The sequence below is a fragment of the Geminicoccus sp. genome (genome assembly GCF_035556675.1).
Lineage (GTDB): Bacteria > Pseudomonadota > Alphaproteobacteria > Geminicoccales > Geminicoccaceae > Geminicoccus.
On sequence record NZ_DATMFZ010000346.1, the window covers coordinates 1 to 46,953 of the forward strand.

The 46,953-nt window shown below is 68.8% G+C and carries 38 protein-coding genes; 26 read left to right on the plus strand and 12 right to left on the minus strand.

Features of this window, described 5'->3' with window-relative positions; translation table 11 throughout:
- The 4 genes from VNS22_RS24115 to VNS22_RS24130 form a co-directional block, all read left to right on the plus strand.
- The coding region (locus tag VNS22_RS24115; RefSeq protein ID WP_325737048.1) for a 5-formyltetrahydrofolate cyclo-ligase at window positions 1-313 on the plus strand (313 nt) is incomplete at its 5' end.
- A gap of 92 nt (window positions 314-405) precedes the next feature.
- On the plus strand, window positions 406-1,635 hold the full coding sequence (locus VNS22_RS24120; RefSeq protein ID WP_325737050.1) for a calcium-binding protein: 1,230 nt from the start codon (window positions 406-408) through the stop codon (window positions 1,633-1,635).
- Window positions 1,636-1,909: 274 nt separating this feature from the next.
- Window positions 1,910-4,564: a glycosyltransferase family 39 protein gene (locus VNS22_RS24125; RefSeq protein WP_325737052.1), complete on the plus strand. Its 2,655-nt coding sequence runs from the start codon at window positions 1,910-1,912 to the stop codon at window positions 4,562-4,564.
- Window positions 4,565-5,048: 484 nt separating this feature from the next.
- A complete protein-coding gene (locus VNS22_RS24130) occupies window positions 5,049-7,346 on the plus strand; it encodes a molybdopterin-dependent oxidoreductase (RefSeq protein WP_325737054.1) in 2,298 nt (765 codons plus the stop codon).
- On the opposite strand, the gene VNS22_RS24135 is transcribed toward VNS22_RS24130, so the two are convergent.
- The 3 genes from VNS22_RS24135 to VNS22_RS24145 form a co-directional block, all read right to left on the minus strand.
- Window positions 7,330-7,929: a lipocalin family protein gene (locus VNS22_RS24135; protein WP_325737056.1), complete on the minus strand. Its 600-nt coding sequence runs from the start codon at window positions 7,927-7,929 to the stop codon at window positions 7,330-7,332. The two genes, VNS22_RS24130 and VNS22_RS24135, sit on opposite strands and share 17 nt — an antisense overlap.
- Before the next feature lie 78 nt (window positions 7,930-8,007).
- Window positions 8,008-8,964, minus strand: coding sequence for an HNH endonuclease (locus tag VNS22_RS24140; RefSeq protein ID WP_325737058.1), 957 nt, complete (start codon window positions 8,962-8,964; stop codon window positions 8,008-8,010).
- 5 nt (window positions 8,965-8,969) lie between these two features.
- Window positions 8,970-9,995: a serine hydrolase gene (locus VNS22_RS24145; RefSeq protein WP_325737060.1), complete on the minus strand. Its 1,026-nt coding sequence runs from the start codon at window positions 9,993-9,995 to the stop codon at window positions 8,970-8,972.
- A 138-nt stretch (window positions 9,996-10,133) separates the two neighbouring features.
- On the opposite strand from VNS22_RS24145, the gene VNS22_RS24150 reads away from it, so the two are divergent.
- Window positions 10,134-11,168, plus strand: coding sequence for a metal-dependent hydrolase (locus VNS22_RS24150; RefSeq protein ID WP_325737062.1), 1,035 nt, complete (start codon window positions 10,134-10,136; stop codon window positions 11,166-11,168).
- Between the two features lie 27 nt (window positions 11,169-11,195).
- Here the strand turns inward: VNS22_RS24150 and VNS22_RS24155 are convergent, their stop codons facing one another.
- Window positions 11,196-12,194, minus strand: a complete 999-nt coding sequence (locus tag VNS22_RS24155; protein WP_325737063.1) for a zinc-dependent alcohol dehydrogenase family protein — start codon at window positions 12,192-12,194, stop codon at window positions 11,196-11,198.
- A 69-nt stretch (window positions 12,195-12,263) separates the two neighbouring features.
- Window positions 12,264-12,977 carry a GntR family transcriptional regulator gene (locus tag VNS22_RS24160; protein ID WP_325737065.1) on the minus strand — a complete coding sequence of 238 codons (714 nt, stop codon included), beginning with the start codon at window positions 12,975-12,977 and terminating at the stop codon, window positions 12,264-12,266.
- Window positions 12,978-13,143: 166 nt separating this feature from the next.
- Between VNS22_RS24160 and VNS22_RS24165 the strand changes: the two genes are divergently transcribed.
- From VNS22_RS24165 to VNS22_RS24205, 9 genes are read left to right on the plus strand one after another with little or no spacing between them, the layout of a single operon-like run.
- Entirely contained in the window at window positions 13,144-14,175 is a 1,032-nt protein-coding gene (locus VNS22_RS24165; RefSeq protein ID WP_325737067.1) for a zinc-dependent alcohol dehydrogenase, read from the plus strand.
- 56 nt (window positions 14,176-14,231) lie between these two features.
- Window positions 14,232-15,449 carry an ABC transporter substrate-binding protein gene (locus VNS22_RS24170; protein ID WP_325737069.1) on the plus strand — a complete coding sequence of 406 codons (1,218 nt, stop codon included), beginning with the start codon at window positions 14,232-14,234 and terminating at the stop codon, window positions 15,447-15,449.
- A gap of 28 nt (window positions 15,450-15,477) precedes the next feature.
- On the plus strand, window positions 15,478-16,353 hold the full coding sequence (locus VNS22_RS24175) for a branched-chain amino acid ABC transporter permease (RefSeq protein ID WP_325737071.1): 876 nt from the start codon (window positions 15,478-15,480) through the stop codon (window positions 16,351-16,353).
- Window positions 16,354-16,363: 10 nt separating this feature from the next.
- Entirely contained in the window at window positions 16,364-18,175 is a 1,812-nt protein-coding gene (locus tag VNS22_RS24180; RefSeq protein WP_325737073.1) for a branched-chain amino acid ABC transporter ATP-binding protein/permease, read from the plus strand.
- Window positions 18,162-18,866: an ABC transporter ATP-binding protein gene (locus VNS22_RS24185; protein WP_325737075.1), complete on the plus strand. Its 705-nt coding sequence runs from the start codon at window positions 18,162-18,164 to the stop codon at window positions 18,864-18,866. The genes VNS22_RS24180 and VNS22_RS24185 overlap by 14 nt, the downstream gene beginning before the upstream one ends.
- Before the next feature lie 9 nt (window positions 18,867-18,875).
- The gene (gene fabG, locus VNS22_RS24190; protein WP_325737077.1) at window positions 18,876-19,664 is read left to right on the plus strand and encodes a 3-oxoacyl-ACP reductase FabG; all 789 of its coding nucleotides are present in this window, start codon (window positions 18,876-18,878) and stop codon (window positions 19,662-19,664) included.
- Between the two features lie 17 nt (window positions 19,665-19,681).
- Window positions 19,682-21,421 (plus strand): acetolactate synthase catalytic subunit, encoded by a 1,740-nt coding sequence (locus tag VNS22_RS24195; protein WP_325737079.1) that lies wholly within the window; start codon window positions 19,682-19,684, stop codon window positions 21,419-21,421.
- Window positions 21,422-21,447: 26 nt separating this feature from the next.
- A complete protein-coding gene (locus tag VNS22_RS24200; RefSeq protein WP_325737081.1) occupies window positions 21,448-22,659 on the plus strand; it encodes an ABC transporter substrate-binding protein in 1,212 nt (403 codons plus the stop codon).
- 54 nt (window positions 22,660-22,713) lie between these two features.
- The gene (locus VNS22_RS24205) at window positions 22,714-23,283 is read left to right on the plus strand and encodes a 2,4'-dihydroxyacetophenone dioxygenase family protein (RefSeq protein WP_325737083.1); all 570 of its coding nucleotides are present in this window, start codon (window positions 22,714-22,716) and stop codon (window positions 23,281-23,283) included.
- Window positions 23,284-23,299: 16 nt separating this feature from the next.
- Here the strand turns inward: VNS22_RS24205 and VNS22_RS24210 are convergent, their stop codons facing one another.
- Together VNS22_RS24210 and VNS22_RS24215 are read right to left on the minus strand one after the other, a co-directional pair.
- Complete coding sequence (locus tag VNS22_RS24210; RefSeq protein WP_325737085.1) at window positions 23,300-24,031, minus strand: hypothetical protein; 732 nt, start codon at window positions 24,029-24,031, stop codon at window positions 23,300-23,302.
- 109 nt (window positions 24,032-24,140) lie between these two features.
- Window positions 24,141-26,600, minus strand: coding sequence for a glycosyltransferase family protein (locus VNS22_RS24215; RefSeq protein ID WP_325737086.1), 2,460 nt, complete (start codon window positions 26,598-26,600; stop codon window positions 24,141-24,143).
- Window positions 26,601-26,870: 270 nt separating this feature from the next.
- On the opposite strand from VNS22_RS24215, the gene VNS22_RS24220 reads away from it, so the two are divergent.
- The gene (locus VNS22_RS24220; RefSeq protein WP_325737089.1) at window positions 26,871-28,049 is read left to right on the plus strand and encodes a glycosyltransferase family 4 protein; all 1,179 of its coding nucleotides are present in this window, start codon (window positions 26,871-26,873) and stop codon (window positions 28,047-28,049) included.
- On the opposite strand, the gene VNS22_RS24225 is transcribed toward VNS22_RS24220, so the two are convergent.
- From VNS22_RS24225 to VNS22_RS24235, 3 genes are read right to left on the minus strand one after another with little or no spacing between them, the layout of a single operon-like run.
- Window positions 27,977-29,437, minus strand: coding sequence for a lipopolysaccharide biosynthesis protein (locus VNS22_RS24225; RefSeq protein WP_325737090.1), 1,461 nt, complete (start codon window positions 29,435-29,437; stop codon window positions 27,977-27,979). The two genes, VNS22_RS24220 and VNS22_RS24225, sit on opposite strands and share 73 nt — an antisense overlap.
- Window positions 29,438-29,495: 58 nt before the next feature.
- Window positions 29,496-30,650 (minus strand): glycosyltransferase family 4 protein, encoded by a 1,155-nt coding sequence (locus VNS22_RS24230; RefSeq protein ID WP_325737091.1) that lies wholly within the window; start codon window positions 30,648-30,650, stop codon window positions 29,496-29,498.
- Complete coding sequence (locus VNS22_RS24235; protein ID WP_325737093.1) at window positions 30,647-31,942, minus strand: O-antigen ligase family protein; 1,296 nt, start codon at window positions 31,940-31,942, stop codon at window positions 30,647-30,649. The genes VNS22_RS24230 and VNS22_RS24235 overlap by 4 nt, the downstream gene beginning before the upstream one ends.
- A gap of 152 nt (window positions 31,943-32,094) precedes the next feature.
- Here VNS22_RS24235 and VNS22_RS24240 point away from each other — a divergent pair, with 152 nt between their 5' ends.
- Window positions 32,095-33,480, plus strand: coding sequence for a NosD domain-containing protein (locus tag VNS22_RS24240; RefSeq protein ID WP_325737095.1), 1,386 nt, complete (start codon window positions 32,095-32,097; stop codon window positions 33,478-33,480).
- A gap of 22 nt (window positions 33,481-33,502) precedes the next feature.
- On the opposite strand, the gene VNS22_RS24245 is transcribed toward VNS22_RS24240, so the two are convergent.
- Window positions 33,503-34,471, minus strand: a complete 969-nt coding sequence (locus VNS22_RS24245; protein ID WP_325737097.1) for a glycosyltransferase family 2 protein — start codon at window positions 34,469-34,471, stop codon at window positions 33,503-33,505.
- 194 nt (window positions 34,472-34,665) lie between these two features.
- Here VNS22_RS24245 and VNS22_RS24250 point away from each other — a divergent pair, with 194 nt between their 5' ends.
- The 10 genes from VNS22_RS24250 (at window position 34,666) to VNS22_RS24295 (ending at window position 45,642) form a co-directional block, all read left to right on the plus strand.
- Complete coding sequence (locus tag VNS22_RS24250; protein ID WP_325737099.1) at window positions 34,666-36,957, plus strand: GumC family protein; 2,292 nt, start codon at window positions 34,666-34,668, stop codon at window positions 36,955-36,957.
- A gap of 36 nt (window positions 36,958-36,993) precedes the next feature.
- Window positions 36,994-38,022, plus strand: a complete 1,029-nt coding sequence (locus tag VNS22_RS24255) for an exopolysaccharide biosynthesis polyprenyl glycosylphosphotransferase (RefSeq protein WP_325737101.1) — start codon at window positions 36,994-36,996, stop codon at window positions 38,020-38,022.
- Window positions 38,012-38,815 carry a WecB/TagA/CpsF family glycosyltransferase gene (locus tag VNS22_RS24260; protein WP_325737103.1) on the plus strand — a complete coding sequence of 268 codons (804 nt, stop codon included), beginning with the start codon at window positions 38,012-38,014 and terminating at the stop codon, window positions 38,813-38,815. The genes VNS22_RS24255 and VNS22_RS24260 overlap by 11 nt, the downstream gene beginning before the upstream one ends.
- A gap of 199 nt (window positions 38,816-39,014) precedes the next feature.
- Complete coding sequence (locus tag VNS22_RS24265) at window positions 39,015-40,076, plus strand: UDP-glucuronic acid decarboxylase family protein (RefSeq protein ID WP_349261885.1); 1,062 nt, start codon at window positions 39,015-39,017, stop codon at window positions 40,074-40,076.
- 30 nt (window positions 40,077-40,106) lie between these two features.
- Window positions 40,107-40,667 carry an acyltransferase gene (locus VNS22_RS24270; protein ID WP_325737107.1) on the plus strand — a complete coding sequence of 187 codons (561 nt, stop codon included), beginning with the start codon at window positions 40,107-40,109 and terminating at the stop codon, window positions 40,665-40,667.
- On the plus strand, window positions 40,664-41,692 hold the full coding sequence (locus VNS22_RS24275; protein WP_325737108.1) for a Gfo/Idh/MocA family oxidoreductase: 1,029 nt from the start codon (window positions 40,664-40,666) through the stop codon (window positions 41,690-41,692). The genes VNS22_RS24270 and VNS22_RS24275 overlap by 4 nt, the downstream gene beginning before the upstream one ends.
- A complete protein-coding gene (locus VNS22_RS24280; protein WP_325737110.1) occupies window positions 41,689-42,807 on the plus strand; it encodes a DegT/DnrJ/EryC1/StrS family aminotransferase in 1,119 nt (372 codons plus the stop codon). Before VNS22_RS24275 ends, VNS22_RS24280 begins: the two co-directional genes overlap by 4 nt.
- Window positions 42,804-43,484: an acyltransferase gene (locus VNS22_RS24285; protein WP_325737112.1), complete on the plus strand. Its 681-nt coding sequence runs from the start codon at window positions 42,804-42,806 to the stop codon at window positions 43,482-43,484. The genes VNS22_RS24280 and VNS22_RS24285 overlap by 4 nt, the downstream gene beginning before the upstream one ends.
- Window positions 43,481-44,464: an NAD-dependent epimerase/dehydratase family protein gene (locus VNS22_RS24290; protein ID WP_325737114.1), complete on the plus strand. Its 984-nt coding sequence runs from the start codon at window positions 43,481-43,483 to the stop codon at window positions 44,462-44,464. The genes VNS22_RS24285 and VNS22_RS24290 overlap by 4 nt, the downstream gene beginning before the upstream one ends.
- Window positions 44,461-45,642, plus strand: coding sequence for a DegT/DnrJ/EryC1/StrS family aminotransferase (locus tag VNS22_RS24295; RefSeq protein WP_325737116.1), 1,182 nt, complete (start codon window positions 44,461-44,463; stop codon window positions 45,640-45,642). The genes VNS22_RS24290 and VNS22_RS24295 overlap by 4 nt, the downstream gene beginning before the upstream one ends.
- Window positions 45,643-46,146: 504 nt before the next feature.
- On the opposite strand, the gene VNS22_RS24300 is transcribed toward VNS22_RS24295, so the two are convergent.
- Entirely contained in the window at window positions 46,147-46,923 is a 777-nt protein-coding gene (locus VNS22_RS24300) for a response regulator transcription factor (RefSeq protein ID WP_349261886.1), read from the minus strand.
- Between the last annotated feature and the right edge of the window lie 30 nt (window positions 46,924-46,953).

Genomic DNA, 46,953 nt, shown 5'->3' on the forward strand with positions numbered 1-46,953 from the left:
CGCGCCGCTCCAGTTCCGCGCCTGGCGCCCGGGCTGCCGGATGGAGCGCGGCATCTGGAACATCCCGGTCCCGGCCGATGGCGAGGCCGTGACCCCCGACCTGGTGCTGGCGCCGGTGGTGGGCTTCGACCCCGACTGCTACCGCCTAGGCTATGGCGGCGGCTATTTCGACCGCACCCTGGCCACCTTGAGCAGCTACCAGGCCATCGGCATCGGCTACGCGCTGCAGGCCATCCCCACCATCCGCCCGCAGCCCCACGACATTCCGATGCAGCTGGTCGTCACCGAGGCCGGCGTCACCCGCCGTCCTTGACCTGTCTTCCGCAGAAGATCAGCATGCCATGATCGGTCGACATCAAGTCGTTCCGGTAATGGCTGCAGATCTTTCCGGCGGAGGCTGGACGGATGGTGAAATTGATCGGCACCAGCGGCAATGATCGCCTGATCGGAACGGCAGGCCGCGACACGATCGATGCCCTGGGTGGCAACGACACCATCTTCAGCGGGTCCGGCAACGACTTGCTCTATGGCAGATCCGGCAACGACCGGATCTTCGGCCAGAGTGGCACCGACCTCGTCAGTGGCGGTTCCGGCGATGACCGGATCGAGGGCGGCAACGACCGCGACCGGCTCTGGGGCGACCCCGGCAACGACACGATCCTGGGCGGCACCGGCAACGACGAGCTTTATGGCGGCTCCGGCAACGACCTCCTGCGTGGCGAGGCCGGCAACGACCGGATCTCCGGCGATACCGGCACCGACCTGATCAGCGGCGGCGACGGCCATGACACGGCCACCGGCGGCAACGACCGCGACCGGATCTGGGGCGACCTCGGCAACGACACCCTGTCCGGCCAGGCCGGCAACGACGACCTCTATGGCGGCCTCGGCGACGACCGGCTGGATGGCGGCAGCGGCAACGACTTGATCCTGCCGGGCGGCGGCGTCGAGCAGGTGGCGGGCGGCTCCGGCAACGACCGCATCGAGATGCCGGACGAGCTGGAACCGGAGATCCACGGAAGGATGATCCTGGCCGCAGGCTCGGGCAACGACGTCGGCATCGGCGGCATCGACGGCGACCGGATGGACGGCGAGGCCGGCAACGACCAGCTGATCGGCGGCTTCGGCAACGACCAGCTCCAGGGCGGCTCTGATAACGACCAGATCTGGGGCGACGACGATGACGACCGGCTCCAGGGCGGCTCGGGCGACGACACGCTCCATGGCGGGGCCGGCGCCGACACCCTGACCGGCAATGCCGGCCAGGACCTGTTCGCCTTCGATCTGACCGACATCGACGGCCTGTTCGACCTTCCCGGGATGCACGACCTGCACTTGGAAGACGTCGTCACCGACTTCACAAGCGGCGAGGACCGGCTCCAGTTCAGCGTCTCGGTCTATTACGGCATCGACGGCAGCGAGTTCGACGCCACCCTCACCTTCGCCCAGCTCGATTCCGACAAGAGCGGCAGCATCACCGCCGCCGACCAGGCCGTCTCCGTCACCGCCTTCACCCTGAACGGCGTCACCCGCCAGTCCATGGTGATCGACGCCGGCCAGTTCGGCTGGCCCGCCGACGGCACCGTCACCCTGTTCGGCGTCACCAGCCTGGGGAAGGCGGACCTGCTGGAGTGAGCAGCGGCCAGGGGGACGGACTCATGCTGTTCTCCAGCCTGCTTGCACCCCCTCTGGCTGCCATACGCACCTGCGGCGCGGGCCAGCTGGCCGAGCAGCATGGCGTCGGCGGAGAGGATCGTCAGGGAACCCGATTGGCTGGGCCAGTCCGGAGATGACGGACGCGCGCATGCTTGCGCCTGTCAGCCTGTTGTCAGATGTTGCGACAATAATGCGACAGCAACCCGCCAGATCGGCGGTGCCGTATCCGAAGTCTTAAAGGTGCTGTCGCTTCATGTTCATCTCGACCGTGCATCAAACACTTGTTTCCGTTGTTGTGCCGACCCTCGACGAGATCGATAACATCGACGTGATTTTATCTTCGATTATTACGGAAACTGGTCCCGACACCATCCTGGAGATCATCGTCGCCGATGGCGGGTCGACCGATGGGACGGTCGACCGCGTCCGGGCCTGGGAAGGCGAGGCGCCCGTCCGCCTCGTGGTGGAAGGCGGCAGCAGGGGACTGGCTGGCGATGTCCTGGCCGCGGCGAGGCACGCCGCAGGCGACATCGTCGTGGTCATGGACGCAGATCTGAGCCACCCGCCGCGGCGGATCCGGGATCTGGTCCGACCCATTCTCGACGGCACGAGCGACATGGTGGTCGGCAGCCGCTACGTGCCGGGCGGTGCGACGCCCGACTGGCCGTGGCCGCGCCGCCTGCTCTCCCGTGCCGGCGGCGCCCTGGCCTGGCCCCTGACCGAGCTGAAGGATCCGATGTCGGGCTTCTTCGCCGTGCGCAAGGACCGGCTCCTGGCGGTGGAGCCGGAAGCCGCCGGCTTCAAGATCGGCCTGGAGGTCATCGCCAGTGGCGGTGACGACTTCCGGCTCACCGAGGTCCCGATCGTCTTCCGCGACCGGGTCCGCGGCGAATCGAAGATCGGCTGGGGGCAGATGCTGGCCTACGCCCGCCGCCTGCTGGCGCTGATGGGCGGGGCCGTTTCGCTCGGCAACGCCACCCGTTTCGCCGGGGTCGGCCTGATCGGGCTCGGTGTCGATCTCCTGATCTTTCAGATCCTGTTCGCATATGGGCTGGGCCTGACGGCGTCTCATATCGGGGGCTTCGCCGTTGCCACGATCTCCAACTACCTCCTGAATTCCCGCTGGGCCTTCGCCCAGGCGGATGCGCGCCGGGAACCGGACTGGGGGCGGTACACCCGCTACCTGACCGTCTGCCTGCTGGCATTCGCGCTGCGTGGCGGCGTCCTCGCCGGTGCGGTCGAGCTGTTCGGCTGGCCGCCTCAGATCGCCATCCTCTTCGGCGTCGGCGCAGCCGCGATCGTCAACTATCTGGGCAGCGCGTTCTTCGTCTGGCCCTGCCTGGGCCCGCGCGTGACGCCGGCCACCCGATGGCGCATGGCGGCCATCGGCGTGCTGGCATATGTCCTGGTCCTGCGGCTGGTCTTCCTGGGCCTTGCGGACCTGCTGCCGGAGGAAGCCTACTACTGGAACTACGCCCAGCATCTCGACATCGGCTATCTCGATCATCCGCCGATGGTCGCCTGGCTGATCTGGCTGGGGACGCGCCTGTTCGGCGACACCGAGCTGGGCGTGCGCCTGGGCGCCTACCTTTCCTGGCTCGCGACCGCCTTCTTCGCCTTCCGGCTCGCCCGCGATCTCTTCGGCAAGTCGGCGGGGTTCGTCAGCGTTCTGCTCGTCTCGGTCCTGCCATTCTTCTTTGCCTCCGGCTTCCTGATGATGCCCGACGCGCCCCTTACCGCCGCCTGGGCGGGCGCGCTGTACTTCCTGGAGCGGGCGCTCGTCGGGGAACATCGCCGGGCATGGTGGGGTGTCGGGATCTGCGCCGGCCTCGGCATGCTGTCCAAGTACACGATCGCACTCCTGGGCCCGGCGACGCTGGTCTTCCTCCTGTTCGACCGCCGCGCGCGGCACTGGCTGCTGCGGCCCGAGCCCTATCTGGCAATCGCCGCCGCCGTGCTGCTGTTCTCGCCCGTGATCGTGTGGAACGCGGCCCATGACTGGGCATCCTTCGCGTTTCAGAGCACCCGGCGCCTCCAGGGTTCGTCCGGGTTCTCGCTGCCGGCCCTGATCGCCGCCGCAGCACTCCTGCTCACACCGTTCGGGCTGGTAGCCGCAGTGACGGCTCTCCTGTCGAAGAGCCAACTGAAGCCCACGCCAGCCGCACCGCATGCCGCCCGCCGATCGCTCTTCATCCTGATCTACACGCTCGTCCCGCTGTCCGTGTTTGTCGCGTTCAGCCTCCTCCATCCGGTCAAGCTGAACTGGACCGGGCCTGTCTGGCTCGCGCTGCTGCCGGCGATCTCCGCGGCCATCGTGGCCACCGCCGGCAGGGCATCCAGGGCCGACCGCCTCATGCGGCGGCTATGGGTCCCGACGATCGCGAGCACGCTCGTGATCTATGGCCTCGGCCTGCACTACCTCGTCCTGGGTTTTCCCGGAGTCGGCTATGTCGGCCGCCTCACCACGCTGCCGGTGGCCTGGGAGGAGTTCGGTCATGCCGCAGAACTGATCGAACGGGATGTCGAGGCGGCGACCGGCCAGGAGCCGGTGCTCGTCGGAATGGACACCTACTTCCTGGCAAGCCAGCTCGCCTTCTACGACCGCGAGGACCATGACGGCATCTGGAACTCGGTCGGGCGCGGCGTGCTCGGCGAGAGCAGCCTGATGTATGATTACTGGTTCGAGCCGGACGCGATGCGCGGCAAGAATGCGATCCTGTTCGCCCTGAAGCGCAGCCAGCTCGAGACGAACTCGCTCGACGATCACTTCGGGCGGCTGAGCGGGATCGTGGCGCGAGATGTCGTCAAGAACGGCGAGCCTGCCGGCCAATTTTTCTATCGCATCGGCTACGATATTAAGCTGCCGGAATCGGCAACCCAGCTGGCTTCTCGCAAACCTATTGGCTGAATCAACCAGTTGTTTCGCCCGATCCATTCATACTTCTGAATACTGATCAATGTCTTACCTTGGACGGCAGAACATCGATCGGGCAGGCGTCCTCAGGAAGGGCGCCTCCACAGCCACATTGATTGCACCGGACTCGCCGGTGATTCTTTTCGGAAACTGTATGGTTTCCGTTCTGGAGACTGGAACATGTCAGCTTGGCCAGTCCCGCACCACGCAAACAACGGCAACCCTTCTCCTGTGCGTCGCCAGTTGGCCTGACTCATGCTATGCTGCCCGTTCTGGCTCTGATGCCACCGGGGAACGGCCTTGTGCATGCGAATTTGCACAAACGAACCCGAGCGGCCGAATAGCCATTTTATTTCAAGTAGTTAATAGAAGTTGAACCCGCCTGTGCCTATCGGGCGCCGCACGACCCCCGTGACGGCCGGGCCGATCCCGTCGATGATCCCGCCCATCCAGCGTCAGCCTGCCCGGAGCCCCTGTCTTGCGTCGTAGCGGCCGCTTCACCCATTGCGCCCATTGGGGTGCCTTCTATGCCGTGGTCGAGGACGGCCGGCTGGTCGATGCCCTGCCGTTCGAGGGCGACCCCACGCCCTCGCCGATCCTGTCCAACCTGCCGGAAGCGGTGCAGGGCCCGGCGCGGGTGCGCCAGCCCATGGTGCGCGAGGACTGGCTGAAACGGCGCGGCGCCTCACGCGAGACCCGCGGCACTGGGCGGTTCGTGCCGGTCGGCTGGGACCAGGCGCTGGACCTGGTGGCCGAGGAGCTGGCCCGGGTGCGCGCCGAGCACGGCCCCGCCTCGGTCTATTCCGGCTCCTATGGCTGGTCGTCGGCCGGCCGCTTCCACCACGCCAAGAGCCAGCTCCAGCGCTACATGAACCTGACCGGCGGCTCCACGGTCAGCATCCAGAACTACAGCTACGCTGCGGCGATCACCATCCTGCCCCATGTGGTTGGCAGCCTGGCGCCGGTGGGCGGGCCCTTGTCCAGTTGGGACGACCTCGCCGCGAACACGAAGCTGTTCGTCTGCTTCGGCGGCCTGCCGCTGAAGAACGCCCAGGTCGAGCCCGGCGGGATCGGCCACCATACCACCGAGAGCTGGGTGCGCCGGATGCGCGAGGCCGGGGTCGCATTCGTCAATATCGGCCCACACCGCGCCGACCTGCCGGAATGGACCGAGGCCGACTGGCTGCCGCTTCGGCCCAACACCGACACCGCCCTGATCCTGGCGCTCTGCCAGACCCTGGTAGCTGAGAACCGCCACGACCAGGGCTTCCTCGACCGCTACTGCGCCGGGGTCGACCGGTTCCTGGCCTATCTCGCCGGCGAGGGCGACGGCACCGCCAAGACCCCGGAATGGGCCGAGCCGATCACCGGCCTGCCGGCCGCCACGATTCGGGACCTCGCCCGCCGCATGGCCGGCACCCGCACCATGATTAATCTCGCCTGGGGCCTCCAGCGCGCCGACCATGGCGAGCAGCCCTATTGGGCGGCCGTGGCGCTGGCGGCGATGCTGGGCCAGATCGGCCTGCCCGGCGGCGGCTTCGCCTTCGGCTACAGCGCCATGGGCGGCAATGGCCAGAAGCGGCCCCTGAGCGGCCCGCCCACCCATTCACAAGGGCTCAACCCGATCGACAGCTGGATCCCGCTGGCGCGGATCTCCGACCTGCTGCTGAACCCGGGCGGCACCTACCAGTATGACGGCGAGACCCGTACCTATCCGGACACCCGCCTGGTCTACTGGTGCGGCGGCAACCCGTTCCACCACCACCAGGACCTGAACCGGCTGGTCCACGCCTTCCGCCAGCCCGAGACCGTGGTGGTCAACGAGAGCTACTGGACCGCCACCGCGCGCCATGCCGACATCGTGCTGCCGGCCACCACCACGCTAGAGCGCAACGACATCGGCGGCTCGCGCCAGGACGACTTCCTGATCGCGATGCAGCAGGCGATCGACCCGGTGGGCGAGGCCCGCTCCGACTTCGCGATCTTCACCGGTCTGGCCGAGCGCGCCGGGGTGGCCGAAGCCTTCACCGAGGGCCGGGGCGAGATGGACTGGCTGCGCCTGCTCTACGAGCGCGGCCGGACCCGCGACCGCAGCAACAGCCTGCCCGACTTCGACACGTTCTGGCAGGCCGGCCATGTGCGCCTGCCGGTACCGGACCAGCCCCACGTCCTGTTCGCCGACTTCCGCGCCGATCCGGACCGCCGGCCGCTCAAGACCCCGTCCGGGCGGATCGAGCTGTTCTCCGAGAAGATCGCCGGCTTCGGCTATCCGGACTGCCCGGGCCATCCGGCCTGGCTGGCGCCGGTCGAATGGCTGGGCAGCCCCAGGGCCGAGCGCTTCCCGCTCCACCTGCTCTCGCCCCAGCCGGCCGGCCGGCTCCATTCCCAGCTGGACGGCGCCGGCGCCAGCCGGAGGAGCAAGATCCAGGGCCGCGAGCCCGTGCGGATGGCACCTTCCGACGCGGCAGCCCGTGGCCTGAAGGACGGCGACATCGTGCGGATCTGGAACGAACGCGGCCAGGTCCTGGCCGGGGTGATCGTCACGGACGACCTGATCCCGGGCGTGGTCCAGCTCGCGACCGGCGCCTGGTACGACCCGCAGACCCCGTTCGGCCTGGACCTGCGCGGCAACGCCAACGTGCTGAGCCTGGACAAGGGCGCGTCCAGCCTGAGCCAGGCGCCGAGCGCCCAGAGCTGCCTGGTCGAGATCGAGCGCTGGACCGGAGCCTTGCCGGAGCTCGGCCCGGACCGGCCGCCCGTCAGCCGGGCGGCGTGAGCTCAGGGGATGTCAGGTCGGGCGGCGTGGTCTCGGCGGGCGGCTGGGCGACCAGCCGGATCCGCCCCGGGTCGTAGCCCAGCTCCTCCGCCCGGGCCAGCAGCTCGTCCATGAGGTGCTGGTCCGGCACCGGCTCCCGGCTCAGGATCCAGAAATACTCCCGCTCCGGCTCGCCGACGAGCGCCCAGCTATAGTCGACCGCCCGGTCCAGCACCCAGTAGTCGCCGGAGAACGGCCAGAAGAAGGTCACCTTGAGCTTCGCCCCGCGGGAGCCCGGCACCATCTCGGCCGTTCCCTCGGCGGTCTCGACCTCGCCGTCCACCGCCCCCTTGCGGCAGGTGTTGACCACCTTGACCTTGCCGTCCGGCTGGAGGCTGTAGTCGGCGGTCACGCCCTCGCAGTCGGTCTCGAACTCGTTCTCGTAGCGCGCCACCTCGTACCAGCGGCCCAGATAGCGCCCGATCTCCACCTCGCGCGCCGGCTCCGGCACGCTGCTCTCCACCGCCTCCTCACGCTGCAGCGGCGCACATCCGAGGAGCATCAGCCCCATGAGCAGCCCGGCCGCGTGCCGTCCCTTGATCATCCTGCTTGTCCCCCACCTGGCATCGTCCGAAGCGGCCGTGTCGCGCCTGGGTTCCACAGCAGCAGGACTGGCGGATGGTCAGCCCTTGAAGACCTGCTGTCGATGCCATTCGAGAAAGGCCGGATGCGGCCATTGCCGTGGATCGCACGGCAGGCGGATGCGCCGGTCCGGCCGGAACCAGCGCAGGGCCGCCTCGGGCACGCCACTCCTGGCGACCAGGATGGAGTGATCCGGCGCGATCGAGACGAGCCCGCGGTCGAACATCCAGTGCACGGTTCCGCTCAGCGCAATCCCGTTGCGCACCGAGTCCGGACCTTGCGCGGCGACCGGCCGGATATGCGCCGCCTCTGCCTCGGTGCGGCCGCCGCCATTGACGATCCGCAGATCGGTGAAGGCGCAGGTCTCCGCGTAGGCCGTCTGCACGCTCTTGGCGAACACCCGGTCGCGGAACAGGCGGTTGGTGAGCTGCTCCACCACCGGCCGCTGAAACAGAGCGGGCGGCTCCTCCAGCCCCCGATATCCTGGCTCTGCGGGCGCCCCCGCGATCAGCAGGTCGGCACCGAAGCCCGCCGCCACGATCGCCTCGTACTCCACCTCGGGCAGCGCCCGCACCGCCCGGCCGAACGCCCCCTTGCTGGTGGCCCCATCGGCCCGGACCAGGAACCGCTCGCGGTACTGCCCACCCTCGCGGAACGGCACCGGGTTCGGGAAGGGGATGTAGTCCTGGATTGCGGCATAGAAGTGATCCGGCCGTTGCGGATCCGGACGGATATCGACCACGCGTGCGGTCGCCACATAGGCCTGCCGGCCGCGATAGCCGTCATTCTCCGATCCGCCCCGCCGCGGTTCATAGTAGACGATGAAGTCGCCGACCGCTTCCTCGACCTGCCGCCGGTAGGTCGCCGGAAAATGGTATCGTTCTTCGGGAAGATCGTCGTAGATCGAGCCGAGCTTGTGGGTGAATACCGCCTTCACCTGATCTGCTTCCTCCTGGATCAGCGGATAGGGCTGACCAGGCAGTGAAGCAAGCCGCACTTATCTCATTCCCCGATCCCTGCCGCCGTAGGCAGGATCAGCTCGCCCAGCAGATCGTGCAGCGCATCGACATGGCCATCGCCCCGCGGCCGGGGGCTCGGGTCGGAGGTCATCACCACGGTCAGCGCCAGGTCCGGCACCACGAACAGCATCTGCCCGCCATAGCCCCAGGCGAACCGGACGGGATGGCCTTTGACCTCGCGGCTGAACCAGCCATAGCCGTAGCCGTCGCCGGTCCAGTTGGAGATCGTGCGCTCCTGCCAGGATTCGGCCACCCAGCCCACCGGCAGGACCCGTGTCTCGCCGACCATGCCGTCGTTGCGGTAGAGCTCGCCGAACGCCAGCAGGGCGCGCGGCGAGAGCGCCATGTTGTTGCCGCCCAGATAGATGCCCTGCGGGTCGCGGTCCCAGGCCGGGATGGTGATGTCGAGCGGCCGGCCCAGCCAGGCGCGCGCCAGGCTCAGCGTGCTCTCGCCACTGGCCATGGTGAGCGCTGCGGACAGGAGATGCGAGGTGCCGGTGGAATAGACCATCCAGCCGCCGGGCTCGGTCTCGAACGGCCGGGTCAGGATATGGCGGACCCAGTTCCGGCTGTTCACCCAGGCGCCGTAATTGGCCCCCGAGGTCGAGGCGAGCCCGGCCTGCATCGAGAGCAGGTGGCCGATCGTGATCTCCCCTACCCGCGGGTCGGCCTCGGCCGGGACCAGGTCGCTCAGCACGTCGGCCAGCTTCTGCCCGGTACCCTGGAGCACGCCCTTGCCGATCGCGATCCCGGCCAATGCTGTCAGCACCGCCTTGGACACCGACTTGACGTTGACCGGCCGGTCCAGCGCCGGTCCGCGCAGGCGCTCCGCCAGCACGACCTCCCCCGCCTTCGCCACGATCAGCGCATGCAGGCGCGGGATCGCTTCCGCCCGCTGGCGAATCGCATTGCCGGCCAGTCCCGGCGGCGGCAGTGCCCGGCCCGGGCGGGCGAAGCCCAGGGCCGGCGGCAGCAGCGCCAGGAGTGTCCGGCGGGGAGTCAGGAGCATCCGGGTCCTCTTGAAGAGCAGGCTACCGGAACAATCTTGACGGCCCCACCGGCGTGATCAACCGCGAGCCCGTCAGCCCACTAGGCGCAGCCCCGCCGGCCTCGCTATCACCATGCCGGCCAAGCAGAAGGAGCCTGGATGGACACGGTCACGCAGATGCTGTTCGGCGCCACGGTGGCGCAGGCCGGCTTCCGCCGCCGGCTCGGCCGCAAGGCCATGGTGGCCGGCGCCCTGCTCGGCATGGTCCCGGACCTGGACGTGGTGGTGGGCTGGGTCGCCGGCCCATTCGCCAACTGGCAGTATCATCGCAGCCTGACCCACTCGCTCCTGTTCGGCCCGCTGGTCGGTCCCCTGTTCGGCTGGCTGTTCTGGCGCCTGCACCGGGCGATGGTCCAGGAGCGGCCGGACGTGGCGAACCGCGACACGCTGCGCGCCTGGATCTGGCTGTCGATCCTGGCCCTGATCACCCATCCGCTCATCGACCTGTTCACCAGCTACGGCACCCAGCTGCTCTGGCCGTTCAGCACGTACCGGTTCGCGATCAACGCGATGCCGATCATCGACCCGCTCTATTCGCTGGTCCTGGTGGTGGCCCTCCTGTTCGGCTCCCTGCGCGCCCGGCCGGCCCTGGCCCAGGACGTGGCCGGGGCAGCGCTGCTGTTCATCGGCGTCTATTCCTGCATGGGCTGGGCGATCAACGACCGGGTCCAGCAGATCGCCGCGGAGCAGTTCGACGGCCCCGCCGAGATCGACGCCTACCCGCTCCTGTTCCAGCCCTACTACCGCCGGGTGGTGGCGCTCACCCCCGAAGCCGCCCATGTCGGCTACTACTCGGTGCTCAACCCCAAGCCGATCACGTGGCAGACCTTCCCGCAAGAACGTTCCACCGCCACTAACGCCGTGGCCGCCACCGAGCAGGCCGTCCTGTTCCGCTGGTTCGCCATGGACAAGCTGCTCTGGCGGGAGGAGTCGGACGGCAACGGCGGCAGGCTCGTGGAGGCCACCGACCTGCGCTACGGCCTGCAGGGCAATGCGGACATCGGCTTCTGGGGCATCCGTGCCAGGGTCGGCCCGGGCCAGGAGGTGCAGGGTCCGGTCGAGGTGTTCGCCATTCCCCGCGATTCCTCGCGCGCGGCCTTCCGCCGGTTCTGGGCCGAGCTGACCGGCTGGTGACCCGCCCCGACCTGGCACCATGAACGCCTAGGCAGCGGCGTCGTACTGGACCTTCATCGTGCCGGTCTTCAGCGGATGGGCGAGCTGCCGGGCGATCTCGGCCAGCGGGAGGCGATGCGAGACCAGCGCCTCCGCTTTACTCCCCAGCCCCTGCAGCACCTCCAGTGCGTCCGGCAGGTTGAAGCAGAGCGAGTGGCTGCCGATCAGGGTCAGCTCGCGGCGGAAGATCTCGTAGGGACTGAACGCAGCGCGGGCCGCCGGCGGGCAGACGCCGAAGATCAGGATGGTCGCGCCATCGCGGGCGAATGCCGGCATCCGGGCACAGACCTCGGCCACACCGGTGCAGTCCACCACCAGGTCGAAGCCGTCGCCGAGCGCAGCCGGCTGGACGCTGGCCCCGTCCGCCGTGGCCGCCGCACCCAGAGCCTCGGCCTGGCGCAGCCGGGTCGGCTCCAGGTCGACCATCGTGACGTCGGTAACACCCCGCGCCTGCAGGCCCAGCATCATCATCAGCCCGATCGGCCCGGCCCCAAACATCAGGGCACGCATGCCGGGCTCGACCTTGGCCCGGTCGACGCCGTGCATCACGCAGGCGAACGGCTCGGCCAGCGCCGCGACATGGAAGGGCAGGTCACCGATCGGGTGGACGTTCTTCGCCGCGACCGCCATCAGTGGGGCGAAGCCGCCATCGCGCGTGGCGCCATAGCCCTGCAGGTCAGCGCACAGGCTGGGCCTCCCGGCCCGGCAGGCCCGGCAGGTGCCGCACGGCAGGAGCGGATCGACCGCGACCCGGGTACCCGCCAGGCTGCCCGGCACCCCCTCGCCCACCGCCACCACCGTGCCCGCGATCTCGTGGCCGGGGATCACCGGGAAGGCGCACATGTAGCGGCCATGCAGGATGTCGATGTCGGTGTGGCACACGCCGGTATTGGCCACCTGCACGATCACGCAGCCCGGCCCGGGCTCCGGATCGGGGACCTCGGTGACCTGCGCATCACCGATCTGCCTGAACAGCAGCGCTTCCATGCCTGCCGCCTCCCTTGTCGTTTGCTGAATCGTTTCACCAACGCCCTTGGAAGCAAGCCGCGGCCTCCGTCAAGGCGGCGTCGCTTCGTCCACATAGCGCAGCAGTCCGCTGCCGCCCTCGATGATGTCCTGGCGCATCGCCGCCCGCGCCGCCTCGGGATCGCGCCGGTGCAGCGCCTCGATGATCCGCACATGCGGATGGGGGTCCCACTCCATCACCCCGTCGTCATAGAGATGCGAGAGGATCGGCCCGCAGCGCAGCCAGAGCGTGGTCACGAACTGGAAGAGGATCGGCAGCCGGCCCATGGCGCACAGTTCCAGGTGGAACCGCTCGTTCAACTCCACCGCGCGCTGGAAGCGCTCCTCGGCCAGGGCCGCGGGGATGCCGGCGTGGATCTCCTCCAGCCGGGCGATCTCCGCCGGATCGGCGATCTCCGCGGCGCGCGCAGCCGACTTCCCCTCCAGCTCGGCACGCAGGTCGCGCACTTCCTGGAGCCGCGCGCGGTCCAGCCGCGGCACCACGGCGGTGCCGCGCTCGTCCAGTTCCAGGGCCTGCTCCGAGACCAGCCGAAGCAGCGCCTCGCGGACCGGGGTGGCGCTCAGCCCCAGTTCCGCCGAGAGCGGCCGGAGCTGCAGCTTCTGGCCCGGCCGCAGGCGGCTGCGCATCAGCGCGCTGCGGATCTCCTGGTAGGCGCGATCGCTCAGGCTTTCCTTGGTGATGCGGGAGAAGCCGGTGCCGCTGGGCTCCCCCGGTTCATCCGCGGCCTGCGGCCGGCTTGACATCCAACCGCCTCCCATGCAGTCATTTGTTATAACAAACTACAGATAACACCTTAAGGGAGGTAATGAGCCGTGACAAGAACAGCCACCAGTCCCGTCTGACTGCCGTGCACCATGTTCGGCCGCCCATGGCGCGGCCCGCCCGATCGATGATCTTCCAGGATCGATGATGCTTGCACTGAAGAAGACCGAAGCCGCCTTCGGGCTGCACCTCCAGGACGTGGCGCCACCGGCCGAGCCCGGTCCGGGCGAGGTGACCGTCGAGGTCAGGGCGGTGGGCATCTGCGGTTCGGACATCCACGCCTATGAGTGGACGGCCGGCTACGAATTCATGGTCCCGCACCTGCCGCTCACGCTGGGCCACGAGTTCGCCGGGCGGGTCGCCAGGCTGGGGCCGGACGTCACGAACCTGGCAGAAGGCGACCTGGTCACCGTGTGGCCGACTGTCGGCTGTGGCACCTGCCGGGCCTGCCGGTCCGGCCGCCGCCAGGACTGCCAGGAGCGCCGGATCATCGGCCTGCACCAGGACGGCGGCTACGCCCGCGAGGTGACCGTGCCCGCCGCCAGCTGCATCCGCCTGCCCGACGGCCTGGACCTGCACCTGGCCGCAATGGCCGAGCCGCTCTGCGTCGGCCAGAACGCGGTCGACGTCGCCGCGATCGAGCCCGGTGACGCCGTGCTGGTGCTGGGTCCGGGACCGATCGGCCTGGGCATCGCCTGGCTGGCCCGGCAGCAGGGTGCCGATCCGGTGATCCTGGCCGGCTATGACGACCCGCTGCGGCTGGACTGCGGCCGCCGGATGGGCCTGCAGCACCTGGTCGACCTGAAGCAGGAGAAGCTGGCGGATGCGGTCATGCGCATCGCCGGCCGTCCGGTCGACCGAGTGATCGAGGCGACCGGGGCGATCCGCTCGATCCATGACGGTCTGGCCGTGCTGCGTTCCAGCGGCATCCTGGTGGTGGCCGGCATCCACTCCGAGCCGCTGCAGATCGACCTGACCCGGCTGGTCCGGGACAAGAAGCAGCTCCGCACCGCGCACGACACGCATGCCGCGGCCTGGCCGCGCGTGCTGGACCATCTGGCCCGCCATGGCGACCAGCTCGGCCAGATGATCTCGCATCGCCTGCCGCTCTCCGCGGCACTGGAAGGCTTCGAGCTCGCCCGGCGCAAGGAAGCGATCAAGGTGATCCTCGAGCCGTAGGCCGTCCAACCGCAAGTACTGCCGTCGCATCGACCAACGATCTGGGAAGCGAGGAAATGGCGCTACGAATCCGGCCCGCACTGGGCATCGTCGCCGGCTTGGCACTGGGGCTGCTGGCCGGCACTGCGCAGGCTGACGTCAAGCTCGGCGCCCTGTTCCCGTTCAGCGGCGAGCTGGCCCTGCTGGGCGACGAGAGTTGGCGCGGCGTCGAGCTGGCCGCCGAGGAGTTCAACGCCAAGGGCGGCATCAACGGCGAGAAGGTCCAGTTCCTGCGCGGCGATGCGGTCGACAACAACCAGGCGATCGCGGAAGCCCGCCGGCTGATCTCGGTGGAGGAGGTCAAGGCGATCTTCGGCACCTATTCCTCGTCGCGCTCGCAGGTGGCGAGCCAGGTCGCCGAGCTCGCCGGCATCCCCTATTTCGAGCTGGGTGCGGTCTCCGACGACATCACCGGCCGCGGCTTCCAGTATCTGTTCCGCACCAACCCGACGGCCAAGGCCATGGCCGTGCGGACCGTGGAGCTCATCACTGATGTGATCGCCCCGCGCCTGGAGGTGGAGCCGTCCGCGCTGAAGATCGCGATCATCCACGAGGACAGCCTCTACGGCACCACGGTCGCGGGCTTCCAGAACGAGTTCGGCGCGAAGGCGAACCTGAACATCGTCGAGACCCTGGCCTATCCCGCCAGCACGGTCGACCTGTCCTCCACCATCCTGCGCCTGCAGCAGAACGAGATCGATGTCGTCCTGCAGACCTCCTACCAGAACGACAGCGTGCTGTTCTTCCGCCAGGCCCACGAGGCGGGCTTCAAGCCCAAGGCGGTGATCGGCGGTGGTGGCGGCTATTCCCTGGTCGACACGGCACAGGCGGTGGGCACCGAGATCATCGACGGCGCCTTCAACGCCGACGTCACCCAGTATGCGGTGAACCCGGCCGCGGCGCCCGGCATCGAGGACTTCGTCGCCGCCTATCAGGAGAAGTACGGCAGCGCGCCGCGCTCCGGCCACAGCCTGCTGCACTACACCGGCGCCAAGGTGCTCCTGGAAGCGCTCGCCAAGGCCGAATCGCTGGAGCCCGATGCGATTGTCGCGGCGGTGAAGGCCATCGACATTCCGGCAGGCGGCACGCCGGAAGGCTGGGGCGTGAAGTTCGGCGAGGACGGCCAGAACGAGCGGGCCACCATGATGGGCATGCAGTGGCAGGACGGCAAGCTCGTGACCGTGTGGCCGCCCGAGGCCGCCGTGGCTGAGGTCCGGCTGACCAAGTCCGAGTGAAGCCCGGCGCAGGAACAAGGCAACCGGCATGACCGTCTTCTGGCAGCTCGTCCTCAACGGCCTGATGCTGGGTGGCCTGTTCGCCATCATCAGCGTCGGCCTCACCCTGATCTTCGGCATCATCCGCCTGGTCAACTTCGCCCATGGCGAGCTCTTGATGGTCGGGATGTACGCGACCTTCCTGCTCACCACCCAGCTGGGCGTGCATCCCTATGCCCTGGCCCCGCCCGTGGTCCTGCTCCTGTTCGTGGTGGGCGTGCTGATCCAGCGCTTCATCCTGCAGCCGCTCCTGGAGGCGCGCGACCACCATGTGCAGATCTTCGCCACGGTCGGTCTATCCACGGCGCTGATCAACCTGGCGCTGCTCCTGTTCGGCGCCGACATCCACTCCACCCCCGGCTACGGCGCGCGCACGCCCCTGGCCTTCGGCCCGTTCCGCATCCTGACCGGCCATGTCGTGATGTTCGTGGCCGGCATCCTGGTGGTGGGCGGCCTGCACGTCTTCCTGCAGCGCACTTATCTGGGCCGCGCGATCCGGGCCACGGCGCAGCACCGCCACGCCGCCCAGCTCATGGGCATCGATATCAACAAGATCTACATCATCACCTTCGGCATCGGCGCTGCCTGCGTGGGCCTGGCCGCGACGCTGGTGGCGCCGATGTACCCGGTCTCGCCCACGGTCGGGACCTATTTCGTGCTGACCGCCTTCGTGGTGGTCGTGCTGGGCGGCATGGGCAGCCTGCACGGCGCCTTCATCGGCGCGCTGATCATCGGCCTCGTGGACAGTCTCAGCGGCTACTACATCGCCCCCGACCTGAAGGAAGTGGTGATCTTCGCGATCTTCCTGCTGATCCTCCTGGTCCGTCCGACCGGCCTGTTCGGTCTCGGCCGCGGCTCGGAATAGGAGTGCCACCATGAACGACAGCAAGCTCGCCGCCTTCGGCCTGGACAAGCGCAGCGCCATCCTGGTCGCCCTCCTGCTGGCCGCCATCCTGGCGATCCCGCTGGGCGTCCAGTCCGACTTCGTGTTCCACATCTTCATCACGATCTGCCTCTACGGCGCCCTGTCGACCGCCTGGAACATCGTGGGCGGCTACGCCGGCCAGCTCTCGCTGGGCCATGCGATCTTCTATGGCCTGGGCGCCTACACGGCCGGGCTGCTGGTGCCCTACGGCATCTCGCCCTGGTTCGGCATGTTCGCCGGTGCCGCCCTCTCGGCAGTCGTGGCCGTGCTGATCAGCGTGCCGTGCTTCCGCCTGCGCGGCCCGTTCTTCGCGTTGGCCACCATCGCCTTCCTGGAAGTCGTCTTCCAGCTGGCCCTGCACTTCAAGGGCATCACCGGCGGTGCGGTCGGCCTGATGGTCCCGCTGCAGGTCGGCTGGGAGTGGATGATCTTCCGCGAGCGCGAGCCCTCGCTGCTGATCGCGTTCGGCCTCCTGCTGCTCACCCTGCTGGTCGCGGGCTGGATCCGCCACAGCCGGTTCGGCTACTACCTGATTGCCACCCGCGAGCGCGAGCCGGCCGCCCAGGCCGCCGGCATCGACAGCCTGAGGGTGCGCCTCTGGGCGGTCGCGATCTCCGCAGCACTGACCTCGATGGTCGGCACCTTCCACGGCATGTATCTGACCTTCATCGAGCCGGAGGCGATGTTCTCGCTGACGCTCTCGATCCAGATCGCCATGTTCGCCCTGATCGGCGGCATCGGCACGGTGCTGGGTCCGCTGCTCGGCACGCTGCTGGTGGTCCCGCTCACCGAGCTCGCCCGCGGCTGGCTGGGCGCCTCGGCCATCGGCCTGCACGGCTTCATCTACGGCACCGTGCTGGTGCTGATCGTCCTGTTCATGCCGGACGGCCTGGTGGGCTTCTTCACCCGCAAGACCCATCCGCGCCCGGACGAGGCCGCCGCCCAGCCTGGCGCCCTGCAGGCCTCGGCCGCCGCCCTGGTCCACGATCCGGCCGAGCCCGTGGAGACCCGTGCCATCGGCGAGCCGATCCTGGTCGCCGAGAAGCTCAACAAGGCGTTCGGCGGCCTGCGCGTCGCCCAGGACCTCGACCTCACCGTCCAGCAGGGCGAGGTGCTGGGCATCATCGGCCCGAACGGTGCCGGCAAGACCACGCTGTTCAACATGCTCTCCGGCTTCCTGCCGCCGGATTCGGGCGTGGTGCGGGTGCGCGACCGCAACGGCCAGTGGGTCACGCCCACCTCGCCGCACGAGTACGCCCGGATCGGCGTCGGCCGCACCTTCCAGATCGTCCAGCCCTTCGCGGCGATGACCGTGCTGGAGAACATCATGGTGGGCGCCTTCCACCACCATGCCGGCCGCAAGGAGGCCCGCGAGAAGGCGCTGGAGGTCGCCGAGCGGATGGGCCTGTGGGCGCAGCGCGACATGGAGGCGCGCAACCTGACAATCGGCGGCCAGAAGCGCCTGGAGGTCGCCCGGGTGATGGCCACTGAGCCGCGCATCCTGCTGCTCGACGAGGTCATGGCCGGCCTGAACCAGACCGATGTCCGCCAAGCCATCACGCTGATCGAGAAGATCCGCGACGCCGGCGTCACCGTGATCGCGATCGAGCACGTCATGCAGGCGATCATGGCGCTGTCCGACCGCGTGGTCGTGCTCAACTCCGCGAGGCTGCTGGCCAACGGCAAGCCGGAGGACGTGGTGCGCGATCCGGCCGTGATCGAGGCCTATCTGGGAGAGGAGTTCGTCCATGCTGCGGCTTGAGCGCGTCTCTGCCGGCTATGGCCGCGTCACCATCCTCCACGGCATCTCGATCGAGGTGAACCAGGGCGAGGTCGTGACCATCGTCGGCGCCAACGGTGCCGGCAAGACCACCACGCTGCGCACCATCGCCGGCCTGGTCCGTCCGACCGAGGGCAGCATCACCTTCGACGGCAAGGACATCGGCCGGCTCCCCGCGCATGAGGTAGTCGATCTCGGCATCACCCTCATCCCCGAGGGCCGCCAGCTCTTCCCGCACATGACCGTGCGCGAGAACCTGCTGATGGGCGCCTACACGCCCCGCGCCCGCGCCGACGTCGGCCAGACGCTGGAGTTCGCCTTCTCGCTGTTCCCGCGGGTGAAGGAGAAGCTCGACCAGCATGCCGGCTCCCTGTCGGGTGGCGAACAGCAGATGGTCGCGATCGCCCGCGGCCTGATGGCCAAGCCCAGGCTGCTCCTGTTCGACGAGCCGTCGCTGGGCCTGGCGCCGATCATCGTCAAGCAGGTGTTCGAGACCATCGACAAGATCGTCGCCACCGGCGTGACCGTGCTGATCGTCGAGCAGAACGTGTTCCACACCCTCTCCATCGCGGATCGCGGCTACGTGCTGGAGAACGGCGAGATCACCATGACCGACACCGGCGCCGCCCTTCTGAAGAACGACCATGTCCGCCGGGCCTATCTCGGCATCTGAGGAGCCATGATGAGCGAAGACTTGCAAAAGCGCCCGAGTCACCAGGACCGGATCGTGCTGGTCACCGGGGCCGGCCAGGGCATCGGTGCCGCGATCGCCGAGGGCTTCGGCCGGCGCGCCGCGAAGGTGGCCGTGACCGATGTCGACCCTGCCCGCGCCGAAACGGTCGCCGAGCGGATCCGCGCAGCCGGCGGTCGGGCCGCCTCGGCCGCGTTCGACGTCGCCGACTACGATGCCCTGGCCGACGCCGTGGAGCGGCTCCAGGCGGAACTGGGCGGCACGTTCGACACGGTGATCAACAATGCCGGCATCTCGCCCAAGCACAACGGCAAGGCCCACCAGGTCTACGAGATGTCGCCGGACGAATGGCGCCGGGTGGTCGACGTCAACCTGACCGGCTGCTTCAACACGACCCGGCTGCTCACCCCGGCCATGAAGGACAAGGGCTTCGGCGTCCTGATCCACCAGTCCTCGATCGCCGGCAAGACCTACTCCAACGTGGTCGGCGCCCACTATGCCGCGACCAAGGCGGCGCTGATCGGCTTCACCAAGCACACCGCCGCCGAGCTCGGCCCCTTCGGCATCCGCGTCAACGCACTGGCGCCCGGCCGGATCGACACCCCGCTGATCCGCACCGTGCCGGACGAGATCAACCGGGTGCAGGTCGAGATGACCGCGCTGCGCCGGCTCGGCCGTCCCGACGAGGTCGCCGATCTCGCCCTCTACCTGACCTCGGACGAGGCCAGCTTCATCACCGGCCAGGTCGTCGACGTGGCCGGCGGACTCATGTTGACCTGAACCAGCAGGAACGCGCCATGCCCACCGAGGCCGCCCCCAGCCAGGGCCATTCCATCGCCAACATGTCCGGCGCCCACACCTTCGCCGCGGCGCTGAAGCGCCACGGTGTCGAGGTGATCTTCGGCCAGAGCATCCCGTCCGCCCTGTTCCTGGTGGCACCGGAGTTCGGCATCCGCCAGATCGGCTACCGCACCGAGAATGCCGGTGCCGCCATGGCCGACGCGTTCGCCCGGGTCTCGCACAAGGTGCCGGTGGTGACCGGGCAGAACGGCCCGGCCGCCACCCTGCTCGTCCCGGGCTTGGCCGAGGCCTACAAGGCCTCGATCCCCGTGGTCGCGATCGTCCAGGACGTCCATCGCCAGCAGACCGACAAGAACGCCTTCCAGGAACTGGACCATCTGGACCTGTTCAAGGGCGTGGCCAAGTGGATCCGCCGGGTCTCCGAGGCCGACCGGATCGACGACTATGTCGACATGGCGTTCACCGCCGCCGCGTCCGGCCGCCCCGGTCCGGCCGTGCTGATCGCCCCGGTCGACCTGTTCACCGACACGCCCAAGATCGGGTCGGGCAAGCGGATCGCCTCGCTCGGCACCTACCCGCTCGACCGCACCATGGCCGACCCGGCCGCAATCGCGGAGGCCGCCGCCGCCCTGGCCGCTGCCAGGGCGCCGCTCGTGATCGCTGGCGGCGGTGTGCATTCCTCGGATGCCACGGCCGAGCTCACCGCCCTGCAGGAACTGGGCTTCCCGGTCGCCACCACCGCCATGGGCAAGGGCACGGTCGCCGAGACCCACCCGCTCTCGGTGGGCCCGGTCGGCTATTTCATGGGCCTGCGCGGTCGCGCCCAGCATCTCCGCCCGCTGGTGGAGGAGGCCGATGTCGTGCTGCTGGTCGGCAACCGCACCAACCAGAACGGCACGGACAGCTGGCAGCTCTATCCGAAGAACGCCCGCTACATCCATCTGGACGTGGACAGCCAGGAAGTCGGCCGCAACTACGAGGCGATGCGCCTGGTAGGCGATGCCAAGCTGACCCTGCGCGCCCTGACCCATGCGCTGCAGAGCCAGGACTTGTCGCTGCGCCAGGAAGGCCGGGCCGCCCTGGAGCGGAAGATCGCCGCCGCACGCGAGACCTGGCAGGCCGACATCGCCCGCACCCTCGACCTGGACGCGGCACCGGTCCGGCCCGAGCGACTGATGCTCGACCTGGACCAGGTGCTCACCCCGGAATCGATCGTGGTGGCCGATGCCAGCTACGCCTCGATCTGGGTCGCCAACTACCTGACCGCGCGCAAGGCCGGCGCCCGCTTCATCACGCCCCGCGGCATCGCAGGCCTGGGCTGGGGCCTGCCGTTCGCGCTGGGTGCCAAGACTGCCCGGCCGGACGCCCCGGTGATCTGCCTCGCCGGTGATGGCGGTTTCGCCCATGTCTGGTCGGAGCTGGAGACCTCGCGGCGCATGAACCTGCCGATCGTGCTGATCGTGCTGAACAACCAGATCCTCGGCTACCAGAAGCATGCCGAGAAGGTGCTGTTCGACGGCTACAGCGATGTCTGCGACTTCCAGGCGGTCGACCACGCCATGATCGCCAAGGCCTGCGGCTGCCATGGCGTGCGCGTCGAGCGCCCGGACCAGTTCCTGCCGGCCCTGAAGGAGGCGCTGGCCGCCGATCGGACTACCGTGATCGACGTGGTCACTGACCAGAAGGCTTATCCGCCGATCACCATGTTCGAGGCCAACGAGCGCCTGGACTACTGACACATATTCAGATCAGGGAGGCGAACATGAACAACTGGAAGAACAGCACGGCCTTCGCCGCACTCGGGCTTGCCCTCCTGGCGGCCCAGCCGGCCTGGGCGGACGTCAAGTTCGGCGCGCTCTACCCGTTCAGCGGCGAGCTGGCGCTGCTCGGCGAGGAGAGCTTCCGCGGTCTGGAGCTGGCGGTCGAGGAGATGAACGCCAAGGGCGGGGTCCAGGGCGAGCAGATCGTGCTGGCCCGCGGCGATGCGGTCGACAACAACCAGGCGATCGGCGAGGCGCGCCGGCTGACATCCGTGGAGTCGGTGGCGGCGATCTTCGGCACCTACTCGTCCGGCCGCTCCATGGCGGCGAGCCAGGTCGCCGAACTGGCCGGCATCCCCTATTTCGAGCTGGGTGCGGTCACGGCCGACCTCACCAATCGCGGCTTCAAGTACCTGTTCCGCACCAACCCCACGGCGGTGCAGACCGGCGAGACCACCATCGACCTGGTGCGCGAGGTGGTGGCCCCGGCCCTGAACGTCGACCCCAAGGAGCTGAAGATAGCACTCCTCTACGAGGACAGCAGCTTCGGCGCCTCGGTCGGCAAGTACAAGCTAGAGGCGGCGCAGAAGCACGGCCTGAACGTCGTCCAGGAGCACGCCTACCCGGCCAGCACGGTCGACATGTCCTCGATCATCCTGGCGCTGCAGCAGGCCGAGGTCGACGTGGTCATCCAGACCTCGTACCTGAACGACACCGTCCTGTTCCTGCGCCAGGCGCACGAAGCCGGCTTCAAGCCCAAGGCGTTCGTGGGTGCCGGCGGCGGCTACTCGATGCAGCAGGCCGCGGATTCGGTGGGCCACGACCTGATCGACGGCGTGTTCGACGTCGACTTCCCGCAATACAAGATCAATCCCGAAGCCGCCCCCGGCATCGAGGCATTCGTCGAGGCCTATCAGAAGAAGTACAATCAGGCGCCGCGCTCCGGCCACTCGCTGGTCAACTATGCCGGCTCGCTTGCGATCCTGGAGGCGCTGGACAAGGCCGAAGGCTTCGAGCCCGACACGATCCGCGAGACGGTCGCCGCCATGGACGTGCCGGTCGGGCAGACCGCCACCGGCTACGGCGTCGAGTTCGACGAGAACGGCCAGAACACCCGCGCCTTCTACTACGGGATGCAGTGGCAGGACGGCCAGCTCGTGACGATCTATCCAAAGAACGCCGCGTTCGCCGAACCGCGCTTCCACAACCCCTGAGGCCAGCGGGCCGGGACGCTTCCCGGCCCCTCACCTTCCCTGGAGCCCTGCCCGATGTCGAATGCCGCCAGCCCGGCAACCCAGTCCGGCGAATCCACCAGCCGCCGCATGGACCCGAGCCGGATCGCGTACCAGCGTCCGCAGCCGGCCGGCATGGTCCCCGACATCTTCTTCGGCGGCGGCCTGTCGCTCGCCGAGGACGACCCGCACTGGGTGCCCCAGGCCAAGGACGTCTGGTTCAAGCCTTTGGTCCTGAACGTCACTCAGGGCTTCTACGTCAACATCCTGAAGGTCCAAAAAGCAGGTGTCCTGTCCCGCCACCGCCATTTCGGCCCGGTCCATGCCTTCACGCTGAAGGGCTCCTGGCACTATCTGGAGCATGACTGGGTGGCTAGCGAAGGCGACTACGTGTTCGAGCCCCCGGGCGAGACCCACACGCTGGTGGTGCCCGAGGATGCCGAGGGCATGATCACCCTGTTCCACGTCACCGGCGGCTATTCCTACGTCGACCCGCAGGGCGAGGCGCTGGGCTACGAGGACGTGTTCACCAAGCTGGAAGCGGCGCAGCGCCACTTCGAGGCCCAGGGCCTGGGCTCCGCCTATGTGGAGCAGTTCGTCCGCTGAGCCACAACGGGGCCGCTCAGGACGCGGCCCCGATCATGGCGACGTTCCAGCGCGCCAGCCTGGACCTGGCCTCGCCATCGAGATCGGCCGGTACCGGCCCATGGTTGCGGCGCCCCACCTGCTCATAGGCATAGGTCGCAGCATTGGGCGAGCCGAAGGTCAGGTAGATCGCCATGCGATCCTCCACCCGGCCGCCTAAGGCGCGCAACGCGCCGCGCACTGCCGCGAACCGGCTCTCCGGGTCGCCCTTCGTGATCCGGCCGCCGGCCATGAGCAGCCGGCGCAGGCTCTTGTCCCACCAGGATGGGAACTGGCCGGCATGGTCGATGCGTACGTCGAACATGATCACGTCGCCCGCCCGCACGCCCAGAGCTACCTCCTGCGTGACCTCGCCCAGCCGTCGGCGATGCGACCCGGGCCGGACCTTGAGCGCCTGCTTCGAATCCGCCGGCTGATCCTGGAGGTAGATCGCCGCCTTGCACACCCGCCAGCCGTTCGGCCGGTCCGCGTGCTCCTTCAGTTCGCCGTCCTGATCGATGTCCTTGTGCCAGCGGCTCAGGGTATTGATCTGCAGATCGCTCTCGCCAGTCAGCACGGGATCGTCCGGGCTGGTGCAGGCATGCAGAGCCCCCAGCAGCCGGTCGTTGATGACGATGTCGGCCAGTTCCGGCAGCTTGTGGATGCCGCGCCATTCGATCTTGCCGCCATGACGGTGGGTGCCGTTCTGGCGGAAATACCGATGCAGCAATTTCCGCGACGTCTCGATCTCCTGTCTGGACAACACGTCACGAAAAATACAGTAACCGTCGGCCGCGATGTTTGATGATGGAGCGGGATCCACTGCGCCGCTCGGAATTTCATGGTCGATAGACTGCACCAGCATGTCCTTGTCCCACCTGGATGTCGCGAGGTCCCGATCCATGCCCTGTTCCGCCAACTTTTGAACTAGCCACTTCTGATGATGGCTGAACGGATACCGGTACAACTTGCGGCCTAACCCGGTCCTCGGTGGAACATGCTTTGCGTACGCTGGTACCCTGTCCGGCTGCACGGGCGATGCCTTCGGGTAGCTTGGCGATGACGCAGCCGGCTGGCGCGGCCGGATCGATGTCGATGATCCGATACCGGTCATGCGAGCGGATCGCCTCGAATGCCGCCCAGGCGGCATCGGTCCGGTAGATATCCTTCAGGACGACCACGGGCACGCTCAGGAGCAGGGTCATGATCCGGTCGTCGACGATAGCGGCGTCCTCGACGACGACCGCATCGAAAGGACGACCCGAATCCGCGGCACGAAGGTCCAGCCCAGGTCCGGAGGCAGCGATCCTGGTGCAGATCAGCGTTTCTTGGCCCAAATAGTCGCTGGCCGGCTGGTCGGATTGGATGATCAGCACCATCCGGCAGCCCTGCGCTACCAGCCGGTCATGGATCCAGCGATCGCTGCCATCAGGCTGCCTCGCGATCCAACGCGGCCGGTGCAGTCTGCCCGCAATGCTCGCGAGATCACGCAGCCGGCGCCGCAGCGGTACTGGCAGCGTGGCCTTCACGACGTTCCGGCCCAACTTGCCAAAGTATCGGAACTCCGGCATGGCCGGCACGCTTGGCTGCAGCGCCGCAAGGCTGGGCTTCGCGAGCAGCGCATCCATTCCCCGGTACCAGCGCCGGTGCAGACCGCACACGGCGGGCGCATTCGCCGTTGCGGCCAGCCCCGGCTCGAAAGCCGCCGGACCTAGCTCGGCGCTCCCGGCAAGCCGATCCACCAGGGCTTCCTGCCCGCAGGCCCGGAGCACGGCGGCGAGTTGCCCCTCCCATGCCGCAGCGCTCCGGGGGGGCAGCTGGTGAACGCTGTGCCGCAGGCTCGCGTGATCCGTCCGTGTCGCCGGCGACGCGGCCGGAAACAGCCGCCAAGCTGCCTGGCGCGCGCGATCAAGCTCGGGATGGTGCAGCCATGGATACTGGGCGCTGCATCGGGCAGCATCGTCGATGCGTCCTTGGCAGAGCAGGGCAACGATGAAGTAGGCCCATTCGACCGGGTCGGGGTCGGCGGCGCCATAGTCGACCAGCGTCGTTTCGATCAATCCGGCAAGACGCGCGAGCGCATCGCCCGCGTCCCCGGCAAACAGGCTGCTGAGCGCCAGGCGGAACCTGGCCTCTGGCAGGTAGTGCACGTGATACAGGCACCGGCGGTAATGGTGCTGCGCCGCTGCAATCCTCCCCTGCCACAGATGAGCATCCCCCTGGCGCAGCAGCGACCGGTCCAGGCTCTGCCCGACGACGGGCGCGTTGATCCGGCCGGCATCCTCGTCGGTCAGGGTGAGGGCCGCGAAGGCATGAGGCTGGACGATCCGCTGCTGCGGCGCGCGCTGCCGGTTCAGCAGGTACCACTGGAGGATCTGCGATCGCTGCTGAAGCGTGTGGCGGGTGTGGACCAGGCGGTAACCCGCATCGGTGATCCGGCGCAGCTCGTCCGGCCTGTCCAGGAGGTGGTCGATGCAGTCTACGACATCCGTCTCATCGGCGAAGACGCAGTTCTCCATATGCACGAAGCCGGCATCGGCCAGTGCTGGAGTTCGCTCGGTGACGAGGCAGGACCGGGCCGCCGGGACCTCGAAATGCTTGCGGACGACTTCCCGACCCATCGCGCCGCAGCTGGGTACGAACAGGCTGGCATTGATCGCACGCGCATAGTCCTCGCCGTGCAGCATCCGCCGGGCGGCCCTGCTCTCGTAGCCGAACTGTGGGCAGATCAGGCTGGGGAACCGGTCCGCCAGCAGCCGGTAGACCTTCTGGCGCCAGGGATACAGGCCATAGGCCTGGCCGGTCAGCAGCACTGGGATCGTCTTGTGCTGGCCATAGTCACGGAAGATGTCGGGGTCGATGAAGTTCGGCCACACGAACAGCCGGTCGGCGATGCTCGGCGTGTACTCCTTCATCGCCACCGCGATCGTGAAGCAGGTCTCGATCCCCCAATGATCCATGTCAGATATGAAGCCGGCACGGCGGTCGCACCATGCGTCGCCATTGTGCAGTCCGAGCTTCGGCACATCTGGATGGGTACGGGTGTTGGACACCTTGATGCGTCGCGACCCGTGGGTCCGGTAACCGCTCTCGAACAGAGTCAGGTCAGGCCGATGCCGCTCACAGATCTCGGCATAGTCACAATCGTGGTTGATCACGGTCACATCGAAGAACTGGGCCAGGCATTTGACGTGATGCTGCATGTGCATCAGGAGGAAGCGAGCCGCACCTTCATTGGGCTGATGATCCCACTGGAAGAACACCAGCCTCGGCTTGCGCACGCCGATCGCGTGGTCCATGCGTTCATCCTGCACGTCGTGACAATCCATCGCAGTAGGCGATCACGGCTGATCGGCGGCCCGGCGGACTTTCTCCGGTTCGCTTCTCGCATCTCCGGCACGATCATCGGCATCCCGGGTCCAGTGGAAGTTACACCGAAGACTTTGCTGGATCAGGCAGCCGATTAGCTTAATAGCCAAAAGTACTAAGCGCGCGTTATCGCCCGGGGCACTACAGTGGCACCGAAACATCGCGCCGCCGAAGCTGCGGCGGCCGACGGAGTGCTGGCGATGGACGGGCCAACCAAGCAGCAGGCGCGCAGGATCGGCAAGGCCGACCGGTCACTCCGGATCGGGATCGCCTTTCCCGGCGGCTTCGAATTCGGCGGCATCGGCCGGATGATGCTCTATGCGATGGAGGCCTTCGCCGCCATGGCTGACGGTCCGTGCTGCACGCCGCAGGACGCGAGGGGCAGCGGCCACATCGCCATGATGCCCGTCCATCTCCTGCGGTCGGTCGGCTGGCTGGCTTGGGCGCGGCTGAGGGGGCAGATCGACCTGGTCCACCTCAACGTCGCCGGCCGGGGCAGCACGCTCCGCAAGATCGTGCTGAGCGAGGCCGCGGCGTTGCTGCGCCTGCCGACGATCGTGCACCTGCACGACTACGACTATCGGACGGACTTCGGCAGGCGCGGCATGGTCGGGCGCCACTTCGTGCGCCGGCTGTTTCAGCGGGCCGGACGGGTCATCGTGCTGGGGCACCGCGACGAGGTCATCGCCACCGAGCTGCTGGACGTCGCGCCGGCGAGGCTGGTGCGGCTGCCCAATGCCGTCCCGGATCCGGGCTCGCCGCCGTTGCGGCAGGAGCAGGAACGACCGGCACGCCTGGTCTTCCTGGGCAATCTCGACGACCGCAAGGGCGTGCCCGAACTGCTCCAGGCGCTGGCATCCCCGGCATTGCGCACCCTCCCCTGGACAATCGACTTTGCCGGTGGCGGCGAGACCGCCCGGTTCGCCGCGCAGGCAAACGAGTTGGGCATCAGCGCGCGGACCAGCTTTCATGGCTGGCTGGATGCAGCCGCGGTCCAGGCACTGTGCCGGAACGCCGACATCTTTGTGCTGCCCTCCCACGCCGAGGGCCAGGCCATGGCGCTGCTGGAGGCGATGGCCCACGGGCTCGCCATCGTCACGACCCCGGTCGGCGCCCATCTGGAGGCGGTCACCCCCGGTCGGGAGGCGCTGCTGGTGACACCTGGCGATGTGGCCAGCCTGGCAGACGCCATCGCGACCCTGGTCACCCGGCCGGAACTGCGCGCCAGGCTGGGCAGTGCTGCCCGCCAGCGCTACCTGGAAGCCTTCGCCATCGCCGCCTATGCCGAAAAGCTGATCGCCCTCTATCAGGCGGCGTTGCGTGACAGCGAGCGGGTCAGCCCACGGCAGGCCCCGGTGATCTCCGAGCTCAAGGGATGACCGGTGCGGTAGAGCCCGCCTAGCCAGCCCAGCGCGGCGGCGGCGCAGGCGATGATCGTCCGGCCGATATCGAGATCGAAGCCGGCCGGTGAGCTCAGCACGATGGCAGCCGGCACGGCTGCCGCCGCGGCCGTGACCGCCATGCTGGCGCGCGAGGCCAGCAGCAGGTCGCGCCAGTTCAGGTCGATGACCCGCGCGATGAAGTGGAAGGCGACGGCCATCTGCAAGGGGGCCGTGAGGAGCATGCTGGCCGCCAGCGCCTCCGGGCCGGCATAGGCGGCAGCAACGACGATCAGCACCGATGGCGGCAGGCTGATCAGGCTCGCGAGCAGCGCGTCCCTGACCCGGCCGACCGCGACCAGCAGCGGGTAGGTCATGAAGGCGGGTGCCAGCATCATGGTCGCGATCGCCATGATCCGCACCAGCGGCACCGCCTCCAGCCATTGCGGGCCCAGCAGGATTCGCACCACCGGTGCGGCCAGCAGGGCCAGGACCGCCAGGGCCGGCCACTGCACCGCCGACATCAGCTCGTGGCCACGCAGATAGGCCCCCTTCAGATTGCCTCCGTTGCGGACCTGCGTGGCCATGGCCGGAAGCACCACCGGGCTCAGCGCGCTGGCCAGCATCCGGTCCGGGAGCTGGCTGAGCGTCGTGGCGCGGGTGAACATGCCGGCAGCACCGAATCCCCACCACCGCCCCAGCAGGAGCCTGGGCAGGAGGTCGGCGCCCATGTTGACCAGGGTCAATACGCTGGCCGTCATGCCGAACGAGCCGACCTCCCGCCAGTAGCGCAGGGATGGCCGGAAGAACTCGAGCCTCGGCCGGCAGCAGAAGGCGATGACGGTCGTAACCGTCCCGGACAGCACGGCTCCCCAGACATAGCTGGCTGCGCCGAACCCGGCGGTCGCCAGGGGGATGGCGAGACCCGCACTGGCCAGCGCAGCCATGACATTGATCAAGGCGAGCCTGCGGAACTCCATGCCCCGGCGCATCAGGCCGATCAGCGGTGTGCCGAACGGCACGAGCAGGAAGCTGAGCGTACCGATCCGCAGGATCGTCACGAGTTCCGGCGCGTCATAGGCCTGGCCGATCCAGGGGGCAGCCGTGAACAGGCCCAGGCCCATCACGATCGACATCAGCAGGTTGATGGTGAAGGCCGTGCGCACCGTCGGCAGGTCGGGCGTCCTGGTCTGCACGATATAGGCGCCGACGCCGAAGTCGCGAAACGCCTCGATCAGCAGGATCAGCCCGTAGCCGATCATGAACAGCCCCGTCTCGGCGGGCGTGAGCAGCCGGGCCATGATCGCGGTCGTACCGATCGTGATGGCCTGGATCAGGTATTTCTCCATGAAGGAGAAGGCCAGCGAATGGCGGATGCTGTCCGGCACCGGCCCTGCCTGCGGTGGAACCGGAACGGCCGCCGGATGCCGCTCGGCATGGCACGACTTATCCATGCTCGGGATGCGTGCGGGACGCAGGCAAAGGAGCGGCGTGGCGCTGGGCCGCCCGCCGGTAGACCGTCAAAGTGCGCAGGGCGACGGATCCGGCCGACAGTGCGCTGGCAGCGGCCGCCGCGGCAGCATTGGCATGGCGCCGCATCGCCTCGGGATCACGCAGGAGCAGGACCATGGCTCGCGCGAGTGCTGCGGCATCTGTCGGCACGACCGGGCCCATCCCGGTCCGTCCTGCCAGGGCCCCGATCTCGCCCACGTCGGTGGCGACAACTGGCAGGCCGAAGGCCGCCGCCTGCGCCAGCACGCCGCTCTGCGACGCTTCCAGATAGGGCAGCACCAGGAGATCCGCGTCACGGAACAGCTGCGCCGCTTCCCGGTCCGGCACGTAGCGGTCGTGCAGCTCGAACCAGGGCCTGCTGGCCAGTGCCGGCCGAAGCCGTGCCAGGTCCGGCCCGGTGCCGGCGACCACGAAGCGGGCATTGGGGACATGCCGGACGACCTGGTCCGAGGCATCGATCAGCAGGCCCACGCCCTTGTAGGCCATGATCCGCCCGAAGAAGAGGATGCAGGGGCCAGGGCCTGGCGTCTTCGCCAGCCCGGCCTCGTCGGCAATGCGGCGGTGGCGGTCCAGCACCGGATGCGCCACCACATGGACCTGGTCCGGGTGCCCGATGCCGGAATCCAGCAGGGCCTGGCGCAACCCCGGCCCATGGACGATCAGGCCGTCCGCGGCGTGGCGCAGCAGCCGGATGGTCGCTGCCGGCACCTTCTGGGACTGCACGTCGCCCGGATGGCAGGTGACGTCGTGCACGGTGACGACCTTGGTCCGGCGGCGCAGGAACGGCAGGCCCAGTGTCAGCCAGAAGACGCTGTCGCCCAGAAAGTGGATGACGTCGGGATCCATCCGCCGGACGAGGCGCAGGAGCCGGCCGAGCAGCAGCAGGTTGCGCAGGTCGCGATGGCGCGGCCATGGCATCGGGTGGACAGCGACCGTGTCCGGGAGGTCATGGCCGAACCGCTCCACCATCGGCACCGGCGCCGCGAGCGTCACCTCGGCGACGCCGGACAGGGCCCGCACCATCGCGATCGCATATTCGTCGGGCCCGGTCGGCAGGCACAGCACCCGCGGACGTCGATGGACGCTCATGCCAGCCCCCCTGTCCGGAGAGCCGGCTCCCGGCTCAGGGTCGATGCGGTCGGCAGGAGGATGGCGAAGCCGGCCAGGATCCAGGTGAGGTCGGAATGCGCGAGCAGGTCGGACTCGCTGAAATTCCGGAACAGATAGAGGCACAAATAGAGGAAGGCGAACCGGCTCGGCAGGTCGTGGGGGTCGCGGATGAACCCGCGCACCGCCCGTACCAGCGCTCCCAGCAGGACCCCCAGCGCCAGGACGAGGCCGACCAGCCCCAGCCCCAGCAGCATCTCGCGGTAGCCATTGTGCGAGTTGGGCGCACCCCAGCCGATCCGGGCACTGATCTGCTCGGCTACGCTCGCCACCTCGAAGAACGCGCCATAGCCGTAGCCTGTGATGGGCCGCTGCGCGATGAACCCGTCGATGAAGTCCCAGAGCTCGGTCCGGCCGGTCAGCGTCACGTCGCGTCCGAGCGCCAGGATGATCCGGTTGCGTGCCAGGAACAGCGGCAGGAGGATCGAGACGCAGCCGAGCAGCAGGAACAGCATGCCGCCTGCCGCCATGCGCCGTGGCCAGGCCGCGATCACCAGCGGCAGATGCAGGCCGGCCAGGATCAGCAGCAGCATCACGGTGGTCGCCGAGCCGACCGGGACGGCCAGGGCCACGATGGCGGCATAGCCGAGCAGCAGGGTCGGCCGGGGCATGAGCCGGGCGTGCCATGCAACCGCGATGAGCAGGGCCGCCAGCAACAGGCCCAGCCCCATGCCGTTCTTGTGGGTGAAGACGCCGCGAAACTCGCCGCTGTCCGGCATGAAGGCGAGGTCGGGCAGGCAGATGCCGAACAGCAGGCTCAGCCCCAGAATGGCCAGTGCGACGGCGGCGAGCGTCCTGGCCAGGACGGCCGGACTGAAGGTCACTGCTGCCCAGGCGACGATCACGGTGTTGGCGGAGAACGAGGCGGCCCGCCGCAGCGTCACGCCCGGCTCGACCGACCAGATGGCGGACAGCCAGATCCAGATACCCAGCAGGATCAGGCAGGGATGGCGGCAGAGCAGTCCGGTGACGGCGCGCCAGCGCAGCACCAGCAGGATCGGCGCCGCGATCAGGCTCGGCAGGAGCAAGATCCGCAGCGTCTCACTGGCCGCGGCAGTCAGGGTGGGCTCGCGTCCGAGCATCCACAGCGGAAACACGGCGCTCGAGCAGATGAACAGCCAGCCGGCCAGCGAGATCAGGCACAGGAGCTGGCCGAGCGTTCTGGGCGCGGCCAGCGGCCAGCGTGTGGTCTCCTGGAAATAGGATGCGTGCATGGACTGCCCTGGCCGTCTGCCTTTGCCGGATCATGGCAGATTGGTCATGCCGGCCGGATTCAGCTGAAGGGCGTAGTCGCCCCCATCGGGCGGAGCAGCCAATAGTCGAGCGGTTATCTCTGCCGCCATCCATTGCCCGGAGGCCCCTGCCGATGAAGCTGCCAGCCCTGGCCCTGGTTCTGGCCGTGACACTGATGGCCCTGCCCGTGAGGGCAGCGTCCGATGATGCGATCGACCGGCGCCCCCGCCTGCACGCGCCCGCGGCGCCGACGCCTTGGACCATCGGCTTCCTGCGCCAGCTGTATGTCAGCGGCTCCGGCTCGGACACGGCCGCCGGAACGCAGGACGCACCGCTGGCCACGATCGGCGCGGCCCTGGCCAGGGCACGCTCCTACGGAAGTGGTACGGAGATCCTGGTGCGCGACGGGATCTATCGAGAGGGCGAGCTCCTGGTCGACTTCGATGGCGCCCCTGGCCAATGGAACGCGCTTCGGGGCTTTCCGGGCGAGCGGCCGACCATCGCCGGGGTGGCGAGCTGGCAGCTCGTGCACCTGCGCGGGGCCTACTTCCTCCTGGAGGGCTTCGAGATCAGCGGCAGCAAGCTGGGCTCCGCCACCAGCGACGGCACCCCGATCCGCTCACGGGCGGATCTGGTGGCCTGGGGCCGGCGTCAGGGCGACTGCCTGGCGACCGGGGAGAACTGCGGCAGCGGCGTCTATGTCGAAGGCTACGAGTCCCGGGCGGTCCACCATGTCGTGGTGCGCGACAACGTCGTCCATGACTTCCCGGGCGCCGGGATCGCGGCCAACGCCGCGGACTATCTCCTGATCGACGACAACGTCGCCCACCACAACGCCTTCACCTCGCTCTACGGCCATAGCGGCATCTCGGTCTGGCACAGCCGCAGCATGGGCGAAGGGCCCGCGGACGAGGTCCGGATCCTCGTGCGCAACAACATCTCGTTCGCCAACCACCAGCATGTCGCCTCGACGGCAATTGGCATCGACCACCCGACCGATGGCAACGGCATCATCTTCGATCAGAACACGGCCTTCGACTATCCCTTCCGGATGCGCGCCGAGAACAACATCGTGTTCGACAATGGCGGGTCCGGGATCCACGTCTACGACAGCGCCAACGTGGATCTGGTCAACAACACGTCCTGCCGCAACGCCGCGGGCGAGAGCCAGAACGATGGCGAGATCTTCGCGAACACCAGCAAGGGCGTGCGCATCTTCAACAACATTCTCCTGGCCCGCCCGGGCAAGCGGATCAACTCCAACTGGTCGAACACGGACCTGGCAACCGGCCGCAACATCCTGTTCGGCACGGTGGCGCCCGAGCTGATCGGGCCAGGCGACCGGATCGCGGATCCGCGATTGGCTGGCGTATGCACCGAGCCGGTGGTCGAGCGCTTCATGCCGAAAGCCGGATCGCCCGCCATTGATGGTGCGGCGGAAGTCCATGCCAACGCCAGCGATCAGACCGGGCGGGCAGCCACCCGGCGTCGCGACATTGGTGCCGTGGAACGTCCCTGAAGGCGGCGCCGGCAACCCTGCCCTACCAGCGGACCCGCCGGCCTGCGGCCTTGGCCAGGCGGTCCATGAGGGTGATTCCGAGCTGAGGGTCGGCACGCAGCGCCCGCAGCGCGCTGCCGACCTCGCGTCGGCCGAGATCGCGCAGCAGCCGGCGATAGGCCAGGGAGCTGCGGATCAGGTCCGCACGGCGCGCCAGCGCTGCCTGCAGCCGCACCGGGCCCAGATCGCGGGCGGCATGCTCGGCAATGGCGTTCTGCTCGAGCATGCGGGTGAGCGTGGTGAGCGGATCGACTGCGGTCAGCGAACCCGGCCGCCGCCGATAGTAGTAGAGGGGCTGGTTCAGCAGGCCCATGCGCGCACCGTGCAGGCCGCAGTCGACATGGAACAGGAAATCCTCGTAGCGCTCCTGGCCCAGGCGAAACGCCAGCTGGTGGCGATGGAGAAAGCTGCGCCTGACCAGGGGCTTGAGCGTGCCGTAGCCCACGATCTCGGGCGGGTCGCGCACCACCAGGTGGGCGACATCCATCCGCGACACCCCGGCAGGCTCGCTGCGCAGCACCCGGCCGTCAGGCCGCGCATTCGGCCGGCTCACCATGAACTGGTCGTCGGCCAGCCAGTCGAGATCCATGTGTTCGGCGGCCTCGACCATCCGGGCCAGGCGCCCGGGCTCCAGCCAGTCGTCGCTGTCGACGAAGGCGATCCACCGGCCCCGCGCCACGGCAAGCCCCTCGTTGCGCGCTCGGCAGACTCCGCGATTCTCGGTCATGCGCACCAGGCGCACGCGCGGATCCTGGCTAGCGTGCGCGGCCGCCATCCTGGCCGTCGCATCACAGGACGCGTCATCGACGACCAGGATCTCGAGCGAGCGCACGGTCTGGGCGCGGATCGAGGTCAAGGTATGATCGATATACAATTCGACGTTATGGGCCGGCACGATCACGGAGACGATGACCGGCATGGAGCAGTCAACGGCCGCAGGGGTCTGGCTCATGATCACAACTTGTCTGGGGGGTCTGCAACGCTCCGTGGCAGCTCGTGATGCCGCCGTCCATCCACCCACTTCGGAGTACCCCCAAAAGCAGGAGGTATTTCTTCAATTGGCATAACTGCGTGTTCGACCGGTCCATGCCATAGCTTGAGCTGATCAAGTCAGGTGCGGCAGGCGAAGTGACCGGAAACCGAGCAATGACATGGGCAGCCATGACCCGGATCGACACTGGGAGAGCCGATGGCATCGAGCGCGCACCGGGCATGCTGCCACACGATCCCGCCGGGCGGGACGACGAACTGGTCAGGCTCGCTCGCACGCTGTTGACCCGCTGGAAGCAGATCGGCACGGTCGTGGCGCTGGCCACCGGCTTGGCGGTGCTGGGGCTACGGCAGCTGCCGCCGGCCTACATCGCCACTGCGGAGATCCTGATCGATCCGGGCCAGGCGCAGTATGCCGATCTGGCGGATGCGGGGGCACCCCGTCAGACCACGGTCTGGCCCACCGAGCTCGAGACCTACATGAAGGTGCTCTGGTCGGACGAGCTGGCGGCGGATGTCGTCAACACCGTAGGCCTGGCCGCCTTCACCAAGGAGGCCCCGCCCTGGGCACCGCTCGAGGCATGGGTCCTGGAGCTGGCCCGCCCGCTCCTGCCCCATTTCCAGGATCTGGCAGCGTCGCTGGGCCTGCCGTCGCAGCCGCCGCTCCTGGCGCTCGACGCCGATCCCGCGGCGAGTGCCGCCCGTCCGGGCGAGACGGCTCTGGACAAGGCGGTGGCGGTGTTCCGCGAGCAGCTCGTGGTCAGCCGCGAATCGTTGGCCGCCGTCATCGAGATCGGCTATCGGGCCGCCGACCCCGAGCTTGCGGCGAAGGTGGCCAACGCCACGGCCGAGGCCTTCCCACGTGAGCTGATCCGGGCCGAGAAGGCCGCGCTCGGCGCCTCGGCCAACTACCTGGGCGAACGCGTCGCGGCCCTGGCCCAGGAGCTTCAGGCAGCCGATGCCGAGGCCCAGGCGCTGCGCCGCCGGCTGTCGGACTTCGGCAGCGGCTCGCTCAACGAGCGGCGTTATGCCGAGCTCCTGAAGACCCTGTCCGAGGCCCAGGCCCAGCTGGTCAACGCACGCAATGATTCCAGCCTGGTGGCGGACCGCACGCACGGCCTGAGCGAGCGCTTCACGACCCCGCAGCTGAAGGAGCTGCGTCTTCTGGAGACGGAGCTGGCACAGCGCCTGGCCGAACTCGGCAGCGATCTCCAGGCCAGGCATCCCGCGGTGGCGACGGTCAGGGCCGAGCAGGCGGAGATCCGCTCCCGGATCCGGGCCGAGGAGGAGGGGATCCGCCAGCAGATCGCGAGCGAGGAGCAGCTGTGCTTGGCCAAGGTCGCCTGGATCGAGGGTGAACTGCAGGCGATCGAACAGGAGCTGGCGCTCAGCGCCACCGACCAGCTGCAGCTCAAGCAGCTGACGACCCGCACCGACAGCACGAGGCTGCTCTATCAGGACATCCTGACCCGCTACCAGCGGGCGCGCGAGCAGCAGCTGATGGTGCGGGCACCGGCCCGGATGATCAACGCCGCCCGGGTCCCCACCCGACCGGAGGGCAAGAAGCGGCTCATCCTGCTGGGCGGGGCGCTGCTGGGCTCGCTCGCGGCCGCCACGGGCCTCGTGCTCCTGCTCGAGCTGCGCCGCCGGGGCTACCGTTCGGCCGAGGAGCTGCAGCGTACGACCAGGCTGCCGGTGATCGGCTGCCTGCCGGCCGTCGACCGGCGGGTCTGGGGCGACCGGCCGGACGGCGGCCACGGCTTTGCCCAGAAGGTGTATGGCGAAGCAGTGCGCCGCGCGGCCCTGCGCCTGATGACCGGCCGCCGATCGCCCCAGGGGATGGCCGAGCTGATCCTGGTCACCTCGGCCAAGTCCGGTGAGGGCAAGACGCTGGTGTCACTGAGCCTGGGCCGGCAGCTCGCCGGCAACGGGCTGAAGGTGCTCGTCATCGACACCGACCTGCGCCGGCAGTCGCTGACAGGCCATCTGCAGCACCTGGTCCTGCCGAAGGCCGACCTCGTGGCGCTCCTCACGGAGCCGGTGGCGAAGGTGGAGGACGCGCTCGTCCGCGACGAGCGGTTCGGGGTCGACTTCCTGTTGGCGCAGGAGACCAGCAGCGATCCTGCCCGTCTGTTCGGGTCGCCGGCCATGGCCGGTCTCCTGGCGGAGCTTCGCACCCGCTACGACGTCATCCTCTGCGACTCGCCGCCGATCCTCGCACTTACCGACACGGTGCCGCTGGTCCCGCTGGCAGATCGGGTGCTGTTCGTCACCCGCTGGCAGGACACCGCGCGGAACGTGGTGGAGGTCGCGCTGGACGAGATCCGCCTCCATGGCGGCCGGTCCTGCGAACTCATCCTCAATGCGGTCAACCTGCGCAAGTACGCGCGCCATGCCGGTTCCGACCAGCTCGCTCATTTTCGGCTGAGCGCCAGCTACCTGCGCTAGCGCGGGCGAGCGGCTCATCATTTCAGGTGAACCAGGATGAAGGCATTAGTCAGGGACACCGCGTTCCCCGACCGGGACGTGCCGTTGCTCGGCACCTTCCGGCGGGCCGGCCGGAGCCTCCGCCGGATCGCCTTGCTGGGTGATCTCGCCGAATGTCAGCGGATCATCGCCGCCAGCGTCGCTGCCTCCCCGTCCTGCCAGCTGGTCGGCGTATTCGCGCCGACCGAGGAGCTGGTCGAGGCACTCGTCCGGCAGGCACATGAGCGGGCGCTCGAGGAGGTGCTCATCGTACCGCGCGGGGTATCCGACCAGCCGCTCGCCATGGCGCTGGAGCGGCTGGCCGCCTGCCCGGTCGACATCAGCGTGGACCTGGGCGTGCTGCGGGACACGGTCGCCGACCTGATCACCCCGCAGCTCAGCCGCGACCCGGCCGGCCGGGTCATGCTGATCCGCCAGCCCATGCGCGGCCCCGCTGCCTGGCTGAAGCGGCTCATGGACGTCCTGGTGAGCGCGGTGCTGCTGGTCCTGCTGGCCCCGTTCCTCTGCCTGATCGCATTGCTGATCCGGCTGGAATCGCCGGGGCCGGTGATCTTCCGCCAGACCAGGACCGGGCTGGATCGCCACGAGTTCCAGGTCTGGAAGTTTAGGACCATGCAGGCCGATCCCGGCAGGGAACGGCACGGCACCTGCCAGGCGACGCGGGATGATCCGCGGGTGACCCGGATCGGGCGCTTCCTGCGCCGCACCAGCCTCGACGAGCTGCCGCAGCTGGTCAACGTGCTGCGCGGCGAGATGAGCCTGGTGGGACCGCGGCCCCATCCCGTACCGCTGGATCGCCGCTTCACGCCGCAGCTCCGGCTTTACGCGGCGCGCCACCGGGTACTGCCCGGCATCACCGGCCTGGCGCAGATCAATGGCTGCCGGGGCGAGACGAACTCGCCCGACAAGATGGCGGCCAGGCTCCGCTACGACCTGGAATACATCCGGGCCTGGTCGCTCTGGCTCGACCTGAAGATCATCCTGGCGACCCTGTGCGGCCGCTTCCTCCATGCCAATGCCTACTGACTCCCGGGCTGACCGCCGGGCGCTCGTGCCGCATGTGCCGCGCTACGAGCTGCTGGGCGTCCGGATCAGCGCGCTCGACCTCCCGCAGGCCGTAGCGCACATCCGGCTCCTCGCGACCACGCCCGGCCGGGCCGGCTATGTGTGCGTGCGCGACGTCAACGGCATCATGGCCTGCCAGCGCGATCCGGAACTGCGCCGGATCCATGACAAGGCGGCCCTGGTCACGCCCGACGGGATGCCGGTGGTCTGGTGGGGGCGCCTGTGCGGCCACCGCGAGGTCGGTCGGGTCTATGGGCCGGAGCTGATGGGCCTGCTGTGCGGCCAGCCGCCCGGTGCCGGGCTGCGCCACTTTCTGTGCGGCGGCGAGCCGGGCGTGGCCGAACTGCTGCGCCAGAAGCTGCAGGAACGGTTCCCGGGCCTCTGGGTCGCCGGGACCTGGACCCCGCCGTTCCGCCCCCTCTCGCCCGCGGAGTACGACGCGCTGGCAGAGCGGATCGCCGGGTCCGGTGCCAACCTGGTGTGGATCGGGCTGAGCTCGCCCAAGCAGGAGCGGTTCATGGCCGAGCTGGCCCCCCGGCTGCCGGGCGGGCTGCTGATCGGCGTGGGCGCCGCGTTCGACTTCCTGTCCGGGCGCAAGCGCCAGGCTCCGCGCTGGATCCAGCGCAGCGGGTTCGAATGGCTGTTCCGCCTGCTGACCGAGCCGCGCCGGCTGTGGCGGCGCTACCTGATCGGCAACAGCCGGTTCCTCTGGCTGCTGCTCCGCACCCTGTGCCGCGGCGAGATTCGCAGCTAACGAATAAGTATTAGATCATCCCGATCAATATTACCCAAATGACCGATTTGTTCCACCAAGACTATCACCCGACAATGTTCCTGGTGGTCTGGATCGGCCATCCATCACCAGGTGGAGAGCGCTAGTGAACATCGATACGACCGATCGGATCGCAGAGCTCGCAACAGCCAGCGTAGCACCGGATTATCTGCCGGACGACATGCACGCCGGTCATGACGCCACACACAATGGGAAGCAGCGCCGGTCCGGTGGCCGCAAGCGCTATCTCGTGACCGGCGGCGGCGGGTTCGTCGGCAGCTTCCTGTGCGAGCGGCTCCTGAACGCCGGGCAGCAGGTGCTGTGCGTCGACAATTTCCTGACCGGCCGGATCGACAACCTGACACCGATCATCGACCGGCCAGGCTTCAAGCTGCTGCACCATGATGTCACCCAGCCGCTCCATGTCGAGGTCGACGGCATCTTCAACCTGGCCTGCCCGGCTTCGCCCCCGCACTATCAGAGCGACCCGATCCGGACGACCAAGATCAACGTCCTGGGTGCCATCAACATGCTGGGCCTGGCCCGGCGACTGGGCGTGCCGGTGCTCCAGGCCTCGACCAGCGAGGTCTATGGCGAGCCGGCGGTCCATCCGCAGGCGGAGGCCTACTGGGGCAACGTCAACCCGACCGGGCCGCGCGCCTGCTACGACGAGGGCAAGCGCTGCGCGGAGACGCTGTTCTTCGACTATCACCGCCAGCACGGCGTCGTGATCAAGGTCGCGCGGATCTTCAACACCTATGGCCCGCGCATGAGCATGCATGACGGCCGGGTGGTCTCCAACATGATCGTCCAGGCCCTGACCGGCCAGGACCTCACCGTCTATGGCGACGGCAGCCAGACCCGCTCCTTCTGCTATGTCGACGATCTGGTGCGTGGCCTGATCCAGCTGATGGCGACCCCTGACCAGGTGACCGGCCCGGTCAACCTCGGCAATCCGGCCGAGTTCACCGTTCTGGAGCTGGCGCGCAAGGTGATCGAGAAGACCGGATCCAGTTCGAAGATCCGCCTCATGCCCCTGCCGCAGGACGACCCCACCCGGCGGCGGCCCGACATCACCAAGGCCAGGGAGCTCCTGGGCTGGCAGCCGACGGTCGGGCTCGACGCCGGCCTGGAACGAACCATCCGCCATTTCCGGGAGGCGCTGCAGGACGGCCTGCCGCAGCACATCGAGGCACCCGCGGCGCTGGCCCGTCAGGCGGCCCCCATGCTGCAGACCGCCTGACGACCCCGACCGCCATCAAGAGAACATGCCATGGCGATCGCCGCCACCGCCCGGCTCGGCCGGGATATCCGGATCCCCTGCCCGGACCTCGTCAATCTCTACGGCTGCACCATCGGCGACGAAACGATGATCGGACCGTTCGTCGAGATCCAGAAGAACTGCATCGTCGGCAAGCGCGTGAAGATCTCCTCGCACAGCTTCCTGTGCGAGGGGGTGTCGATCGAGGACGAGGTGATGATCGCCCACGGGGTGATGTTCACCAACGACCTGATCCCGCGTGCCACCCGCGACGACGGCCGGCCCATGGCCGACGGCGACTGGGTGGTCGTCACGACCCGGGTGCGCGCCAGGGCGTCGATCGGCTCCAACGCCACCATCCTGGCGGGCGTGACCATCGGCAGCCGGGCACTGGTCGGTGCCGGTGCGGTGGTCACCCGCGATGTTCCGGCCTTCGCCATCGTCGCCGGGGTGCCGGCCAGGGTGATCGGCGACGTGCGCGAGCCCAGGAGCGGCCGGAGCGGCAGGAGCCGCTCCGGCCGGATCGGACAGCGATTTACCCGAACCCCCTTCCCGGAAGGCAGCACGCCATGATCGGCATCGGTGTCCTGGGCTATGGCTATTGGGGCCCGAACCTCGCGCGCTGCTTTGGCGAGTGCGAGCAGACCCGGGTCGTGGCCATCGCCGACTTCGACCGGGCCGCGCGCGACCGTGCCGCCCGGCGGCACCCGGGCGTCACGACGGTCGCCACCATGGCCGAGCTCCTGGACGATCCCAGGGTCGATGCCGTCGCGATCGCCACGCCGGTCCACGCCCATTTCGAGCCCGCCCTGGCCGCCTTGCGGGCCGGACGGCACGTGCTGGTCGAGAAGCCCATCACCACCAGCTCCGGCGAGGCCAGCCGGCTGGTCGACGAGGCGGCACGGCGCGGCCTGACCCTGATGGTGGACCACACCTTCACCTTCACGCCGGCCGTGCAGAAGATCGCGGAGCTGGTCGGCGGCGGCGAGATCGGCACCCTGCATTACTACGACTCGACCAGGGTCAATCTCGGCATCGTCCAGAGCGACGTGAGCGTGGTCTGGGATCTCGCGGTCCACGACCTCGCCATCCTGGACGCCATCACGCCGGAGCGCCCGGTGGCGATCGCCGCCCAGGCGGCCAGCCACCTGGCGCAGCGCCCGGAGACCATGGCGTTCGTGACACTGCACTTCGCCAGCGGGATGGTGGCCCACATCAACGTCAACTGGCTGGCGCCGGTGAAGGTCCGCCGCACGCTGATCGGCGGCAGCAGGCAGATGATCGTGTGGGACGATCTGGAGCCCAGCGAGAAGATCAAGGTCTACGACAAGGGCGTCACGCTCACCGGCGACCGCGATGCGGCGCACCGCCTGCGGGTGGGCTATCGCAGCGGCGACATGTGGGCGCCCCGGCTGGCGACCACCGAGGCGCTGGCCACCGAGATCGACCATTTCGCCGGCTGCATCGCCAGCGGCCGCACGCCGCTCACCGACGGCCTGGCCGGCCTGCGGGTCGTGGAACTCCTGGAGAGTGCCCACTGGTCGATGCGCCAGGGCGGCCGCCCGATCGACCTCAGCCTGGAGCGCAAGGCATCATGATCCCCCTCGTCGACCTGCAGGCGCAGCATCGGGCCCTGCTCCCGCAACTGGAGGCGGCGGCCAGCCGGATCCTCGCCAGCGGCCATTTCGTCCTGGGCGACGAGGTCGAGGCGTTCGAGGCGGAGTTCGCGGCGTTCTGCGGCACCCGCCACGCCGTCGCGGTCAGCACCGGTACCGCGGCGTTGCACCTCGCATTGCTCGCCGCCGGCATCGGCCCAGGGGACGAGGTGATCACCACCACCTCGACCTTCGTGGCCTCCGTGGCCGCCATTCTCTACGCCGGCGCCACGCCGGTCTTGGTGGACCTGGATCCCGTGCGCCTGACGCTGGATCCGGCCCAGGTCGCTGCGGCCGTGACCCCGCGCACTCGCGCCATCCTTCCGGTGCACCTGCATGGCGGCATGGCCGACATGGACCGCATCGAGGCCGTCGCCCGCCGCCACGGCCTGGCCGTGATCGAGGATGCCTGTCAGGCGCATGGCGCCGAGCACGAGGGCCGCCGCGCCGGCAGTATCGGCGACATCGGCTGCTTCAGCTTCTACCCAGGCAAGAACCTGGGAGCCTGCGGCGAAGGCGGTGCCGTGGTGACCAATGACGCCGCGGTCGCGGCCAAGGTGCGCCAGCTGCGCGACTGGGGCCAGTCCGCCCGCTACGTCCATGAGCTGCAGGGCTTCAACTACCGGCTCGACGCGATCCAGGCTGCCTTCCTGCGCGTGAAGCTGCCCCATCTCGAATCCTGGACGGCGGCGCGCCGGCGCCATGCGCTGCGCTACGACGCAGGCTGTGCGCAGCTGGACGTGGCAGGCCCGCCGCAGATGCCGGGCGTACGTCATGTCTACCATGTCTATGCGATCCGCTGCGACGGGCGGGACGCGGTCCGGCAGCATCTGGGCGAAGCCGGCATCGCGACCGGCATCCACTACCCGACCCCGGTGCATCTGCAGCCCGCCTATGCCGGGCTCGGCTATCGCTTGGGCGACTTCCCCCATGCCGAGCGCTACGCCCGGCAGACCCTGTCCCTGCCGATGTTCCCCGAGCTCGACGACGTCCGGATCCGGCAGGTCCTGGCGGGGCTGGCGGAGGCGCTGGCGCCCGTCCCGGGAGCGCTGGAATGAGCGCGGTCCAGGCACGGGTGGTCCAGGCGGTCCATGGCCGGCACACGGTCCTGCCCGATCCGGCCTATGAGACCGGGCTGGCCGAGGCGCTGCGCGCCGAGATGGGCCATGAGCGGCTGGAGGATGCCTATCGCCAGCTGGGGCCGCAGGACGACTTCCAGAGCCGGCTGCTCCGGCGCGTCTATCTGCGCGCCCTGGTCCGGCATCTGGGCCAGGGCGTGACGGTCCGGCCCGGCGTGACGTTCCGCCACTTCGAGACCTTCTCGATCGGCGACGGCGTCCATCTGGGCGAAGGCGCAATCCTGCAGGGTCGCCATGACGGAAGCTGCGAGATCGGCGAGGGCAGCTGGATCGGCCCCCAGGCCTTCCTGGATGCGCGCGACCTGGTGATCGGCACGCAGGTCGGCTGGGGTCCGGGCGCCAAGGTCCTGGGCTCGACCCATACCGGTCTTCCGGTCGAGAGGCCGATCATCTGCACCGACCTCGTCATCCGCCCGGTGCGGATCGGCGACTTCGCCGACATCGGGGTCAATGCGGTGATCCTGCCGGGAGTGACCATTGGTGAAGGTGCGATCGTCGGAGCCGGCGCGGTCGTGACCAGGGACGTGCCGGCCTATGCCAAGGTGGCGGGCGTGCCGGCCCGGGTGATCGGCTGGCGCCGTGAGGAGTTGAGATGACCATGCGTGACGAGCGCGTGCTGATCACCGGCGGTGCCGGTTTCGTCGGATCGCACATCGCCGACCAGCTGCTGGCCGCCGGCTGTCGGCAGGTCGTGGTCCTGGACAATCTGGTGCGCGGCCGGCGGGACAATCTCGCCCCGGCCCTGGCCACCGGCCGGCTGCGGCTGGTGGAAGGCGACATCCGCGACCGGGCGCTGCTGGACGAGCTGGTGGCGGACAGCGACCTCGTGTTCCACCAGGCGGCCCTGCGCATCACCCATTGCGCCGCCGAGCCGCACCTGGCCCTGGACGTCATGGTGAACGCCACCTTCGACCTCCTGGAGAGCTGCGTGCGCCACCGCGTGCGCAAGGTCGTGGCCGCCTCGTCGGCCTCGATCTACGGCTTGGCCAGCCACTTCCCCACCCCGGAGGAGGATCCTCCCTACGACAACCGCACCCTCTACGGTGCCGCCAAGCTGTTCAACGAGGGGCTGCTGCGCTCCTTCCACGACAGCCACGGGCTCGACTACGTGGCCCTGCGCTACTTCAACGTCTACGGCCCGCGCATGGACGTCCATGGCCGCTACACCGAGGTCCTGGTCCGCTGGATGGAGCGGCTGGACCAGGGTCTCCCGCCGGTGATCTTCGGCGACGGGCTGCAGACCATGGACTTCGTCGACGTGCGCGACGTGGCGCGGGCCAATGTCCTGGCCGCCGCCGCACCCGCTACCGACACGGTGCTCAACATCGGCACCGGCATCGAGACCAGCCTGCTGGGCCTGGCTGGCGAGCTGGCGAAGGTGATGGGCAGGCCGGCCCTGACGCCCGACTTCCAGCCGGAGCGCTCGGTCAACCCGGTGCCGCGCCGGCTGGCCGCTACCGACAAGGCGCTGGCCGAGATCGGCTTCGCCCACCAGATCGGGCTGGAGCGCGGTCTGGCCGAGCTGGTCGCCTGGTGGCGCACCACGCGGACCCCCGCCCTGGAGGACGTGGCATGATCCCGATCACCAGGCCGGATCTGGGTCCGGCCGAGCAGGAGGCCGTCTGCCGGGTAGTCGGCTCCGGCTGGCTCACCCAGGGGGCGGAAGTGGCGGCGTTCGAGCAGGAGTTCGCCGCCTGCACCGGTGCCGCCCGGGCCTGCGCGGTGTCCAACTGCACCACCGCCCTGCACCTGGCCCTGCTCGCTCACGGGATCGGCCCGGGCGACGAGGTCATCACGGTCAGCCACTCCTTCATCGCCACCGCCAACGCCATCCGGCATTGCGGGGCGGAGCCGGTGTTCGTCGACATCCTGCCGGACACGTTCAACATGGACCCGGCCGCCATCGCCGCCGCGATCGGCCCGCGCACCAGGGCGATCCTGTGCGTTCATCAGATGGGCATGCCGTGCGACTTGGCCGCCATCGCCGCCATCGCCCTGCATCACGACCTGCCGCTGATCGAGGACGCGGCCTGCGCCATCGGCAGCCAGATCCGGCTGGACGGCCGCTGGCAGGCGGTCGGCGGCAGGAAGGGTGCCACTGCCTGCTTCTCCTTCCACCCGCGCAAGGTGGTCACCACCGGCGACGGCGGCATGGTGACGACCTCCAGCCAGACGCGCGACCAGCTGCTCCGCCTCCTGCGCCAGCACGGGATGAGCATCTCGGACAAGGCGCGCCACGAATCATCGGAAGTGCTGACCGAGGCCTATCCGATCGTCGGCTACAACTACCGCCTGACCGACCTGCAGGCCGCGATCGGGCGGGCGCAGCTGCGCCGCCTGCCGGACCTAGTGGCCCGCCGGCGCGCCCTGGCCGCGGGCTACGCCCTGCGGCTGGCCGACCTGCCGGGCGTGACAGCACCGGTCGAGCCCGAATGGGCCCGCTCCAACTGGCAGAGCTACTGCATCCGCCTGCCTGCCTCGGCCGACCAGCGTTCGGTCATGCAGTCCATGCTCGACCAAGGCATCGCCACCCGCCGCGGCATCATGTGCATCCACCGCGAGCCGCCCTATCGGGCCGGCGGGCATCGCCATCTGGTCCATTCGGAACAGGCACAGGACGGCTGCATCCTCCTGCCACTCTACCCGGCCCTGACGGAATCCGAGCAGGACCAGGTGGTGGCGGCCCTGCGCGCGGCCCTGCGTTCCCCCGCCCGCAGCCGGCGAGCGGAGCAACGCGTGGGGGCCGCGGCCTGAGCCTGGAGAGGTCATGAACCGGATCGAATTGGGCATTGGCCCCGGCAAGCATTGAGGGCGAACGAAGTGGGGCCGGCGGTATTGCTGATGGCCGCTCCCAGTCACAGCGAGACAGCGGAAGCGCGCACCTCAGGCGCGGACCTGCTCTCCGACCAGGGTGACGTGCAGGAGACCAGGAGTTGGCCGAGGCGGTCGACTGCCGCCGGCAGTCAGCTCTTGGACCGGGTGCGGCGCGGTGTGGAGATCATGCGCGGTGACACCAACAGCCGACGGGACGTGGGCCCGGGGCGCCCAGCGCGGCGCGTCATGGGCCACCTGCAGATCGGGCCGGCGCTGTGCCGCGCCTCCTCAGCCAGCAGCGTCAGATAGGGTGCCGCAACCGCCCCTCCCGACTCTTGCCGGTCGGATAGGAACCTACCCGGCCGGCAACAGTCACCGCCCCAGCCTGGCTGAGGTCATCTCGGTCCGGAATGTCGTGTGAGATCCGTGATCCGGAAAGGGGCGTCAGCGGCCAGCGGCGCACTGCCCCGGCTCGAACATGTTCCAGGTCATGGAGACGACCTGGGTCCGGTTGGTCGCGTGCAGCTTCTTCATGATGTTGCGCACATGGATCTTCACCGTGCTCTCGCGCATCTGCAGCTCGTACGCGATCATCTTGTTCGCCAGGCCGCGGCGCAGGCAGTTGAGGATCTCCAGCTGACGCGGAGTGAAGTGGTCCTGGAAGCGCGCAAGAGTGGCGTCCTCCTCCGGGAGGATCTGGCTGTCGAACCCGCCATCCTGCTCGCACGGCATGATCCGCGGGCGCGCCTGATCAGCCGGCGGCCGGGCCAGCGGTAGCGGCCGGACGGAGGCTGCCGTCAGGCTCGTCGGCTTCGGCCTGCCCTTGATGAGGCTCGCCGTCGGCACATAGGTTCCGCCGGCACACAGGAGCCGGATCACCTCGATGGCGGCCGACCCCAGCATGGTGGTCGGGATGAAGCCACGCAGGCCGCAGGCCAGCACCGTCATGACGGCCGCATGCTCGCAGCCGTCGGCCACAACTGCGACCGGCACATCGCCCACGCTCCGGGTGAAGGTCTCGAGCTTGCCCAGCAGGTCCTCGTCCAGCGCCTCCGCATGGCCGAGATTGACGAGAACCAGCACCAGATCGACCCTGGCCTGCCCCAGCCAGACCACCTCCTCGTCCGTGTCGGTGGCGAGCAGCTGGTACTCGGGAAACTTGCTCGCCAGCCACCGGGCAATGGGTTCCCGGGTCAGCGGCTTGGGGTCGAAATAGACGATCGCCTGCGAGGCCGGCTGGCATTCACCATA

What these genes read in the sequence shown, in the direction of transcription:
- VNS22_RS24205 (WP_325737083.1), top strand. Translation starts at nt 22,714, where the DNA reads ATGTCGAATGCCGCCAGCCCGGCAACCCAGTCCGGCGAATCCACCAGC.
- VNS22_RS24245 (WP_325737097.1), bottom strand. Translation starts at nt 34,471, where the DNA reads ATGAGCCAGACCCCTGCGGCCGTTGACTGCTCCATGCCGGTCATCGTC.
- VNS22_RS24250 (WP_325737099.1), top strand. Translation starts at nt 34,666, where the DNA reads ATGACATGGGCAGCCATGACCCGGATCGACACTGGGAGAGCCGATGGC.
- VNS22_RS24200 (WP_325737081.1), top strand. Translation starts at nt 21,448, where the DNA reads ATGAACAACTGGAAGAACAGCACGGCCTTCGCCGCACTCGGGCTTGCC.
- VNS22_RS24135 (WP_325737056.1), bottom strand. Translation starts at nt 7,929, where the DNA reads ATGATCAAGGGACGGCACGCGGCCGGGCTGCTCATGGGGCTGATGCTC.
- VNS22_RS24160 (WP_325737065.1), bottom strand. Translation starts at nt 12,977, where the DNA reads ATGTCAAGCCGGCCGCAGGCCGCGGATGAACCGGGGGAGCCCAGCGGC.
- VNS22_RS24255 (WP_325737101.1), top strand. Translation starts at nt 36,994, where the DNA reads ATGAAGGCATTAGTCAGGGACACCGCGTTCCCCGACCGGGACGTGCCG.
- VNS22_RS24215 (WP_325737086.1), bottom strand. Translation starts at nt 26,600, where the DNA reads ATGGACCACGCGATCGGCGTGCGCAAGCCGAGGCTGGTGTTCTTCCAG.
- VNS22_RS24285 (WP_325737112.1), top strand. Translation starts at nt 42,804, where the DNA reads ATGAGCGCGGTCCAGGCACGGGTGGTCCAGGCGGTCCATGGCCGGCAC.
- VNS22_RS24165 (WP_325737067.1), top strand. Translation starts at nt 13,144, where the DNA reads ATGCTTGCACTGAAGAAGACCGAAGCCGCCTTCGGGCTGCACCTCCAG.
- VNS22_RS24270 (WP_325737107.1), top strand. Translation starts at nt 40,107, where the DNA reads ATGGCGATCGCCGCCACCGCCCGGCTCGGCCGGGATATCCGGATCCCC.
- VNS22_RS24220 (WP_325737089.1), top strand. Translation starts at nt 26,871, where the DNA reads ATGGACGGGCCAACCAAGCAGCAGGCGCGCAGGATCGGCAAGGCCGAC.
- VNS22_RS24235 (WP_325737093.1), bottom strand. Translation starts at nt 31,942, where the DNA reads ATGCACGCATCCTATTTCCAGGAGACCACACGCTGGCCGCTGGCCGCG.
- VNS22_RS24125 (WP_325737052.1), top strand. Translation starts at nt 1,910, where the DNA reads ATGTTCATCTCGACCGTGCATCAAACACTTGTTTCCGTTGTTGTGCCG.
- VNS22_RS24170 (WP_325737069.1), top strand. Translation starts at nt 14,232, where the DNA reads ATGGCGCTACGAATCCGGCCCGCACTGGGCATCGTCGCCGGCTTGGCA.
- VNS22_RS24280 (WP_325737110.1), top strand. Translation starts at nt 41,689, where the DNA reads ATGATCCCCCTCGTCGACCTGCAGGCGCAGCATCGGGCCCTGCTCCCG.
- fabG (WP_325737077.1), top strand. Translation starts at nt 18,876, where the DNA reads ATGAGCGAAGACTTGCAAAAGCGCCCGAGTCACCAGGACCGGATCGTG.
- VNS22_RS24180 (WP_325737073.1), top strand. Translation starts at nt 16,364, where the DNA reads ATGAACGACAGCAAGCTCGCCGCCTTCGGCCTGGACAAGCGCAGCGCC.
- VNS22_RS24150 (WP_325737062.1), top strand. Translation starts at nt 10,134, where the DNA reads ATGGACACGGTCACGCAGATGCTGTTCGGCGCCACGGTGGCGCAGGCC.
- VNS22_RS24265 (WP_349261885.1), top strand. Translation starts at nt 39,015, where the DNA reads ATGCACGCCGGTCATGACGCCACACACAATGGGAAGCAGCGCCGGTCC.
- VNS22_RS24175 (WP_325737071.1), top strand. Translation starts at nt 15,478, where the DNA reads ATGACCGTCTTCTGGCAGCTCGTCCTCAACGGCCTGATGCTGGGTGGC.
- VNS22_RS24295 (WP_325737116.1), top strand. Translation starts at nt 44,461, where the DNA reads ATGATCCCGATCACCAGGCCGGATCTGGGTCCGGCCGAGCAGGAGGCC.
- VNS22_RS24230 (WP_325737091.1), bottom strand. Translation starts at nt 30,650, where the DNA reads ATGAGCGTCCATCGACGTCCGCGGGTGCTGTGCCTGCCGACCGGGCCC.
- VNS22_RS24290 (WP_325737114.1), top strand. Translation starts at nt 43,481, where the DNA reads ATGACCATGCGTGACGAGCGCGTGCTGATCACCGGCGGTGCCGGTTTC.
- VNS22_RS24260 (WP_325737103.1), top strand. Translation starts at nt 38,012, where the DNA reads ATGCCTACTGACTCCCGGGCTGACCGCCGGGCGCTCGTGCCGCATGTG.
- VNS22_RS24120 (WP_325737050.1), top strand. Translation starts at nt 406, where the DNA reads ATGGTGAAATTGATCGGCACCAGCGGCAATGATCGCCTGATCGGAACG.
- VNS22_RS24185 (WP_325737075.1), top strand. Translation starts at nt 18,162, where the DNA reads ATGCTGCGGCTTGAGCGCGTCTCTGCCGGCTATGGCCGCGTCACCATC.
- VNS22_RS24275 (WP_325737108.1), top strand. Translation starts at nt 40,664, where the DNA reads ATGATCGGCATCGGTGTCCTGGGCTATGGCTATTGGGGCCCGAACCTC.
- VNS22_RS24155 (WP_325737063.1), bottom strand. Translation starts at nt 12,194, where the DNA reads ATGGAAGCGCTGCTGTTCAGGCAGATCGGTGATGCGCAGGTCACCGAG.
- VNS22_RS24145 (WP_325737060.1), bottom strand. Translation starts at nt 9,995, where the DNA reads ATGCTCCTGACTCCCCGCCGGACACTCCTGGCGCTGCTGCCGCCGGCC.
- VNS22_RS24240 (WP_325737095.1), top strand. Translation starts at nt 32,095, where the DNA reads ATGAAGCTGCCAGCCCTGGCCCTGGTTCTGGCCGTGACACTGATGGCC.
- VNS22_RS24195 (WP_325737079.1), top strand. Translation starts at nt 19,682, where the DNA reads ATGCCCACCGAGGCCGCCCCCAGCCAGGGCCATTCCATCGCCAACATG.